Here is a 57,671-nt window from a genome sequence, read left to right as displayed (position 1 = left end):
TTGCTCTAGGTGGTGCGTTAGCTATGTCGTCTACTGCAATTGTGACGAAGTTGATTTCCGATCGATCTGAATTAGAGACTGAGCATGGTCGCAACGTTGTAGGCATTTTGTTATTTCAGGATTTAGCGGTTGTCTTCTTATTAATTTTGTTGCCCTCTTTAGGAAAAAATCCCAAAGACCTTTTTGTTGCATTAACCGCGGCTTCTATCAAAATTACGATCGCACTGACCTTGATTTTCTTTATTGGTCAATCGCTCATGAGCCGCTGGTTTAGATTGGTTGCCAAACTACGTTCACAAGAGTTATTTATGTTGAATCTCTTGTTCATCGTGCTTGGAATGGCGGGCTTAACAGAGCATTTTGGTTTGTCATTGGCGCTCGGTGCATTTTTGGCAGGCATGCTAATTTCTGAAACACCCTATCGCCATCAGGTTGAGGAAGATGTCAAGCCATTCCGTGATGTCTTGTTAGGACTCTTCTTTATTACGATTGGCATGCTACTGGACTTTAATGTCATCCGCGAGCAGTGGTTATTAGTGGTTGCGCTATTAATTGGGCCCTTAGTATTTAAATTTGGTTTGATTGCGTTGCTCTCTAGAGTCTTTGGCTCTAGCCCCGGCATCTCAATTAGAACCGGACTTTGCCTTGCTCAGGCAGGCGAATTCGGATTTGTTTTACTCACTCAGATTGATGGCTTAGATTTGATTGACCCAGTGCTGAGTCAAGCTATTCTGGCAGCTATGCTGCTCTCGATGTTCTGTGCACCATTCCTAGTTGAACATAGTGATCGCATTGCAATGCGTTTTTCAAGTAATGAGTGGTTATTGCAATCTCTTGCTTTGACGCGCGTTGCCGCAAAGAGTGTACGTAATGAAAATCACGTGATCATTTGTGGTTTTGGTCGATCAGGGCAAAGTTTGGCGCGTATGCTGGATCAAGAAAAGATTCCCTATATTGCTTTAGATCTTGATCCTGATCGCGTTAAAGAAGCAGCTGCGGCTGGTGATAACGTTGTGTATGGCGATGCTAGCCGTGAAAATTATTTAGTTGCCGCTGGTCTCTCAAGAGCAAAGACTGTGGTGATTACCTATGCAGATACTGTGGCGAGCTTACGCGTACTTCATCAAGTTGAAAGATTGCGTCCCGGAATGACAGTATTGGTTCGCACAAGAGACGATGCAGATATTGCTAAATTACAGGCGGCTGGCGCTACTGAAGTAGTTCCTGAATTGATTGAGGGCAGTCTAATGATTGCGTCACATGTCTTACTCATCATGGGCGTGCCTATGCGTAAGGTAGTTCGCCGAATTACTACTGCACGTGAGGAGCGCTATAGCTTGCTAAGGGGTTACTTCCGGGGTGCGGGTGATGACGACTTTGGCTCAAATGAATCCTGGCGTTTACATTCCATTACCTTACTTCCGAATTCTCAAGCAGTTGGTAAAACTTTAGGTGAGCTTCATCTTGAAAATGAGGGTGTGAGTGTCCAGGCGGTACGCCGTAAGGGGCGTAATGCAGATTACGTTAAGCTGGCGTTAACGCCCGAGTTGATTCTGGAGGCCAATGATATTTTGGTGATCTCAGGTAATTCAGAAGCCACTGACTTGGCTGAAGCTAAATTACTCTGAGACTTTTCTAATCGTTGTTTTGATTATTTCTTTTTCTTAATGGCAACCGGCTTGCGAGTGAGTAATGGTGCTAGGTAATGTCCAGTAAAGCTCACTTCATTCTTGGCAACATCCTCTGGTGTTCCGGTGGCAATGATCTGGCCACCCCCAGCGCCGCCTTTAGGGCCTAAATCAATAATCCAATCCGCAGTCTTAATCACATCTAAGTTGTGCTCGATGATGACGATCGTATTACCTTGCTTCTTTAGTGTTTGAATTACTGTCAGCAACAATTGAATGTCATGGAAGTGCAAGCCAGTAGTAGGTTCATCAAGAATGTATAGGGTTCTGCCGGTATCGCGTTTAGAGAGCTCAAGCGATAACTTCACACGCTGGGCTTCACCACCAGAGAGTGTGGTTGCACTTTGTCCGAGCTTCACATAACCCAAGCCAACATCTAATAATGTTTTGAGTTTGCGTTTAACTACCGGTACAGCTTCAAAGAATTCATGAGCCTGCTCGATTGTCATCGAGAGTACTTCGTGAATATTCTTTCCCTTGTAGCGAATGTCAAGCGTCTCACGGTTGTAACGTTTTCCATGACACACATCACAGGGCACATAAACATCTGGCAAGAAGTGCATTTCTACTTTAAGGACACCATCACCTTCGCAGGAATCGCAACGACCCCCTTTGACGTTAAAGGAGAACCGACCAGCTTCATAACCACGCTCACGTGCGGCCGGAACGCCCGCAAATAGTTCGCGAATCGGAGTAAATAGTCCGGTATATGTGGCTGGGTTGGAGCGTGGGGTTCTACCAATCGGTGATTGGTCAACACTAATGACCTTATCAAAATGCTCTAACCCTTTGATGGAGTCATGTGCAGCTGGTTCTGCGTTAGAGCCATATAGATGCTGTGCTACTGCATGATGCAGTGTGTCATTAATGAGGGTGGATTTACCGGAACCTGAAACACCAGTAACGCAGGTCAGTAAGCCAACGGGGATCTTTGCATGGACGGACTGCAAATTATTACCGCGCGCGCCGATGATTTCCAAGAAGCGATCGCTTACTGGAATACGTTTTTCTGGAACTGCGATTGCTTCGCGACCAGAGAGGTATGCGCCCGTGAGTGATTTTGGATTGGCTTCAACTTCGGCAGGTGTACCTTCAGCAACAATTTCACCGCCATGAACACCGGCGCCAGGACCGATATCGATCACCCAGTCAGATGCTCGGATCATGTCCTCATCATGCTCAACCACTAGCACACTGTTGCCTAAATCACGTAAGTGTTTGAGTGTGCCGATAAGGCGATCGTTATCACGTTGATGCAAGCCAATCGAGGGCTCATCTAAAACGTACATGACGCCAGTTAAACCTGAGCCAATCTGGCTTGCTAGGCGGATACGCTGGGCTTCACCACCGGACAGAGTATCGGCGCTACGTTCGAGCGAGAGGTAGTCGAGTCCAACGTCATTAAGAAAGCGTAGGCGAGCGCTGATCTCTTTAACAATCTTGTCTGCGATTTCTCTTTTGGCGCCTTTAAGTTCAAGCGCCTCGAAATATTCTTTTGCTTCTTTGAGTGGTAATGCGCTGATCTCATAAATAGCGCGAGATTGTTTTTTCTCGCCCACTTTAACGAAGCGCGCTTCTTTGCGTAAACGACTGCCATTGCATTCTGGACAAGTTTGAATATTTTGATAGCGTGCAAGTTCCTCACGCACGGTGACGGAGTCTGTTTCGCGGTAGCGACGTTCAAAATTAGCCACAATGCCTTCAAACGCATGTTGGCGGATACTGTTCTTGCCACGCTCATTGATGTATTCAAAAGGAATCGTCACATCTCCAGAGCCTAACAAGATGAGGTCTTGTTGTTTTTTGGAGAGCGATTCAAAAGGCTTTTCTACATCAAAGCCACCATGCTTAGCGAGGGTCTGCAATAGCTTGAAGTAGAACTGATTGCGACGATCCCAGCCTTTAATTGCTCCAGAAGCTAGCGATAAGTCAGGATGTGCCACGATGCGCTTTGGATCGAAGAACGATTGATGCCCCAGGCCATCACAAGATGGGCATGCCCCCATAGGATTGTTAAAGGAGAAGAGGCGAGGCTCTAGTTCTTGCAATGAATATGAGCAAACTGGGCAAGCGAACTTGCTAGAGAAAATCATCTCTTTACCAGTATCCATATCTACAATCATGGCTTTACCATCGGCAAGACGTAAGGCTGTCTCAAAAGATTCTGCAAGACGTTGTTGAATATCAGGTCGTACTTTAATGCGATCTACAACCACTTCGATTGAGTGTTTATCGTTTTTCTTTAGTGCAGGCAACTGATCAACTTCAAAAATTTCTGCTTTAGCGACGTTCGCTGTGCCGCCGCCAGAGCGCACTCGAAAGCGCACAAAGCCTTGTGCCTGCAGGTCTTGGAAGAGATCAACGAATTCACCTTTGCGCTCACTCACAACTGGTGCAAGAATCATTAATTTTGTATCTTCCGGCATAGACAGCACGGTATCGACCATTTGTGAAACACTTTGTGCCTCTAATGGAAGATCATGATCTGGGCAGTGTGGTGTGCCAGCACGCGCAAAGAGTAGACGTAGGTAATCATGAATCTCAGTAACAGTACCAACGGTAGAGCGTGGGTTATGGCTCGTAGCTTTTTGCTCAATCGAGATTGCCGGTGACAGACCTTCGATCGTATCGACATCCGGTTTTTCCATTAACTGCAAAAATTGACGCGCGTATGCAGAGAGGGACTCAACATAGCGACGCTGACCTTCGGCGTAGAGCGTATCGAAAGCCAATGAGCTTTTGCCGGAACCGGATAAGCCAGTCAGGACGACAAGTTTCTCTCTAGGGATATCTAGATTGATGTTTTTGAGGTTGTGGGTGCGAGCACCGCGGATCTTGATTTCGTTATTCATGATTTTTTAGCGTAACTTGTTAATATAGCTCTTTCCCATGAATTCTTCTGAACTCCGATCTACTCTGGCCTTAGCGGGCATCTTTGGCCTCCGAATGCTGGGCTTGTTCTTGCTCTTGCCAGTCTTTAGCATTCATGCGCGGGGCTTGCCAGGTGGCGAGCACGCTCTTTGGGTGGGCTTGACCCTCGGAATCTTCAATATTGTTCAGGCTTGCTTTTACATCCCTTTGGGTCGCCTTTCCGATCGGATTGGCCGTAAACCGGTGGTTTTATGGGGCTTATCCCTGTTTGTGGCTGGGGCGCTGATCTGCGCGGCCAAAGATGACTTGTTGTGGATTGCGATTGGGCGCGGGGTCATGGGTGCTGGTGCCGTTTCGGCCGCGATCTCAGCTTGGGTGGCAGACTTAACCCGTGAGCAGGTGCGTACTCGCGCTATGGCTTTGGTAGGCGGCAGTATTGCCTTGTCATTTGCTTTGTCATTGGTGATTGCAGCGCCTATTTATCGAGTCATTAGTTTGAGCGGAATTTTTTTCATCCTGGCGATTCTTGGTGTGATAGCGATGTTTGTGACTTACTACGTTTTACCTACTAACAAGCCAGAGGCTAAAGTTCAACAAGCCTATTTGAAAGAGGTTTTCTTTCGTCCAGAACTGATGCGATTAAATCTGGGTGTTTTTGTATTGCATGCAACTCAAGTGGCCATGTTCTTAGTGGTCCCAAGATTATTGGTTCAAGCTGGATTGCCTCTTTCATCCCATTGGGAAATTTATTTGCCAGTGGTTTTGTTGTCATTTGTCTTCATGGCCCCTGCCATTATTTACGGCGAGAAGAAGCAAAAGTTGCGCACCATTCTTTTATTTGCGATCGTATTGCTATTGCTTGCAGAAATTTTATTTACCAATACATCATCCATTACTTCAATTGCTATTGCGCTATTGGTGTATTTCGTAGGATTTAATTTATTAGAAGCTTTACAACCATCCTTGGTGTCGCGTTTTGCAAAAGAATCAAAAGGCACAGCCCTAGGTATTTACAACACCACACAGTCCATCGGACTGTTTTCTGGAGCTGCCGTTGGAGGCTACTTAATGGATAGCCATGGTGATTTATCGGTCTTTGCGATGGGCGCAGCTCTCTTAGTTTGCTGGCTTATAATTGCTTGGTCGATGGGTGAAATGCCAGCGAGAGCAGCAGAATCAAAGGATGTAGCCACAAAGACATAACCGCAGCTTCATAGATTAAATTCAAGCGAGCAGTTTATTTTTAGCAGTAATAACAGTAGTAATTTTCTTCGGGAGACAACATGGCTTCGGTAAATAAGGTCATCATCGTAGGTAACGTAGGACGTGATCCAGAGACGCGTTACATGCCAAGCGGCGACGCTGTTACAAATATTTCAGTAGCAACATCTGATCGCTACAAAGATAAGCAAACTGGCGAAATGAAAGAAACCACAGAGTGGCATCGTGTTGCATTCTTTGGCAAGCTTGCAGAGATCGCTGGTCAATACCTCAAAAAAGGTTCACAGGTTTACGTTGAAGGACGTTTGCGTACTCGCAAATGGACTGATGCTAGTGGCCAAGAAAAATACTCCACGGAGATCGTTGCAGAAACCATGCAAATGCTTGGTGGCAAGCCAGTAGGTGGAAGTGGTGATGGTGGTGAGAGTTATAGCCGCTCAAAGCCGGCTGAGCAATCTGCTCCAGCATCATCTAATGCCGCATCGCTTGGTGCAATGGACGACGATATTCCGTTCTAATCAACAGCTATCGCAATAACAAAACCCCTTCTAGGATTGCCTACAAGGGGTTTTTCTTTGACTACTCATTCAGTATTTATTGTCTCGCGTGCCGAATATTTTCAGGCCAAGGCGAGCTGTGATCTGTGCGAAATGGATTGATATCTAAGCCGCCGCGTCTCGTATAGCGCGCATACACAGATAGTTTTTCAGGTTTGCATTCACGCTTGATGTCGGTAAAGATTGTTTCTACGCAATGCTCATGAAACTCACCTAATTGTCTAAACCCAATCAGATAGCGCAATAAACCTTCCTCCAATATAGGCCTTCCTTGGTAGCGAATTTGTACGCTTGCCCAGTCGGGTTGTCCAGTAACCGGACAGTTTGATTTCAGCAGGTGTGAAACGAGGCACTGCTCAATGGGGCCAAAGGATTTATTTACGCCCAGCAGACTTGGATCTGCGGGTAAGTTTGGGTCTACTTCAATATCTAGCCGATCCATCAGGATGCCACCCATTTCTTGCATTCCTGTTTTGGAGATAGCCTCAGTTGGGTTGATGCGGGTGGTTACCTTACTACCAGCTACTGCTGATAAATCAGAGATTATTCTTTCTTTAACTTCGCTCTCGTTTTCAAAGCGGGCGCTGTTAAGGCTATTGAGATATAACTTAAAAGACTTCGACTCAATCATGTTTGGTGAGTCGGCGGGTATCTGAAACTCCGCTAATGCAATTTGAGGCTTACCTTTTGAGTTGAGCCAGCTGAGCTCAAAGGCGTTCCAAATATCAACACCAACAAACGGCAATGTCTGACCCTCTTTAAGACCTAACTTCTTGCGATTTTCTGATCTTGGAATTGGAAACAATAAGCTTGGATCATATTGATCTGGATATTGTGTTGATTGCCCGAGCGGTAGTGTTGCCATTGAGTATTTACTTCTTAGGTTTGTTAGAAACGCCTGAGACAACATGGCCGGTTGGTGCGACCGACGCAGCAGATTGGCAGTGGCCGGTTTGATCATCAAAGAAAAAGTCCGGTTCAAATTCTTTGAGAAATTCACTCTTTGATAAGCCGCCTAAGAACATGGCTTCATCGACATCAATGCCCCATGCCATCAGGGTGCGAATGGCGCGTTCGTGTGCTGGGGCGGAGCGTGCGGTGACTAATGCAGTGCGAATACGCATACCGTTTTCGCTGGTGGAGCGTTGCAGTCTGTGTAAGGCTTCGAGCAGAGGCTTGAATGGGCCAGGAGGCAGGGGAATATCGACTTTTTTGCTCTCGTGATCTACAAAAGCCTCCAAACCTTTTTTCTGAAAAATTTGTTCTGCTTCATCGGAGAAGAGTACTGCGTCTCCGTCAAAGGCAATGCGGATTTCATTTGGATGTGATTCAGCAGTTTTACTCGACTCTGGGTAAACGCGTGCTGCTGGGAAGCCTGCATCAATCGTCGCTCTGACGTCATCTTCGTTTGCAGACAGAAAGAGATTGGCATGCAGTGAGCGTAAGTAATGGTAGGGTGGACGGCCTCTAGTAAAAACACCACGCTCTAGATGTAAACCGTGATGCTCTGCGGAGCGGAATACACGTAAGCCACTGACGGGATCATTACGAGAGAGGATGACCACTTCAACGCGCTGCTCACCTTCTTCATTAAAAGCGAGGAGTTTTTTTACGAGCGGAAATGCCACCCCTTTTTGAGCAGCTTCGCCAAGACGTTCAAGCTGTAGCTTCATATAGGCGCTGTCATCGGTCGATTCGAAGATACGATTTTCTTCTTCGAAATCAAACAGGGCGCGCGAAGAGATCGCGACAACGAGTTTTCCGGTAAGCGTATATGACATCTTTACTTAGGCTTATTTAAGAAATAAATGATATGCAGGATTATTGCTCTCATCCCAATGTGGATAGCCCAATGTAGCTAAGAAGCTTTGGAATTTTTTTTGCTCATTCTTTGGAACCTGAATACCCACCAAGATACGACCGTAGTCTGCGCCATGGTTGCGGTAGTGGAACAAACTAATATTCCAGTTAGGTGCCATGCTGGTGAGGAATTTCATCAAAGCACCCGGACGCTCTGGAAATTCAAAACGGTAGAGTAATTCGTCTTTAGCAAGCGCAGAGTGCCCGCCAACCATGTGCCGTAAGTGTGACTTAGCTAACTCATCATGCGTGAGGTCAATCGTTGCAAATTTTGCTTTGCGAAAGTGTTTTGCAATAGCTTCACTATCGCCAGCTTTTTGTGTACTAATACCCACAAAAATATGTGCTTCGCTTTGATCACCAATACGATAGTTAAATTCAGTGACGTTACGTTTGCCGAGCAATTCACAGAAGCGCTTGAAAGAACCGCGTTCTTCAGGGATGGTCACCGCAAATACTGCTTCACGGAACTCGCCAACGTCAGCCCGTTCTGCTACAAAGCGCAGACGGCTAAAGTTCATATTCGCCCCGCAAGCTACAGCCACTAAAGTTTTCTTCTTAACGCGCTTTTTCTCTACATACTTCTTCATGCCTGCAATGGCTAGGGCGCCAGCAGGCTCAAGAATGCTGCGGGTGTCGGTAAACACGTCGTTGATTGCAGCGCAGATTTCATCAGTATCAACAGTGATGATTTCATCCACCACTTTTTTGCAGATGCGAAAAGTTTCTTTGCCAACCAATTTGACTGCGGTGCCATCTGAAAACAAACCAACATCTTTCATCTCAATGCGCTTATTGGCTTTGAGTGATTGATTCATGGCATCAGAATCAGATGCTTGAACGCCAATGACTTTAGTCTTTGGGCTCACTGCTTTAATGTATTCACCTATACCGGCAATGAGGCCACCCCCACCGATTGCTACGAATACTGCATCGATGGGTTTTTCGTATTGAGTAAAAATTTCGTGGGCGATAGTGCCCTGACCAGCGATCACATCAGGATCATCAAAAGGGTGAACAAAAGTTAATCCCCGTTTTTTAGCAATGACCTCTGAGTGTTGGAAGGCATCACTATAGGACTCGCCGTGAAGAATGATTTCGACCCAAGAGCCTCCTCTGGCCTTGACAGCATCAATTTTGACGCTTGGTGTCGTGACCGGCATCACGATGACGGCCTTGCATTTCATTTTGGCTGCTGACAGAGCAACTCCCTGGGCATGATTACCTGCAGAGGCGGCAATCACCCCCCGTTTTAGGGCTTCTTGGGGTAAATGGGCCATTTTGTTGTAGGCGCCACGGAGTTTGAAGGAGAAAACCGGCTGGTTGTCTTCCCTTTTGAGCAGAATCTGGTTGCCCAAGCGCTTAGTCAGTTCAGGGGCTAGCTGTAGTTCCGTTTCTCTGGCCACGTCATAGACGCGAGCCGATAAAATTTTCTTTAAATAGTTCGTTGCCATCCGATGAGCGTACCACGGATGGCTCCTAAGCCCTTAGATTTGCAAGGGTTTATCCCTTTGGGGAGCAACTTTCTTCGATTCCTGCCAGTATCAGGTTTGCTCAATTAAAATGCTTATTTATCAAATATGTCGCTATGAACGCACCATTGGCTTTAAACCAGTTGTTGGATGCTGAGGCGGGTTCCCCCCGTCTTCGTGAAATTCCCTACAACTACACTTCTTTTTCTGATCGAGAAGTTGTTATTCGCCTTTTAGGTGAGGAGTCATGGCGTGTTCTGAATGAATTGCGTGGGGTTCGCCGCACCGGTCGTTCTGCCCGCATGTTGTTTGAAATCCTGGGTGATATTTGGGTAGTGCAACGTAACCCCTTTTTGCAGGATGATCTTTTAGATAGCCCTACTCGTCGCCAGCAATTAATAGATGCTTTATGGCATCGCTTGGGCGAAGTCAAAAAGCGTAACAAGGGCGACTCCGCTGAGCAGGTAGAAGTATTGTTGGCTGCTGCCTATCGCGCAATTGAAAATTTTGAAAACGGATTTAAAGAAGTTGAAGTTATCCGTAAACGTGCGCGCAAAGAATTAGGTCGACATACTGCTAGTGACAATATTTGCTTCGACGGTGTGTCACGTGCTGCGCACGTGACCGATGCGACTGACTGGCGAGTTGAATTTCCGTTGGTGGTTCTTAAACCTGATTACGAATCAGAAATTCCTGGCTTAGTAAAAGCATGTATTGAATTAGGGCTCACCATTATTCCACGTGGAGGCGGTACTGGCTATACCGGCGGCGCTATACCGCTGTATGCCATGTCAGCAGTCATCAACACTGAAAAATTACAAGATATCGGTGGCGTAAAGTCCAAACATCTTCCAGGCGTTGATCATGAAGTGCCAACAATCTTTACAGGTGCTGGGGTTGTCACTCGCCGCGTATCTGATGCGGCAGAGCATGCTGGATTAGTGTTTGCAGTTGACCCCACCTCTGCTGATGCAAGTTGTATTGGTGGCAACATTGCTATGAATGCTGGTGGTAAAAAAGCTGTTCTCTGGGGCACTGCTCTGGATAACTTAGCTAGCTGGCGCATGGTTGATCCCCAGGGAAATTGGCTTGATGTTGTTCGTCTAGAGCATAACCTTGGCAAGATCCATGATGTTGCAACAGTGCGCTTTCAGCTTACTTGGTCTGATGGCAATAGCGAGCCTGGTCAACGTATTCTGAAAACAGAACTACTTGAAGTAGAGGGTAGGCGTTTTCGTAAAGAGGGTTTAGGTAAGGACGTTACCGATAAATTCTTATCTGGTTTGCCTGGCGTCCAAAAAGAAGGTTGTGATGGTCTGATTACCAGCGCAACCTGGGTATTGCATCGCATGCCGAAATTTATGCGTACCGTTTGCCTAGAGTTTTTTGGTCAAGCGCGCGAAGCTATTCCCAGTATTGTTGAAATTAAGGCTTACTTAGACGGTTTAAGTAAGCAAGGCGGCCCCATTTTAGCTGGCTTGGAGCACTTGGACGATCGTTATTTGAGGGCGGTTGGTTATTCAACCAAATCCAAGCGCAATAGTTTGCCAAAGATGGTGTTGATTGGTGATATCGCTGGTGATGATGAGGAGGCTGTTGCGGCTGCAACGAGTGAAGTAGTCCGCATGGCGAACTTACGCGTTGGCGAAGGCTTTGTTGCCGTCAGCGCAGAAGCGCGTAAGAAATTTTGGTTAGATCGTGCGCGTACAGCCGCGATTGCCCGTCACACCAATGCCTTCAAAATTAATGAAGACGTCGTGATTCCTTTGCCGCGGATGGGCGAATACACCGACGGAATTGATCGCATCAATATTGAGCTATCCCTTAAGAACAAGCTGCAAGTTCTGGATGGCTTGGAGTCGTTCTTGAAAAAGAGCGCCTTGCCATTAGGCAAAAGTGATGAAGAATACGAAATCCCTACTGCAGAAATTTTGGGTGATCGTGTTCAGCAAGCTCTTGAGTTAATTGCAAAAGTACGTACCCGCTGGGCTGACTGGCTCACGCAGATGGATGCTTATTTTCCGCAATTGCAAAACTATAGTTTGCGTGCCTCTTGGAAAGATGAAGTGCGTTCCGAGCTACGCATCATTTTTGGGGGCTTAGCATTCGAACCGATTTTGGCTGAGCTTGAAGCTATTCACAAAAATATTTTGCGCAAGCGCGTTTTTGTGGCATTACACATGCACGCTGGCGACGGTAATGTGCATACCAATATTCCAGTCAACTCTGATGATTACGAGATGTTGCAAGATGCGCATCGCTCGGTTGATCGCATCATGAAGCTGGCTCGTTCGCTAGATGGTGTGATCTCTGGTGAGCATGGCATTGGCATTACAAAGCTGGAGTATTTAACTGAAGCGGAGTTGAAAGATTTCCGTAGTTATAAGAACCGTGTTGATCCAGAGGGTCGCTTTAATAAAGGCAAGTTAATGCCGCATGCAGACCTCAGCATGGCTTATACGCCAAGCTTTGGCTTGATGGGCCATGAATCGATAATCATGCAGCAAAGTGATATTGGTGCTATTGCTGACAGCGTGAAGGATTGCTTGCGTTGCGGTAAGTGTAAGCCGGTTTGCTCTACACACGTCCCACGCGCAAACCTGTTGTACAGTCCACGTGACAAAATTTTGGCAACTTCATTATTGATCGAAGCTTTCTTGTATGAAGAGCAAACTCGTCGCGGCGTTTCAATTCGACACTGGGAAATGTTTGATGATGTCGCAGCCCATTGCACCGTGTGCCACAAGTGCTTAACTCCTTGTCCAGTCAAAATTGACTTCGGTGACGTGACTATGAATATGCGCAACCTATTGCGTAAGATGGGGCAGCAGCGCTTTAATCCTGGTACCGCTGCATCGATGTTCTTCTTGAATGCCACGAGTCCCGAGTCTATCCATTTAGCTCGTAAGACGATGATTGGTTGGGGCTATAAGTTGCAGCGTTTGGGTAATGATATTTTCCGCAAGTTTGCAAAACAACAAACTGCACATCCTCCTGCAACCGTTGGTAAGCCGAGTATCAAAGAGCAGGTGATTTTCTTTGTGAATAAGAAGATGCCTGGCAATTTACCGAAGAAAACGGCACGCGCACTCTTAGATATTGAGGATGCCAACTATGTGCCGATTATTCGTGATCCGAAGACAACGTCCGCTGATACAGAGGCGGTGTTTTACTTCCCGGGCTGTGGTTCTGAGCGTCTGTTCTCTCAGGTTGGTTTGGCTACTCAAGCCATGTTATGGAATGTAGGCGTCCAAACGGTATTGCCGCCAGGTTACTTATGTTGTGGCTACCCACAGCGTGGCAATGGCGACTTTGATAAAGCAGAGAAGATGATTACGGACAATCGCGTCTTGTTCCATCGCGTTGCTAATACTCTAAATTATCTAGATATTAAGACGGTGGTTGTCTCTTGCGGCACTTGTTACGATCAATTAGCTGGCTATCAGTTTGAGCAAATATTCCCAGGCTGCCGAATTATTGATATTCATGAATTCCTAGCAGAGAAAGGTGTCAAGCTCTCTGGCGTAACGGGTGTGAAGTACATGTATCACGATCCTTGCCACTCTCCAATGAAGTTACAAGATCCATTGAAGACTGTTAATGAACTGATTCAGTTAGAGGATGGCAAAGCGATTGCAAAGAATGACCGTTGCTGCGGAGAGTCTGGAACATTGGCAGTGACACGTCCTGATATCTCTACTCAGGTGCGTTTTCGCAAGCAAATCGAAATGGAAAAGGGTGCCAACGACTTACGTAAAGGCGACTTCACCGGAGATGTCAAAGTATTAACCAGTTGCCCATCATGCTTACAAGGTTTGACTCGTTTTGATGCCGATAGCGATACCACTGCTGATTACATCGTGGTTGAAATGGCTCAAAAATTGTTAGGCGAAAACTGGATGCAAGATTATGTTGCCAAAGCAAATCAAGGCGGTATTGAAAGGGTGTTGGTTTAATGATTCCAACCAATATCGTTGTACATCAACAATCTAAGGTTTTAGAGCTCTCTTATGAAAATGGCTCTACCTATCGCTTACCTTTTGAATTACTGAGAGTGCTCTCTCCCTCAGCCGAAGTGCAAGGTCATGGCCCTGGTCAGGAGACTTTGCAAACTGGTAAGCGTGATGTATTGATTGCAAATCTTGAGCCTGTTGGTCACTATGCATTGAAGCCCACTTTTTCTGATGGCCATGATTCAGGTTTGTATTCTTGGGATTACTTGTATTTCTTGTGTGAAAACCAAGAGCAAGTATGGCAAGAGCATTTAGATAAATTGGCTGCTGCTGGTCTGGATCGTGATGCACCGATGGTTCAGGCTGGACATGCGCATGACCATTCTTGTGGAAGTCACTAATGAGTAAAACCCACTTTGGTTATCAAAGCGTTGATGAAGTCGAAAAGGCCGGTAAGGTTGCCGGGGTATTTCATTCGGTAGCGAGCAAATACGATGTGATGAATGACTTAATGTCTTTTGGTTTGCACCGTGTTTGGAAAAAAATCACCATTGCTAGAGCGAATGTTCGTCCTGGTCAAAAGATCTTAGACATTGCTGGTGGTACTGGCGATCTGGCTACTGCATTTGCTAAGGCTGCAGATTGGGGCCATAACCCCGATGCTCAAGTTTGGCTAAGCGATATCAATGCTTCCATGTTGGGAGTTGGTCGAGACCGTTTACTTGATCACGGCATGGCTTTGCCTTGTGTGCAATTTGATGCAGAAAAAATCCCCTTTCCGAATAACCATTTTGACGTTGTAACGGTTGCCTTTGGTCTACGCAACATGACTCATAAAGAGGTTGCTTTGGGTGAAATGAGTCGCGTGATTAAACCAGGTGGTCGTGTATTGGTTTTGGAGTTTTCTAAGCCAGATGCTTTTTTGCAGCCAGTCTATGACGCGTATTCATTTAAGGTATTGCCTTGGTTGGGTGAAAAAATTGCACAAGACTCGGAGAGTTATCGCTATTTAGCGGAATCTATCCGCATGCATCCGGATGCAGATACCTTGAAAGAAATGATGTTAGGTGTTGGTTTTGATGAGGTTGAAACCCATAGGATGACCGGGGGTATCGTTGCCTTACATATTGGTATTAAATACTGATAGTTGTATAGCTTTTTAAGCTCTTAAAAACTCAAGTAGCAGAAGTTATTAAAAGGAGTAAAAGAAATGAACAAGCATTTTTTTAAGACAGTGTTCTTGAGTATGACTTTGGTATTTGCATCAATGGGATCGGTTGATGCTGCACGTCTCGGTGGCGGTAAGAGTTTCGGTCGTGCGCCAAGTGCACCTATTCAAAGACAGGCTACTCCTGCACAAAAACCAGCTCAACAAGCTCAACCTAATACTCCAGCTGCTGCGCCACAGGCACCAGCACCCAGTCGATTTGGTGGCATGGGGGGGATTTTAGGCGGTTTAGCTGCTGGCCTGGGGATTGGCTATCTCTTATCTCATTTTGGATTGGGTGAAGCAGCTTCCTCACTTATTACGGGTTTGCTCATTGCAATGCTTGCGGGTTTTGTCATGATGTTTTTGATCCGCAAACTTTTGCCTGCCATGTCAGGTGCGGGCCAGAATTCAAATGCACCTTCCTCGAGCATGCGGCGAACGGGTTTTGATCAAATCCCAAGACAAGAGCCAGCATTTACTCCAGCTGCTAATGCTTTTGCTGGTGTTGGCGTAGAGCCGGAATCATTTCAATCAACCCTGCCGCCAGGGTTTGATGAGCGGACGTTTTTAGAAAACGCTAAGCAGTATTTCGTGACCTTACAGAAGGCCTGGGATCAGGGCGATCTTGCCTCATTGCAAGAATTTACTACCCCTGAAATGTTCGCTACCATTCGTCAAGATTTGGCTGGGCGCGTAGATAGCGCAAACCAAACTGATGTAGTGACTATTAACGCCCGATTATTGGGTATTGAAACTGCAGATGCGCATTATTTCTGTAGCGTTCAGTTCAGCGGCATCATCCGCGAGCAACAGAATGCGCCAGCGAGTGATTTCTCCGAAATCTGGAATCTGAGTAAGCCGGTAGAGGGTCCTGCAGGCTGGGTATTGGCGGGCATCTCTCAGTTGGTTTAAGCTTTAGGTACTTTCCGCAGGAAAACCCGCACTAGTGCGGGTTTTTTACACTTATGAACACACTGCCATCCTCAGCACATACGATTGCCGCCAGCGCTGCTTGCCGCGCTATCAATCATGTCTTAAAGAAGGAGCCATGGGCCAGCGCTGAACTCGCAAAGCATGCCGGTAAGACGGTACTCGTTCAACTCCCTTTGGGGCGTTTATGTTTTGAGATCAATGCCTTTGGTTGTTTAGAAACTCTCAAGGAGTTAGATGGTCCTACGCTATTGCTTGAGGTATCAGCTAAGGCATTAAGTGATTTGACTGCTAGTACTGGCAGTCTAAAAGAGCAGGCTTTTAAAGCTGTCAAAATTACAGGTGATGCAGATTTAGCCCAATTAATTGGTCGTCTTGCTGGTCAATTGCGTTGGGAGTATGAAGAAGATTTGGCTCACTTAGTGGGAGATGCTCCCGCTAATTTTGCTGTGCGACAGGGTAAAAAGTTTGTTTCTGCTACGCGTTCAGCAGCGAGTGATTTGCTAGACAATGTAGTGGAGTATGTGAGCGAAGAAAGAAACGTGCTTTTGAATAAACGAGATTTTATGGTTCACAAATCTGAGTTGAGTGAATTACGCGATTCAGTTGATCGCTTGGAGAAGCGTATTCAACTAATTGAGCAAAAGGGCAAGTAAATCGTGCGCAGAATTGCTCGCCTCAGTTTCATTTTCTTCACAGCATGGCGTTATGGCTTGCTGCCCTTATTGCGCGATGTTCTCAAACCCGGAATTGGTCGGACGTGTTTAACGGTTGTCTGTTGGACTTCGCCTGGCACCAAGCTGCCAAGAGGTGAGCGTATTCGATTGACCTTAGAGGCATTGGGCCCGATCTTTGTAAAGTTTGGGCAAGTGCTTTCTACGCGTCGTGATTTATTGCCAGAAGATATTGCTAACGAGTTGGCAAAGCTACAAGATCAAGTGCCACCATTCTCTAATGAAGAGTCACGTCGTTTAATTGAAGAAGCTTTAGGCAAGCCTATCGAAGAGGTCTTTATTGGTTTCGATGCGACGCCTGTAGCTAGTGCTTCGGTTGCTCAAGTACATTTTGGGATATTACGCGGCACTGAAAAACATCCTGAGTGGGCACACAAATCGGTTGCCATTAAAGTCCTGCGCCCCGGTATCTTGCCGGTAATTGAAGGTGATCTGGCCTTAATGTATGACTTAGCCAAAGTTATTGAGAAGAGCTCTGAGGATGGGCGCCGACTCAAGCCACGTGAGAACGTTGCAGAGTTTGATACCTACCTACATGACGAATTGGATCTAATGCGCGAGGCGGCAAATGCGAGTCAGTTACGTCGCTATTTTGTTGATTCTAAGAAGTTAATGATTCCAGAGATGTATTGGGATCTATGTCACACCAATGTCATCGTCATGGAAAAAATGGATGGCATTTCTATTGGCCGCACTGCGGCGCTGCGTGAAGCGGGAGTGGACTTTAAGAAGTTGGCCGCTGATGGCGTTGAAATATTTTTTACCCAAGTCTTTGAGCACGGCTTTTTCCATGCAGATATGCATCCTGGAAACATCATGATCAGCTTGGAGCCAGAAACTTTTGGGCGGTTTATTTCGTTGGATTTTGGAATAGTCGGCGCACTCAGTGAATCCGATAAGAATTATTTAGCGCTGAACTTTTTAGCTTTCTTTAATCGTGATTACCGTCGAGTTGCCGAGCTGCACATTGAGTCAGGATGGGTTCCAGAAAATACGCGCGTGGAAGAATTAGAGGGTGCCGTTCGATCCGTTTGTGAGCCATATTTTGATCGTCCATTAAAAGAAATTTCTTTGGGCATTGTTTTGATGCGCTTATTCCAGACCTCACGTCGCTTTAAAGTGGAAATTCAGCCGCAACTCACTTTGCTACAAAAGACGCTACTCAATGTTGAGGGTCTGGCGCGTCAGTTGGATCCAGATTTAGATCTATGGAAGACTGCTAAGCCTATCCTAGAGAAATGGGTTGATCAGCAATTGGGTTGGCGCGGATTGATTGATGGTTTGAAAGCTGAGGCACCAATATGGGCCAAAATTTTGCCAACATTGCCCCGTTTGCTCGCAGATAGCCTGGCTCAAGCCAGCAAGCACCAGAAAAAGGCTGAAAGTGGCGAAATAGAGGTTCTAAAGGCCCTTTTGCTACAAGAGCGCCGCACCCATCGCCTAGTGGCCGGGGCTTTGCTCTTTGCCGGTGGATTTTTGGCTGGGATTTTGATCATCAGTCTAGGTATTTATTAGTCTCTCGCTGCTTGGCTGCTAAAACGCTAAAATAGCTGGTTAGGCAGAACACATGAAAAAATACTTTATCGCTGGCATCCTGGTTTGGGCACCATTGTCGATCACCGTCTGGGTGATTGCTTGGGGCTTGGGTTTGCTCGACGGCGTTTTCGGTTCTGTCATGCACGCCATCATCGTGGTTCTTCCACAAGATGCCGCAAGAGATTTGCAGCATTTCCGCGACCTTCCTGGTGTTGGAATCTTGATTGTGATTGCAGTGATCATGCTCACTGGTCTACTTGCAATTAGTTTTGCTGGTCAGTGGTGGTTAAAGATTTGGGATAAGCTGGTAAATCGCATTCCAGTTGTGCGCTCTATTTACTCCAGCGTACAGCAAGTTTCATCTACATTATTTTCTGGTAGCGGCCAGGCCTTTAGTAAGGCGCTCTTAATTCGTTACCCCCATGCTGACTCTTGGGTGATCGCATTCCAAACAGGAACCCCTGCAAAAGAGGTTGCCGCTAAATTGGGCGAAGATTATGTCAATGTATTCTTGCCGACTACTCCAAACCCTACCTCTGGTTTTTTTATGATCGTGCCGCGTACGCAAACGATCGAGCTTGAGATGAGTGTTGAAGAAGCCTTGAAGCATATTGTTTCGATGGGCTCGGTGCCACCAAATAATTCTAGTGCTCTGACTTCACTTGAGTCACCACACCATTTTTGATTTTTAGGAAATTGTTATGTCAATGCGTAGCCATACTTGCGGCCAAGTAACTGATTCACTGATTGGACAAGAGGTCACCCTCTCCGGTTGGGTTAACCGCCGTCGTGACCATGGAGGCGTTATCTTTATTGACTTGCGTGACCGCGAGGGTTTTGTGCAAGTGGTCTGTGATCCTGATCGTCCAGAAATGTTTGCACTTGCCGAGCAAGTTCGTAATGAGTTCTGTATTCAGATTAAAGGCTTGGTACGCGCGCGTCCTGCTGGTACAGAGAATACGGATTTAGTCAGCGGCAAAGTAGAAATTCTCTGCCATAACCTGGTTATTGTGAATGCTTCAATTACTCCACCTTTTCAGATTGATGATGAGAATCTTTCTGAGACTACTCGTTTGACTCATCGTGTCTTAGATTTGCGCCGTCCACAAATGCAAAAGAATTTGCGTTTGCGTTACAACGTAGCAATGGAATGTCGTCGCTATTTGGACGATGCTGGCTTTATCGATATTGAAACGCCGATGCTCACCAAGAGCACACCAGAAGGTGCGCGTGATTATTTAGTTCCATCCCGCGTGCATGACGGCCAATTTTTTGCTTTGCCGCAATCTCCACAGTTGTTCAAGCAGTTGTTAATGGTGGCTGGTTTTGATCGTTACTACCAAATCACTAAATGTTTCCGCGATGAAGATTTGCGCGCCGATCGTCAACCAGAATTTACGCAGATCGACTGCGAAACTGCTTTTTTAAGTGAGTTAGAAATTCGTGATCTCTTTGAAAATATGATTCGTCATATTTTTAAGAAGACGATGAATGTTGAATTGCCAAACCCATTCCCAACCATGCCGTACTCGGAAGGGATGGCGCGTTTTGGTTCTGATAAGCCTGATTTGCGCGTGAACTTTGAGTTCACTGAATTGACTGATTTGATGAAAGATGTGGATTTCAAGGTCTTCTCAGGCGCAGCCAATCAAGAGGGTGGCCGTGTGGTGGGCTTGTGCGTACCGGGTGGCGCTGAGATCAGCCGTAGTGAAATCGATGACTACACCCAGTTTGTAAGTATTTACGGTGCCAAGGGTTTGGCATGGATCAAAGTGAATTCTGTTGCTGATGGCCGTAATGGCTTGCAGTCACCAATTGTGAAGAATTTGCATGATGCAGCGATTGAAGGCATCTTGAAACGCACTCGCGCTAAAGATGGTGACATTATTTTCTTCGGCGCTGATAAAGAAAAAGTGGTAAACGATGCCATTGGCAATTTACGTCTTCGTATTGGCCACTCCACCTGGGGGAAAGAGCGTGGCCTCTTTACTGAAGGCTGGAAGCCATTGTGGGTAGTAGATTTCCCAATGTTTGACTATGATGAAGGTGAGGCGCGTTGGGTTGCTTGCCATCATCCCTTCACTAGCCCTAAAGATGAGCACATGAAGTATCTGGAAACAGATCCAGGTAAGTGCCTAGCTAAGGCGTATGACATGGTTTTAAATGGTAGCGAAATTGGTGGCGGCTCCGTCCGTATCCACCAAGAGGCAGTTCAAAGCCAGGTATTCCGTGCGCTGAAGATTGGTGCAGAAGAGGCTCAAGCAAAGTTTGGTTTCTTGCTAGATGCCCTCCAATATGGCGCTCCACCCCATGGTGGTATTGCTTTCGGCCTAGATCGTATCGTGACGATGATGACTGGTGCCGAATCAATCCGCGATGTGATTGCCTTCCCTAAAACACAACGTGCACAGTGCTTGTTAACCCAGGCTCCTAGTCCAGTAGATGAGCGTCAGTTGCGTGAGTTACATATTCGCTTACGTCAAGCTGCCACACCAGCCGCTTAAAACAATTTCAGCAGTAGTTAGCCTCTCTTGAAAATCCCTATCTCGGTTTTAGTTGTTATCTATAAATCGAATAGGGATGTTTTGTTAATAGAGCGTGCTGATCGCAGTAGTTTTTGGCAATCAGTTACCGGTAGCTTAGATGCGCCAGATGAAGATTTGACTTTAGCAGCGGCTCGTGAAGTTTTCGAGGAAACGGGCATCGCTGTTGAAGCTCTGCCCGCTGGCGCATTGCGTAACATGCACCACCAAATCGAATACGAGATCTATCCTGAGTGGCGCTTTCGATATGCGCCTGGCGTAACCAAAAATACAGAACATTGGTTTGCACTCCAGGTTCCTGATGACACGCAAGTGAAGCTTGCACCTAGAGAGCATGTAGCCTATGAGTGGCTTCCGTTTCAGGAGGCTGCTAAAAAATGTTTTTCGCGCAGTAATGGCGACGCGATTTTGAAACTGTTTTCAGCGAACTAAGTTAGAAGCGAATAAGATAGAACGATGAGACATTCATCGGGACACCAACACGCTAGCGCAGATTCAAAGACACCTCAACGAGGCGATTGGCGCGTTATTCGGGATCTTCTTCCCTACCTTTTGGAGTACCGCTTTAGAGTCATTCTGGCACTGAGTTGCTTAATTGCTGCTAAGTTTGCCAATCTGGGTATCCCAATTTTGATGAAAGAGTTAATCGACTCTTTAGATGTCAAAACAGACTCTCCACAAGCTCTATTGGTAGTTCCTGTTGGCATCATTGTTGCTTATGGGCTGTTACGAATTTCTGCTTCTTTGTTTGCTGAATTGCGTGAAGCCTTGTTTGCTCGGGTCACCCAAAATGCAGTACGCAAAGTAGCCCTCCAAGTATTTGAGCATTTGCATTCATTAGCATTGAGCTTTCACCTGGCTCGTCAGACTGGTGGTGTGAGTCGTGATATTGAGCGTGGTACACGCGGTATTCAATCGCTCATTTCATATTCGCTCTACAGCATTCTTCCAACGCTTATCGAATTCTGTTTAGTGCTGGGTTACTTCGCCTATTCATATGATATTTGGTTTGCAGCAATCACTTTAGTGGCTTTGGTTTTATACATCGTCTTTACTATTGTTGTGACTGAATGGCGTACCCACTATCGCCGCACCATGAATGACATGGACTCGAAAGCAAATCAAAAGGCGATTGACTCCTTATTGAATTTTGAGACTGTGAAGTATTTCGGGAATGAAGCATTTGAGGCTCGTCGTTACGACGAAAATCTACTGCGCTACCAATCTGCAGCCGTGAAGTCGCAGAAGACTCTAGCCTTCTTAAATCTTGGGCAGCAAATCATTATTGCGATTGGCTTGATGCTGATTCTGTGGCGTGCCACTCTTGGTGTAGTGAATGGCACGATGACCTTGGGGGATCTTGTCCTGGTAAATACCTTAATGATTCAGCTGTACATTCCACTGAATTTTTTGGGAGTGATCTATCGAGAAATCAAACAGTCATTAACTGATATGGATCGCATGTTCTCTTTGCTTAACACTGATAAAGAGATTGCTGACTCTCCCAATGCACATCCATTGCATATTGAAAATCAAGGGCATGGGCCAGATGTTCGTTTTGAGCATGTGTCTTTTCACTATGACGCTAAACGTGAGATTCTGCAAGATGTTAGTTTCAATATTCCTGCGGGCACTATTACTGCGGTGGTTGGTCAAAGCGGTGCTGGTAAGAGCACTTTGGCCAGGTTACTTTTTCGTTTTTATGATGTTCAATCAGGAAAGATTGTGATTGACGGTCAAAATATTCAAGAAGTGACCCAAGCCAGCTTACGTAAAGCGATTGGTATTGTTCCGCAAGATACCGTTTTATTTAATGACACGATTGGCTACAACATTGCCTATGGGGATCCATCAGCTAGCATTGAAGAGGTACAAGAGGCGGCTAGAGCGGCGCAAATTGATGGTTTTATCAAGCGCCTTCCTGATGGCTACGATACCCAAGTTGGTGAAAGAGGTTTGAAATTATCGGGTGGTGAAAAACAGCGCGTCGCAATTGCTAGAACTCTCCTTAAAAAACCTGCCATGCTCATTTTTGATGAAGCGACTTCTGCTTTAGATTCCAAAACAGAGAGAGCCTTTCAGGAAGAACTTCTCAGCTTGGCTAAAAATCGTACAACATTGATCATTGCACATCGTCTTTCAACAATCACTCATGCCGATCAAATCTTGGTAATGGATCATGGGCAGATTGTTGAGCGTGGTACGCATCTTGAACTATTGGCCTCTAAGGGAAGATATGCCGAGATGTGGCAAATGCAAGAACGCGCTGCACTTGATTAGAATATCTTGATGAGTCAGCAAAATAATTCACTAGTTTCAACCGAGGCGATTCTGAAAAATGCCTTTGCTGCTGCCGTCGCAGTAGCTGATCCACAAGTGATTGTTCCACAGTATTTAGCAACAATATTTCCGGGCGGACAGGAACCCAAAGGAAAGTGCCTGGTAGTCGGCGCTGGTAAAGCCAGTGCATCTATGGCAAGTGCATTGGAGGTTTATGCAAAGTCACACTGGCCAAAGACCAAAATTGAAGGTGTTGTTCTGACTCGCTACGGACATAGCTCACCTACTTCGCATATCAAGATTGTGGAAGCAGGGCACCCGGTCCCAGATCAGGCTGGTATGGATGGCGCTAAGGAAGTGCTGGCACTAGCAAAACAATTACAGGCTGGAGATGTATTGATTGCCTTGGTTTCTGGAGGTGGCTCTAGCCTTCTCACTCTTCCAGTAGTTGGCATTTCGATTGAAGATATGCGCAAGACTACTGAGGCTCTTTTACGCAGTGGTGCGCCGATTGAAGAGATGAATGTGGTGCGTAAACACTTGTCTGCAATCTTAGGGGGCAATTTGGCAAGAGTTGCAATTGCATGTGGCGCACGAGTGGAAGCATTATTAATTTCAGATGTGACTGGTGACTCCCCGGCAGACATTGCGAGTGGCCCATGCGCCGCTGACTACTCAACATATTTAGATGCACTCAATATCCTAGAAAAATATCGTTTGGGTAGTGATGTTATTCCGGTATCCGTTTTAAATCATCTCAAACAAGGTTTGGCTGGTGAGATACCCGAGACATTAAAAGATGTTGATCTGGTAAATGCGCAAGTCGCCAATCATGTCATTGCAACGGCTTATAAAAGTCTGGAAGCTGCTGCTGATTATGTTCGCGATCAAGGATATGAGCCCATTATTTTGGGCGACACAATTACTGGTGAGGCTCAAGACGTCGGTATCAATCAGGCTCAATTGGCTCGGGAGTATTTTGATAAAGCCACCAAGTCTTTAGCGTTGATCTCCGGTGGTGAATGTACTGTAACCATTCCCGCAGGCCTTAAAGGGCGCGGTGGTCGTTGTAGTGAATATCTACTCTCCCTCTTGGCGGCAAGCTCAGATTTACCCAATATTGCCGCTTTGGCAGCAGACACAGATGGCATTGACGGTAGCGAAAAGAATGCTGGTGCTTGGTTTGATGTTGCCGTTCGAGAATCCGCCAAATCTCAGGGAGTCAAACCAGGGGACTATTTAGCAGGGCATGATTGTTATGGTTTTTTTGCGCAATTAGATGCTTTGGTGGAAACTGGCCCTACACTTACGAATGTGAATGATTTCCGCATCATCTTGCTGAATAAATAATATGTCCAACAGTTCAACCCAAATTCAATTGATTCAGCCAGATGACTGGCATTTGCATATTCGTGATGGCGATGTGATGAGGGATGTATTGGCCGATACTGCTCGTCAATTTGCGCGGGCAATCATCATGCCAAATTTGAAACCACCTGTAACTACTGTAGATTTAGCTAAGGCCTATCAATCTCGCATTGAGGCAAATCTAAGATCATTGGGTATAAGCAGCTTTACACCCCTAATGACTCTGTATCTCACGGATAACACTTCTGCAGAAGAAGTGCGTAAGGCAAAGGCTGAAGGTATCGTTGGATTCAAGCTTTATCCTGCAGGCGCTACGACAAACAGTGATGCCGGTGTCAGCAATATTAAGCATTGCTATAAAGCTCTGGAGGCGATGCAAGTGGTTGGGATGCCATTACTGGTGCATGGCGAAGTCACACACGCTGAGATTGATATATTTGATCGTGAAGCAGTGTTCATCGATGCTGTTCTAGAGCCTTTGCGTAAAGATTTTCCTGAGCTCAAAATGGTGTTTGAGCACATCACTACTAAACAAGCGGCGCATTATGTACGTGATGCTTCGACTGGTGGAAAAAATATAATTGCTGCTACGCTCACCCCTCAACATTTATTGATGAATCGAAACGCGATTTTTGCGGGCGGGATTCGTCCACATAACTATTGTTTACCTGTGCTCAAGCGCGAAGAGCATCGTGTTGCTTTGCTAGAGGCCGCTACGAGTGGCAACTCTCGTTTCTTCTTGGGCACTGATAGTGCTCCGCATGCCAAGGGTGCCAAAGAGGCTGCATGCGGGTGTGCTGGTTGCTATAGTGCTTTCAATGCATTGGGTTTATACGCTGAGGCATTTGAGAGTGTTGGCAAGCTAGATCAATTAGAGGGCTTTGCGAGTTTCTTTGGTCCGGATTTTTATTCATTGCCCCGCAATAGTAAAAAAATCACACTGTCAAAATCAGCACAAAGCATTCCTGCTGAATTACCTTTAGGTGATGCCACGATTGTCCCTTTGCGTGCAGGTGAAACTATTGCCTGGTCGCTGACTTAATTCCCCGTTTCGCTTCAAAACTTTTTACGAGCCAATTTACTCCGTCTGCGTTAGACTGCAGGCGCAGAGTCAATTAGGCAATCGCCGCCTCTTTATTGAGGGGGAGGAAAGTCCGGACTCCATAGGGTAGGGTGATGGCTAACGGCCATCCACGGTGACGTGAGGAATAGGGCCACAGAGACGAGCGTATTTAGTTACGGTGAAACGCGGTAACCTCCACCTGGAGCAATCCCAAGTATGCAGACGATGAGGCGTCCCGCTGAGTCTGCGGGTAGGGAGCTTGAGCCGTTAGGTAACTAACGGCCTAGAGGAATGATTGCCCCTAGATGCGAATCTAGGCGACAGAATCCGGCTTATCGATTGACTCTGCACTTATTCCTCAATGACTTCAACGCTGTAAGTGAGTTCAGCCGTTTTAGCCAACATCGTGGTAGCAGAACAGTATTTTTCGTGAGATAGCTTAACGGCACGATCCACTTTGGCTTGATCCAACTCTTTGCCTTTGACTGTGAAATGCAGATTGATCTTAGTGAAGACTTTGGGGTCCTCGGTCGCCCTTTCTGCCTGAAGAGCCACATCGCAGGCAGTTACAGCTTGCCGAGCCCTTTGTAGGATTAAAACCACATCAAATGCAGAACAACCTCCGGCTCCAGCCAAAAGCAACTCCATGGGTCTTGGGGCTAGGTTTCTGCCTCCAGCTTCGGGCGCGCCATCCATATTTACCAGGTGCCCGCTACCAGTTTCTGCAGAAAAAGCCATGCCGCCATTACCCATCCAAGACACTCGACATTCCATATTAGTGATCCCTAACTTACAAAATTAATCAATATTATCAATAGTTTACCAATTTTTAATAATTTAGAGTTATGGCAGACCAACATAAAAATCTTGATTTTGGTCAATATTATTGCAACGCAGTATGTTCTCAGTGTAGAATAACCACATTGGTAGTCAGTCTTATACAAGACTGCGACTTACCTCCCAGTGTCTCCTCCACCCAAACATAGGTGGATTCCAACCCAGGACTCGTTCCTGGGTTTTTTTTAGGATACAATTCAAGGCTTTACTGGATTTCCGAACTAGTCAGCGGGGATCGTTTTACCAAGTAAATTGCAGAATCTGCGAGCTTGCAAACATAAGCAGGGCCAAGGTGGACGTAGTTTGGTTGGGGTAATTTTTTTTGACTATAACAATTTGAGAAATCATGAAAACTTTTTCCGCAAAATCCCATGAGGTAAAGCGTGAATGGTTCGTGATTGACGCTACGGACAAAGTCCTCGGTCGTGTCGCCAGTGAAGTGGCACACCGTCTACGCGGCAAGCACAAGCCTGAATTCACACCACACGTTGATACTGGCGACTTTATCGTCGTGATCAACTCATCCAAGCTGCGTGTCACAGGCACAAAAGGCTTGAACAAGATCTATTACCGTCATAGCGGATACCCAGGCGGTATCAGTTCGACCAACTTCGACAAGATGCAAGACCGTTTCCCAGGTCGCGCTTTGGAGAAGGCTGTAAAAGGTATGTTGCCAAAAGGCCCACTAGGCTATGCCATGATCAAGAAATTAAAAGTCTATGGCGACGCTAATCATCCGCACACGGCTCAACAGCCTAAAGCGTTAGAGATTTAAGGAAACCAAATGGCTATTAATTACGGAAATTGGAATTACGGTACTGGTCGCCGCAAGAGTTCTGTTGCGCGCGTCTTCATTAAATCTGGCAAAGGCGAAATTACTGTTAACGGTAAGCCTATCGATGCTTATTTTGCTCGTGAAACATCACGCATGATCGCTCGTCAGCCTTTGGCGCTCACAGCCCACTTAACGACCTTTGACATCAAGGTTAACGTTTCTGGTGGCGGTGAAACTGGTCAAGCTGGTGCAGTTCGTCACGGTGTTACACGTGCATTGATCGACTACGACAACGCTTTGAAGCCAACTCTGTCTAAAGCAGGTTTGGTAACTCGCGATGCTCGTGAAGTAGAGCGTAAAAAAGTTGGTCTGCACGGCGCGCGTCGTCGTAAGCAGTTCAGCAAGCGCTAATTCTTTCAGTCGCTTAAGTTTTATCGAAAGGGTCGCGCAAGCGGCCCTTTTTGTTTCTACAATTGAGGTATTCAGAAGTTTTTTAAAAACTTCCCGTAGTTGGTATTTTGGAGAAAGACATGATTAAGGTTGGCATTGTTGGCGGCACAGGATATACCGGAGTGGAATTATTGCGTTTGTTGGCGCAGCATTCTGAAGTCAAAATTGTTGCTATTACATCGCGAACAGAAGCTGGTATGCCAGTAGCTGAGATGTTCCCATCTTTGCGTGGCCATGTTGATCTGAAATTCACTACACCAGATGAAGCAAAGTTAAATGAATGTGATGTGGTGTTTTTTGCAACCCCCCATGGTGTTGCCATGGCACAAGCAAAAGAATTGCTCGCTAACAATGTGAAGATTCTGGATCTTGCAGCTGACTTCCGTTTGAAAGATGTAAAAGAATTTGCTAAATGGTATGGCATGGAACATAGCTGCCCTGAAATTCTGGCTGAAGCAGTTTATGGTTTGGCTGAGATAAATCGTGAAGCGATTAAAAAAGCCCGTATTGTTGGTCTAGCGGGTTGTTATCCAACTTCTGTACAACTAGGCCTTGCCCCACTGCTTTCACCAAAATCTACTGGTGGTAAGCAGTTGATCGATGGCAATCATATTATTTCTGACTCTAAGTCAGGTACATCTGGCGCTGGACGGAAGGCTGAGATTGGCACTTTGCTATCTGAAGCAAGCGATAACTTCAAGGCATATGGAGTTAAGGGTCATCGCCATCTCCCCGAAATTGTTCAAGGTTTAAAAGCCATTGCAGGCCACGACCAAATTGGCCTAACCTTTGTGCCACATCTCACGCCGATGGTGAGGGGCATTCATTCGACTTTGTATGTACGTTTGACAGATGCTGGTCAAGATGTCGATTATCAAAAGCTTTATGAGAACTTCTACAAGGATGAGCCTTTTGTCGATGTGATGCCTGCTGGAAGTCACCCAGAAACACGCTCAGTGCGGGGAAGCAATGGTATCCGGATCGCAATTCATCGTCCTGGTGGCGGTGACACTTTGGTTATTTTGGTGGTTGAGGATAACTTGGTAAAAGGTGCCTCAGGTCAGGGTGTGCAGTGTATGAATTTGATGTTTGGCTTGCCTGAAACTACGGGCCTTACCCAGATTGCTGTATCTCCATAAAGACCCTTCAGCAAGCTGGGCATTTAAAGCCTAAAATAAGCCATACCCATTAGATTTAGGAGTGAACCATGACTGAATTAGCGACACAACCAGCACAAGATTTAGCCGAGCCACCAACCCCGTTGGTGTTTACGGATGCAGCTGCTGCAAAAGTGGCCGATCTGATTGCTGAGGAAGGTAACCCAGAATTGAAATTGCGGGTGTTCGTGCAAGGTGGCGGTTGCTCAGGTTTTCAGTATGGCTTCACGTTTGATGATGCTGTGAATGAAGACGACACTCTTTTTGAAAAGAATGGCGTGACTCTCCTAGTAGATTCAATGAGCTTCCAGTATTTAGTTGGTGCAGAGATTGATTACAAAGAAGATATCAACGGCTCACAATTTGTGATTAAGAACCCAAATGCTACAACTACTTGTGGTTGCGGATCTTCTTTCTCTGCCTAAGAATATTCATTACGCTGGATAGCAAGCACCTAGAATTCTAGATCCCTTCGCTCCTGTGACGGCTGGCAAATTTGCTGGCCGTTTTTCTTTATGGGCCCAAGCAAGCCAAGCAAATGCCAGACCTTCAACGAGCTGTGGATCGATGCCGACTGAATCACTTGTTGTAATTTCAATAGGTTCTTTAAAGAAGTGTTGCGCTTTAACTTTTAATAAATTCATCAAGGCTTTATTTTTTGCACCACCCCCGCAGACAATCAGCTTCTGGGTTTGCGGGGCGTGGCGTAGTAAAGCTTCGAGTGCTGATTGGGCTGTTAGGTGCAATAGGCTTGCTTGTACATCTTCAGCCAGATGATTGTCACTAGCAATTTTTTCTTGTAACCAATTCATATGAAAGTCATCTCGGCCAGTGCTCTTGGGCGGTGCTTTTGCAAAAAATGGATCTGATAACATTTTCGCAAGTAGAGTTTCATTCACAGTTCCTTGTAATGCCCAGCGGCCGCTCTCATCAAAAGCATTTCCTTGATGCTCTTGTATCCAAGCATCCAGCAACATATTTCCGGGGCCACAATCAAAGCCAAAAACTTCACCATTTTTGGAAAGTAAAGTGAGATTGGCAATACCGCCAATATTGAGAATGGCTAAGTTTTTATCCTCTGCAAATTGTTGCGCATGAAAAGCGGGAACCAACGGTGCACCATGTCCGCCTGCTGCAAGATCACGACTTCTAAAGTCGGCGATAACATCAATACCTGTTTTTTCAGCTAGTAGAGCGGGGTTGAGGGTTTGGTGTGTGTATGCAAAGTCACCGAGATGGGGTTGATGACGAATTGTCTGACCATGAGCTCCAATCGCGGCAATATCGGTAGCCCGCAGATTAGCTTTTTTGAGAAGCTGAGTGACCACTACTGCATAGGCCAAGGCCAGGGCGTTACCAGCCTGCTTCTCGCGATGTAGTTCGTTGGACCCGGGAGTCTGTAGTTCAAAAAGGGTTTTACGTAGCTCGGGTGCGAAGGGCTCGCTGACAGCTTCTACTGCGCTGGTTTGGCCATTGGGCCCAATCTTGGCTAAAACAGCATCAATCCCATCTAGGCTGGTGCCAGACATGAGGCCAATGTAGAAAGAATAGGGCTTGGTCATAGGGTTAGGGGCTTCAGTCTCAGTGATGCGACAATTATGCTTTAGCAATTTAAATACTAATTTAACTGAAACAGTTAACCGAATCAGCATGACGGCAAAAGTAGAACAAAAATATCCTTTGACCCCTGAAGTCTTTGCGGCACTCGAAGTCACCAAACGTGGCTGTGATGAGCTATTGGTTGAGGCAGACTGGGTACAAAAGCTGGCGCGTAGCCAAGCTACGAAGACTCCTTTGCGTATTAAGTTAGGTTTAGACCCAACTGCGCCAGATATTCATTTGGGTCACACAGTTGTACTGAATAAGTTACGTCAATTACAAGATTTAGGGCATACAGTTATTTTCTTGATTGGTGATTTCACCAGCATGATTGGCGATCCATCTGGTCGTAATGCAACTCGTCCCCCTTTGACCGCAGAAGAAATTGCAGTCAATGCGGAGACTTACTATCGTCAAGCAAGCATGGTCCTTGATCCTGCTAAAACAGAGGTGCGTTACAACAGTGAGTGGTGCGACCCTCTGGGTGCGCGCGGCATGATTCAGCTTGCCGCTAAACATACTGTTGCTCGCATGTTGGAGCGTGACGACTTTACTAAACGCTATCGTAATGGTGTGCCGATTTCAATCCATGAGTTTTTGTATCCACTCATGCAGGGTTATGACTCTGTAGCACTCAAGAGCGATCTAGAGCTTGGTGGTACCGATCAGAAATTTAATCTCTTAGTTGGCCGTGAACTCCAGCGTGAGTATGGTCAAGAGCCTCAATGTATTTTGACCATGCCGCTCTTGGTGGGTCTAGATGGCGTTGAAAAGATGAGTAAATCTAAAGGCAACTACATTGGCATTAGTGAGCCTGCGGGCGATATGTTTGGCAAGCTCTTGAGTACCTCAGATGATTTAATGTGGGATTACTTTACATTGCTATCGTTCCGCCCCATGTCGGAAATTGATCTCATGAAACAAGAAGTTGCTGCTGGACGTAATCCAAAAGATTGCAAAGTGCTCCTGGCACAAGAAATTGTTGCACGTTTTCATTCGCAGGCTGCTGCAGAGAAAGCTTTAGAAGACTTTAACCACCGTGCTAAAGGCGGTGTTCCAGACGACATCCCAGAAGTAAATATTTCTGGTGCGCCTATGGGTATTGCTGCTCTATTAAAGGCTACTGGATTGGCGCCATCAACATCAGAAGCGATGCGTAATGTGGAGCAAAACGGTGTGAAGATTGACGGTACTACCGTATCGGATAAGCAGGCTAAGATTGAAGCTGGAACCTACGTTGTGCAAGTAGGCAAACGCAAGTTTGCAAAAGTGACGCTTAGTTAACTATTGGGTTTAAATATCTAAGCTTGCTGAACTGCTTGGGGGTGTTAAGCCAAAGTGTTCGTAAGCCTGGCGGGTGGCCATGCGACCCCGCGATGTCCTCTGCAGATAACCCTGTTGGATGAGATAGGGTTCCAAGACATCTTCAATTGTGTCGCGTTCCTCACCAATAGCAGCGGCTAAGTTATCAATCCCGACTGGACCGCCATCAAATTTGTGCAAGATGGCCTCAAGCAGTTTTCTATCCATGACATCAAACCCGCTCGGATCAACATCAAGCATTTTGAGTGCTGCATCAGCCATTACCTTGGTAATCGTCCCAGTGCCTTTTACTTCTGCATAGTCGCGAACACGACGTAATAGGCGGTTGGCGATGCGCGGAGTTCCACGAGCGCGTTTAGCAATTTCTATTGAACCTTCTGGATCAATATTTGCCTTGAGTAAGCTGGCAGAGCGATTAATGATTTTGGTTAGCTCTTCGGTGGTGTAAAACTCAAGTCTGGCCACAATACCAAAGCGATCGCGCAATGGATTGGTGAGCATGCCGGCGCGAGTTGTAGCGCCAATCAAAGTAAAAGGCTTAAGATCGATTTTGACGCTACGTGCAGCAGGGCCTTCTCCAATCATGATGTCAAGACTGTAGTCTTCAAGTGCTGGGTACAGAATCTCCTCTACAACGGGCGAAAGTCTATGAATCTCATCAATAAAGAGCACATCGTTGGCTTCTAAATTGGTTAGCAATGCAGCGAGGTCGCCAGGTCGGTCAAGAACTGGACCGCTAGTTTGGCGCAAGTTCACACCAAGCTCACGCGCAATAATATGCGCAAGCGTAGTCTTCCCAAGGCCTGGTGGGCCAAATAGAAGTACGTGATCTAGGGCTTCTTGACGTGCTCTAGTGGCGCTGATAAAAATTTCTAATTGGGCGCGAGCTTTTGTTTGACCAACGTATTCATCGAGCTGTTTGGGGCGTAATGCTCTTTCAAAAATGGCTTCAGAGTTACCTGCAGCACCGCTTACGATACGGTCATTTTCCTCTGGTAAATCTTCAGGGATAGAGCTGAGGTCGTCTGTATGTATTGCCATGCTGCAAGTGTAGTGCTTATTTTGAATTGCTTCTATTTGGGATTAGGCTTTAGATAAATACTTCAAGCCCATACGGATACCATCGGATACATTGGTATCTGGTGGGATTTGTTTGAGTGCCAAGAGGGCCTCTTTTTCTGAATATCCTAAAGCTAAGAGCGCTTGCAATACTTCGCTATTAGCATCCAAAACTTGAGATTTGCCTGAAGTAAGACCTAGGTCTGGAGCTAATTTGCCTTTGAGCTCTAAGCAAAGACGTTCGGCAGTCTTTTTGCCAATCCCAGGAACTTGTGTCAAACGACCTGCCCCTTGTAGTGCAATTGCTTGGGCTAGTTCATTCACACTCATGCCAGAAAGAACGGCTAAGGCAGTCCTGGATCCGACACCACTGATCTTGATGAGTTGTCTAAATGCCTCACGCTCAGTCTCAGTGGCAAAGCCAAAGAGTTGTTGTGCATCCTCACGCACTTGAAAATGAGTGAGAAGTGTAATTTTTTGACCAGCTTGAGGCAGTTGATACAGTGTGCTCATTGGAACATCTACCTCATAGCCAATGCCTTGGCAATCGACCAAGAGGCGAGGTGGATGAACTGAAACGAGAATGCCTTGTATGCGACCAATCATGTAGAGATCTTAACCTGTGATGTGTATTTTTATTTGCTGCGTTTTTTTGGGGCTAACTTAGGTGCTAAAGCTGTAATGATTGCTTTTGGCATTTGCGCATGATGGGCCGCGCAGATGGCAACCCCTAATGCATCAGAAGCATCCGTACCGGGAGCACGATTGAGTCTTAGTAGACGCTTGACCATTTCTTGCACTTGAGGTTTAGCTGCACGACCCGTACCCACAATCGCTTGCTTGACGCGAAGGGCACTGTATTCAGCAACGGGTAGCTTTTCTGAGACAAGAGCGGCAATTACCGCACCTCTTGCTTGGCCCAGCATCAAGGTTGAGCGGGGATTGACGTTTAAGAACACCTCTTCAATCGCAGCAGATTCTGGACGATACGTTTCTAGAACTTCTTTAACGCCAGCATATAGCGCACCCAAACGCTCTGGCAAGCCTTTGGCTGGATCGCCACTCTCAATGGTTCCAGAGGCTACGTACGTCAGTTTTTGGCCATCAACATCGATGATACCAAAACCGGTGGTACGCAAACCTGGGTCAATTCCTATCCAGCGCATGGGTCTTGGTATTCCCTATTTGCTTAGTGACGGAAATGGCGCGTGCCGGTAAAGATCATGGCAATGCCATGCTCATTCGCTGCGGCAATGATTTCTTCGTCACGCATACTGCCGCCTGGCTGAATGGCGCAGCTTGCTCCACCATTCACCACTACATCCAGGCCATCTCGGAATGGGAAGAAAGCATCACTCGCAACTGCTGAGCCCTTAAGACTTAAGCCAGCATTCTCAGCCTTGATGCTAGCCATCCTTGCAGAGTCAACACGGCTCATTTGGCCTGCGCCAATACCCAGCGTCATACCATTAGCGCAATACACAATCGCATTGGATTTTACAAATTTGGCAACACGCCAAGCAAACATCATGTCATTCATTTCACTTGGCGTAGGCTGTCTTTGGCTAACAACGCGCATCTCACTCTGAAGTACATTCTTGGCATCGGGCGACTGTACTAGTAAGCCACCACCAACTCGCTTGAAGTCAAATGTATTAAATGCATTACCCAGTGGAATTTCCAAGAGACGTACATTTTGCTTAGAAGCAAAAACCGCTTTTGCCTCATCACTGAAGCTTGGCGCAATTAATACTTCAACAAATTGTTTAGAAATTTCTTGGGCAGCAGCACCATCACATGGAGTGTTGAAAGCAATAATGCCTCCAAATGCTGAACTGGGATCGGTTTTGAAGGCCTTTTGATAGGCTTCTAGCGCTGATGAACCTACGGCTACTCCGCAAGGGTTGGCATGCTTGATGATGACGCAGGCAGCAGCCCCGCCAGCATTTCCTGTAAAACTTTTTACACATTCCCATGCAGAGTCTGCATCAGCAATATTGTTGTAAGAGAGTTCTTTGCCTTGCAATTGTTTATAGTTTGCGAGCGCGCCTGCCACTGGATGGATATCTTTATAGAAGGCTGCAGACTGGTGTGGATTCTCACCATAACGCATCTCTTGAACTTTTTCAAAAGCAAGATGCAAGGTTTCTGGGTAAGCAGAACGTGCTTTGTGGTTCAGGTCATCGCCCAGTGCAGAGAGGTAATTAGCGATTGCGCCATCGTACTGTGCTGTATGTGCAAATACTTTTTTGGCTAGTGCCAGATTCGTTTTATATGAAACTACATTCTTATTGGCTTTCATTTCCGCTAGTACTGGTGCGTAGTCTTCAGGAGAAATGAGTACGGTGACATCTTGATGATTTTTAGCGGCCGCTCGCAACATGGCTGGACCACCAATGTCAATATTTTCTACAGCATCTTCGAATGAACAATTCTCTTTGGCAACCGTTTCATTAAATGGGTAGAGGTTGATCACTAGCATGTCGATGGTATCGATGCCGTACTCTTTTAGGGCTGCCATATGCTCAGGAAAGTCTCTACGTGCTAATAAGCCTCCATGCACCATTGGGTGAAGGGTCTTGACACGACCATCAAGCATTTCTGGGAACTTGGTTAAAGAGGACACTTCAACTACTGGCAAATTGTTTTCAGCCAATAACTTAGCAGTCCCGCCTGTAGAGATAAGTTTGATGCCTTGCTCATGAAGGGCTTTAGCGAAAGGCACAATGCCATTTTTATCGGAGACGGAGAGAAGGGCTGTACGGATCATAAGTTTTAGAAGATTCAATAAATGGCTGGGTGATGGCTGGGGAATGATTTCTGCTTACTTGAGTAATTGGTGTTCAACAAGCTTTTTATGTAAGGTATTGCGGTTGATGCCAAGGTATTGGGCTGCCAAAGACTGATTGTGTTTGGCGTGTTGCATGACGAGCTCCAGCATTGGTTTTTCAACTACCGCCAATACCATTTGGTAAATATCACTTGGTGGGGTTCCTTTGAGATCACTCAGATAACCTTGAAGTTGGGTTTCAATACATTCGGTAATGGGGTGCTTATCGTTCATAAATATTTCTATAAATCCTAATAACTAACATCTAAAAATAAAAAAATTATGCGGCCTCTAAAAACAGCAGGCGATCAGAATGAGATTTCATCTCATCAAAATAATCATTGACCATTTGTAATTGGGTTTTGCAATCATCGGCAGTATTCATGCGTTGACGGAATGCATGTGAGTCGCGCAATCCTTTGCAGTACCAGCCAATATGTTTGCGAGCTGTGCGAAGGCCAATATGCTCACCATAGAACTCGTAGTGATCCAAAAGATGGGCATTCATAATGCCTTGAATCTCATTGATTTCTGGGGTCGGCAGCTTGCCTCCGGTCTCTAGGTAGTGATTGATTTCGCGGAAGATCCAAGGGCGCCCTTGAGCTGCTCGACCTATCATGATGGCATCTGCACCAGTAGTCTTTAAAACAAATTCTGCTTTTTCAGGTGTATTGATATCGCCGTTAGCGACTACTGGTATTCCTACGCTGTTTTTAACTGCAGTAATCGTTTCGTATTCTGCTTCTCCGTGATACAGATCGGCACGTGTTCTTCCGTGAACAGTGAGCAGGGAGATGCCAGATTTTTCTGCAAGGCGAGCAATCTCCATCGCATTTTTATGTTCACGATCCCAGCCGGTACGAATTTTTAAAGTGACCGGTACAGCATCTGGACCAATTCCAACTGCATTAACAACGGCTTCTAGAATTTGTTGCACCAATGGTTCATCACGCAACAGGGCTGAACCTGCTGCAACATTGCAGACTTTCTTTGCAGGACAACCCATGTTGATATCAATAATTTGTGCGCCATGATTTACGTTGATTTTTGCAGCCGCCGCCATCATCGCGGGATCGGCGCCAGCAATTTGAACTGCGATGGGCTTGAACTCACCAATATGATTTGCACGCCGTTGAGTTTTTTCACTCTTCCAAAGAAGGGCGTTTGAGGCCACCATTTCTGAGACTGCATAGCCTGCACCCAATGTCTTGCATAGCTGCCTAAATGGACGGTCTGTTACCCCAGCCATCGGGGCTACAAAGAGTCTATTTGCGAGAGTATGGGGGCCAATCTTCATCTATCGGGGCTTATGCTGGAGCGGGGATTTTCGTGTCTTGCGGAAAGCATGACACTTTAGCACAGTCAGGTCTAAATCTGCCTATTTTTTAGGCAGATTTAATGATTAAAGCCAAAATAGAAAGACTTAGATTTTGAGGGCTATTAAAGCCTTTTAGCGCCTACCAAACATCATCTGGCGAGCTAAGGCTGTCTTCACTGGCGGAAGCCACTGAAGGGCTGTTAGAGCCAATCCTCGAGCCATCACGATTGGAGCAAGATTGGAGGTAAATACTCTAGCCATAAAGTCAGTTAGACCAATGGTCGTTGTTCGATCGGCCTTACGACTTTGCGCATAACTTTCTAAAGTATTTTGTATTTCAACTGACGTTTGTTCTGAAGCTGAGCCTGAAAAGAGACCCGCTAATTTCTCGGATAGCAAGAACGCATCACGTAGCCCCAAGTTCAAGCCTTGTCCTGCAACGGGATGCAAAGTTTGCGCAGCATTACCAATCCATACTTCGTTATCTTTTGTGATTTGCTTGCGGTAGTTCAAGCCAAGTTCATATAAACGACGATCTCGAATTCTGAGAAAACGCCCAATACGTGATCCAAACTCTAGTTGCAAGGAATGAAGAAAATCTTGGTCGCTGAGTCGTAAGCGCTCTTTTGAAGACTCTGGTGATCCGCACCAAACAAGATTAAGAATGTTGTCGCCATAGTGACTGGGCAGTACCGCTAAAGGACCTTCTGCTGTAAAACGCTCCCAAGCTTGATGAGGTATAGCATTTTCTACTTCAACTAGGCCCACTAGAGCTGATTGTCCGTAGTCTCTTCCAGATTCGACCCAATCTTGTTTTTTAAATAGGCCGCCCTCTGCATGCACCACACAGCGGGCATTCATGGACACATGCTCAGTATTACTATCAATATGTTCCCAAACGAAATTTGGACTCTTTGCTTGAATGTTTCTGAGGGTCTGACGAAGGGTGATATGAATATCGCGATAGCGAATAATATGACCAAGGGCCTCTTGATTAAGTTCTTCGCGAGTCATCAGTGCGCGACCAAAGCGGCCTGCTTGTGAAACATGAACACGATGAATATCGGCGCAATCTGCTGGCCACGCATCGATCGTATCCAGCAAGAGTTTGCTTCCATGTGATAGTGCGATGCCCCTACTATCTGCGTTTACGAGATCTTCGTCCTTGATGGGGTTGCGATCTAGTAGCGTGAGTTTAGCCTCTGGAAATTTCTGCAAGATCCAGGATGCGCAGGCAAGACCAACAGGCCCACCACCTTGAATTGATATATCGCAAGCTTTTGAACTCATTATTGGTTTTTCATGAGTGCTTCAATTTCATCGGCCTTAACTGGCACGCCGCGAGAAATTAATTCGCAACCAGAGTCATTGATAACAGCATCATCCTCGATGCGGATGCCAATATTCCAGAAGGATTCATCAATATCATCGGCGGGTCTGATGTATAGACCCGGCTCAATAGTAATCACCATGCCACTTTTGAGAATCCGCCAGGGTTTCTCTTTCTGCTGGGTGCTAATGGGTTCACGGTAAGAGCCTACATCATGAACATCCATACCCAGCCAATGAGAAGTCCGGTGCATATAGAAACGTCGATAGGCTCCAGACTCAATCGCATTCTCCAGCGAACCCACTTCAGCTAGCTTAAGAAGTTTTTCATCAAGCAAGCCCTGGGTAAGGACTTTGAGCGCAGCATCATGGGGTTCTATGAATGTATTGCCAGGCTTTGTTACTGCAATAGCCGCCTCTTGCGCTGCTAAGGTAATGTCATAGAGCGCTCGCTGAGGCCCGGTAAATTTTCCGTTCACCGGAAATGTGCGCGTGATATCGGATGCATAGCCATCTAATTCGCAGCCAGCGTCGATTAAGCAAAGCTCACCGCTGCGTAATTCGGTTGAGCCGGCTCGATAGTGCAGGATGCAAGAGTTAGCTCCTCCTGCAACAATGCTGTTGTAAGCCACACTTTGTGAGCCGCTATTACGAAACTCGTGAAGTAATTCAGCCTCGAGTTGATACTCTCGCATGCCAGGTTTACAGGCTCGCATAGCACGTATGTGCGCGCGCGCAGAGATTGCAGCTGCACGACGCATAATGTCAATTTCGTGAGTATCTTTGAACAAACGCATTTCATGAATCAATGTATCGACATCATGAAATTCTGTTGGTGCATTAATGCCGCTACGGGCTTGCCCACGTACCTGTTTCATCCAGTGACGTATACGGCCATCCGTTTCTGCGCTTTCAGCTAGGCGTGTATAAATTGCATTTTGATCTGCCAATAATTCACCAAGCTTTTGGTCTAACTCTTGATTGCTGTGCGCAAACTCGATACCTAAAACCTGAGGTGCAGCTTCTGGTCCGAGGCGAATGCCGTCCCAGATTTCTCGCTCAAGATCTTTGGGTCTGCAAAATAAATGGGATTCGGTTACAAAGCTTTTTCCATTGGGCACGACATTGATCACCAAGGTGGAGCCAGGCTCTTCAAATCCTGTTAGGTAGAAAAAATCGCTGTCATGGCGATAGGGAAATTCGCTATCGCGATTACGTGCAACTTCAGGCGCGGTCGCAATAACAGCAATACCGCCGCCAGTCTTGCCAAAAATTTCTTTAGCTAATGCATTTCTGCGAAGCTGGTATATGTCCGTTTTATTCATATGCTGCATTAAGCTCTTGTAAGCGTTGCGGTGTACCTACATCGTGCCACGGACCGACATATTTTTCACCGGACACTTTATTTTGCTCCATAGCTGCAATGAGGAGGGGTGCTAGTTTGGCAGGCACCCCTATAGCTAGATCCTTGAATAAATCCTTGTGATAAAGGCCGATTCCAGAAAAAGTCAATTTTTCACCTGCACCTAGATTTAGGGCGCTAATTTGTGAGTCCTCTAGGAAAAAATCACCTTCAGGATGCTGCACAGGATTTGGAACCATCAAAAGATGTGCCAATGGTTTATTTGAGGCAGCCCTGAATATTGCGACTTTCGCCAAAATATTGTTGATGGGCAAATTAGGGCTGAATACATCACCATTAATCACCATGAAATAATCCTCGGGTTTAAGAAGGGGCAAAGCCTTGGCAATTCCACCTGCAGTTTCTAATGCAGTTCCTTCGGGTGAGTATTGAATATGAAGGCCAAATTGCGATCCATTACCCAATGCATGCTCAATTTTTTCCCCCAGCCAGGCGTGATTAATCACTACATCTTGAATGCCCGCTTTTCTAAGCGCCCCTAAATGCCACTCCAACAAAGATTTATTTTGAATTTTGAGTAAAGGCTTTGGTAAATCATCCGTTAGAGGGCGCATACGTTCGCCACGTCCAGCAGCCAGTAAAAAACAAGGTATGCGATCCTGTTGACTCATGTTGTATGAATTAGTCTGTATTGGCTCGAGTAGATTCCAAAATACGAGCCAATGGTTTTAGTTCAATATATCGATTTGCTGTGGCAATTGCATACCCCAAAACGAGTGGAATATCTTTAAGGTAACCATCTTTACCATCACGATGAGAGAGTCTTGCAAAAATTCCCAAAATCTTAAGATGGCGTTGTAAGCCCATCCATTCAAAGTCGCGATAAAACTGTCCAAAATCATTTGGCATTGGCAAGCCAGCTTTACGTCCCTCTTCCCAAAACTTAATAACCCAATCAATCACACGCTCTTCGGGCCATGCAATATAAGCATCACGCCATAGAGATGAAGCATCATAAGTAATGGGGCCGTATACAGCATCCTGAAAATCGATAACGCCCGGATTATTTTTCTCAGTCACCATTAAATTACGGGAATGGTAATCACGATGAACATAGACTTTTGCTTGTGCTAAATTATTTTCAATAATGAGCGCAAAAGATTTTTTGAGTTGCTCAGATTGTTGTTCATCGAGATCAATATCGAGATGCTTTTTTAAATACCACTCTGGGAACAAATCAAGCTCTCGCTGTAATAATGATTCATTATAGTTTGGTAATACATTTGGCTTACTGGCTAATTGCATTTGTATCAGTGCATGTGTTGCATCTTGATATAAGTGATTCGCTGTTTCATTATTTAGTTTTGCAAGGTAAGTCTCATTACCAAGATCATTGAGCAAAAGAAAGCCCTCGGTTGCATTCTGTTCCAAAATTTCCGGCACATTTAAACCTGCTTCAGAAAGCAACAAATCGACTTTAATAAAAGCATCTAAAGGCTCATGTTGGGGCGGGGCATCCATCACGATCAAAGTCCCAAAATTGGGGTTTTTGGACGTAATTCGAAAATAGCGTCGAAAGCTGGCATCAGATGAGGCGGGCACCAAGGAGGCAAGATCTAATTGCCAGCTAGCTTCTAGGGCTTTTAGCCAGTGATGGAGGGTGTTTAGGCGTAAGTCAGTCATGGTCGATTCGTATAATAAGGCGGTCTGGATCTATGAGTCATTATCGCCTTCGCGCCGGCCTTCGCGCCCCTCTTTTTTTGCATGTAGCCCTGCGCATCACGATGGGGATCGCATTGCTTCATTTTGTATTTTTTGCAAGAGCTCAGGCGCCCGCTGCTTTACCCCCAGTTTCTCAGGCAACTCAGAATTTCACACTCTTGCCAGATCGTGGAAATGTCACCGTCTTAAAGTTGGATGATCAACTTCGTGTGGGTAAGCCAATTGCCGATGGACAAGCTTTGACATTTACTTCAAGCGATGTAATCGATGGTGTTGTTGAGCGTGATATGCATTTGAAAGGGCGTGCGCAAATTCGACGTAACGGCGCTGTTCTCAAGGCGGATGAAATTACTTATAACCCCGACACTGATAATGCTGACTTGCTTGGCAATGCGGAGTTATCTAAGGGTAACACCACTTTCAAGGGTCCGAAAGGTCAATTTAAGGTGGATGCTCGTGAAGGTTCGATGGAAACGCCGACCTATGAGCTGAGAGATACACGCGGAAATGGCACCGCAAAAAAACTGACTATTGAAAACTCTGACATATTTGTATTTGATAAAGCCACCTACACTACTTGCACGCCAGAAAATATGGACTGGTATTTCACGGCAAGTAGTTTAGAGATTGATAATGAACAAAAAGAAATGGTTGGTACCAATGGTGTGATGCGCTTCTTTAATGTTCCGATTGCTTACGTGCCTTACTTCACTGCCCCAACATCGGGTGAGCGCAGAACAGGCTTGTTAGCACCAGTCGTTGGATACAACTCGAACAATGGTTTAGATATTACTCAGCCTTATTACGTCAACATTGCGCCGAATCGCGACTTGTTGTTGCTTCCTCGCGAAATGAATCATCGCGGTTTGATGTTAGGAGCGTCTTATCGTTTCTTGGATAAAGAATATTCTGGAGTGGCAACTGGCGAATACTTACCCTACGATAAACAAACAGGAAGCAATCGCTGGAAATACGATTGGCAGCAACGTCAAATTTTTGACGGTGGTGTTGGTCCTGGTGGTGCACCATTGCCCGGGTCATGGAATGGTTATGTCAATATGGCGCGGGTCTCGGATAGCCTATACCCAACTGATTTTTCACAAAGTATTGCGGGACAGGTTACCAGTCAGTTCCGTCAGGAGGCTGGCACTAGTAAGCAATTAACTGGTGAGTTAAGTAATTGGACGGTTGGTGCCAAAGCTGCAAGCTTTCAAACTTTGCAGCCAGACCCTAATAATTTAGTGCAAGCGCCATATAACGTATTGCCAAACATTACTGCTGCATACAATAGTCAGTTAAGTCCGGTAGTTTCAGATCCTAGTGGTCGGTATTTAGCTTTGTCTACTGGGCCAAAGACCACTTTCTCAACAGATTACACACGCTTTGCCTATGCATTGGGAAGTAACTTTAATGCACCACCTCCGGGCGCCTATACCCAGGCTGACAGAACAGTGGTCAAAGGCGCGCTGTCGCTTCCGCAGATCACGCCTGGATATTACGTTACGCCTACCGTGAGCTTTCAGTCGAATACTTATAACGCTACTCCTTATGTTTCCGGAAGCGTGCCGAACGCTCAGGGATTTACGATTCCGACATTCAGCTTGGATTCTGGACTGGCATTTGAGAGAGAGGCCTCTGAGCTAAAAGGTTTTTTTGGGCGCGATATGTTGCTCACCATGGAGCCAAGAGCGTTTTATGCCTTCACTCCGTATCAAAGTCAGGCTAATACACCAGTATTTGATACGGCTGACGCAGGTTTCGGCGTTTCGCAAATCTTTACAGCAAACACATTTATTGGTAATGACCGTGTTGCCGACTCCAATGCGGCTACCTTAGGTTTAACCAGTCGAATGATTGAGGCAAATACAGGCGCTGAGCGTGCGAACGTAACACTTGCCCAAAAGCAGCAATTTACCGGGCAAAAAGTTGGTTTGAATGGAAACATCGCCAACCCAACTACATACTCGGATACCTTGGGTTCTGCTTCAGTGCGCTTACTCGGTAATTTCAGCGCGGATATGTTTGGTCAGTACAACACACAATTAAATCGTTTTGTGCAAACAACCGTAGGCGCAAGTTGGCGACCAACGCCTGGAAGAAGCTTAAATTTTGGATATCGCAACGTTTGGTCACCACCTTTGCAGGCGTCCATTCAAAATAACCAAGTTGCTACACCTGCTGCCACCAAGACAGACCAATACAATATTTCAGGTCAATGGCCGCTTACCAGAGAAGTTTCTGTATTGGGGCGCTGGGGATATGATGCTTTAACGATTAAAACCTTGAATACTTTGGTTGGCTTAGAGTGGACCAGGGATTGTTGGACTTTCCGAGGCGCCTACTCACAGGCAGTCAATACTTCTCTTATCACGACTACTCAAGTGCTCTTTCAGATCGAATTTAGGGGCTTTGCTAGCGCTGGTAGCAACCCAGTTGATATCATGAAGCTAAACGTTCCTGGGTATATGCCAACTTCAAAGCCTATCCCACCATCCATATATGAGAACTATCAATGACGCTTTATAGAATTAGCTTGAAATCATTTGTTTGCACCATATTCTGTTTGGGTATGTCCGCTATATTTGGTTACGCAGGAGCGCAAGATGTGTCAAAGGCGAATGTAGCAACTGATAGCAAGATTCGTAATATTGACGGCGTTGCTGCCGTGGTCAATACTGGTTATGTAACGCGCAAAGAAATTGACGATCGAATTGTTGCGTTAAAAAAACAGGGGGCAAAGCTTCCGGACGATGGCTCCTTGCGAAAGGTGATTCTTGAGCGCTTGATTATTGAAAAAATTCAACTTCAGAATGCTGAGCAAGAAGGTGTTGTTGTAACAAATAAAGAGCTCGATAAAATCATCTATGATATTGCAGAAAAAAATAAAATTAGTGTTGCTGAGTTCAAGTCCAAAGTTATTGCTTCTGGGAGTACCTTTGAGAGATATAAGCAGCTATTACGTGATGATGTGATTCTCTCGCGATATCGTGAGCGCGAGGTTGAAGGAAAGATTAAGATTTCAGATGCTGAAATTGATAATTTCATCTCCGAGAAAACTCGAGCTATGAATGGTGGCAGTGCTCCGCGCTCAGCTCCAGTGGCTAAGGGTGAGCCAGAAGAAATTGATGTTGCCCAGATTTTTATTCCCATCGATTCCTCGGCTGGGGTTGGTTCTCAGGCTGAAGCCAAAAAGAAAGCAGATCAATTACTGCGTGATGCTAAGGGTGATGTCGATTTTCTGCAGCTAGGTGCTATGGCCGCAAAAGAAAATCCCAAGATTAAATTTCAAGATTTAGGCTACCGCACACCAGATAGACTCCCTCAGCTATTCTATGAAGCCATTCGGAATACCGGTGGTGGTCAAGTTGCAAATGCGGTCATCAAAAGTCCTGCTGGGTATCACGTCCTTAAGGTATTGGATCGTCGTGCAGTGGTGGTCGGCACAACCCCGCAACCACAGGCTACTCAACAAGAAACCTCTCCAGGCGCACCACAAAATATTCCCATTACTCAAACAATGGCACGCCATATCTTATTGCGTAATCGTGCCGGTTTAAGTGATCAAGACGCGGAACGTCGTCTTGCAGGTTATCGTGATCAGGTACGCGCTAAGACTGCCGATTTTGGCGAGCTTGCTAAAAAGTTTTCGGAGGATGGTTCTGCGTCAAATGGCGGAAATCTTGGCTGGATGGGGCCTGGTGATCTAGTTCCTGAATTTGAGCAGGCTATGAACCGTTTACAGATTGGCGAGGTGAGCAATCCTATCAAGACAGAGTTTGGCTGGCATTTGATTCAGGTTTTAGAACGCCGTGAAGCGCAGCTTACTGTTGAGAAGCAGCGTCAATTTGCCCGTGCAGCCATCCGTGAAAGAAAATTTGAGCAAGCCTATCAAGATTGGTTACGTGAATTAAGAGATACGGCTACTGTCAAAATATTAAACGTTGACGATGCAGCAACAAGTGCCCCTCGTTAATTTAGTAGTAACCACCGGTGAGCCTGCAGGCATTGGCCCTGAAGTTTCGGTAACGGCTGCAAAGCATTTCATTGCTGAGCAACAGGATGTAACTATCACCCTATTGGGTGATCCGGCCCTGTTTGATGACCTGAATAAAAACTATTTAAATGCTTCTGAGCGCTTACAAACTCAACCTATTCAATTAGTAGCGCCGATGCAGGCAGGAATTTTGAACCCTCTGAATGCTCAATACGTTATTAATACCTTGAATCAAGCAATTGATGGTTGTATTGATGGGCGTTTCGATGCCATGATTACTGCGCCGATTCAGAAGAGTGTCATTAACTTGGCTGGTACGGCGTTTACTGGCCATACAGAATATTTAGCAGAGCGTTGTGAGACAAGTCATGTAGTGATGATGCTTTGCGCCACTCTTCCAAAAGGTTTTTTAAATCTCAAAGCCTCTAGAGAATTGAGAGTAGCTCTTGCTACTACTCATTTACCATTACAGGAAGTCTCTGCTGCGCTGACGCGCGAGCATATTCTTGAAACCATACAAATAGTGCAGCATGATTTACGTGTTAAGTTTGCCATTCCCAATCCTGTGATTCGTGTTGCGGGACTAAATCCTCATGCAGGTGAGTCTGGCTATTTGGGTCGAGAGGAAATTGAAATCATCAGTCCTGCAATCGAGTCTGCAAAAAAACTTGGGATTAATGTTTCTGGCCCCTATCCTGGCGATACTTTGTTTGATCCAGATTCACTAGAAACCGTTGATGCTTATATTGCGATGTACCACGATCAGGGCTTGGCACCATTTAAGTTTGTGACTTTTGGCGGTGGTGTTAACTTTACCTTAGGTTTGCCGATTATTCGCACTTCTGTTGATCATGGTACTGCCCTGGATATTGCTGGAAAAGGAATCGCAGACTCTAGATCCATGCTAGAAGCACTACGTTTGGCTTATCAACTGGCGCTCAATCAAAAAAAGAAGACTTAGTCCATGCATCGCGCACGTAAACGCTTTGGACAGAATTTTTTACAGGACCAAGGCATTATTTATTCGATAGTAGCGCTGATCGATCCTAAGCAGGATATGCATGTCATTGAAATAGGTCCTGGATTGGGGGCTTTAACTAGGCCCCTTCTAAGTAATCTTGACCAACTAGATCTATTGGAGATTGACCGAGATTTAGTGGCATATTGGAACCAAGAAAATCTCAAGGGTCTCACTGTTATTGAGGGGGATGCACTGAATTTTGATTTTGATGCATGGGCACAAAATCGTTCCCAAAAAACGGGCTTATGTAAGGTAGTTGGCAATTTGCCCTACAACATCTCTTCACCATTACTCTTTCATTTGGTTGCAGCAGCAGAGCATATTGATGAACAGGTTTTTATGCTGCAGGCTGAAGTGGTCGAGAGAATGGTTGCTCAAGCTGGAAGCTCAGACTTCAGTAGACTCTCAGTGATGCTTCAAGCGCGTTATGACATGGAGCTCGTTCTTGAGGTTCCACCTGAAGCCTTTGATCCAGCACCAAAAGTCAATTCTGCAGTAGTACGGATGATTCCTAGAAAAGATTTTAGTTTGACCAAGTCTCAATGGAATTCATTAGAGCAAGTAGTCGCAGCGGCTTTTTCACAAAGAAGAAAAATGCTCCGTACAAATTTACAGGCTTTTGCAACGCGACTGAGCTTATCGGAGGAGGAGCTTAAGGCTAGAGCTCAGGATATTTCAGTTGATCGCTATATCGAATGGGCTAAGTTTTTAGCCGTTTAAATCCAAGTTACACCAAATGCTTACTGATAAGCGCTTGGATCTATCGCACGCATTTCAGCTTCAATCCAGCCCTCAACTTCCTGTTGCAGCTCTTCCCCAGATTTACCTTCGGAAGTAATTGCAGGGCCGATTGAAAAAATGACTGTCCCAGGATTTTTAAGAAAACTATTTTTTTGCCAGCATATACCTGCGTTATGAGCAATAGGAATCACTAAGGCACCAGTCGCGCTTGCCAGACGTGCACCTCCCTTGCGGTAAGGTTTTGTAGAGCCCCTTGGCGTTCTGGTGCCCTCGGGAAAGAGTATGATCCATTTACCTTCGCCTAGGCGCTTACGGCCCTGGCTGGCAACAGATAAAGCCGCTGTCTGTTTATTGGCGCGATTAATGTGAATCATTTTTAGCAAAGCTAAGGCCCAGCCAAAGAATGGGATCCATAGTAATTCTCGTTTGAATACAAAGCAGAGTTGTTTGGGTAGCAGGGCAATGTAAGCAATTGTTTCGTAGGCAGATTGGTGCTTACTTAAGATCACTACAGGCTGGTCTAGAACTGCCCGCATATGTTCCATGCCGCGGATTTCATAGTGAATCCCACATAGGTGCCATAGCAGCCAAATGACGACCTTATTCCATAAACCAATGAAGCTATAGCGATTTTCTGGGCTTAAAAATGGAAAAGCCAACATGCAAAGCACGGACCAAACTGGTGTGAAGATCAATAGAAATAGCGCAAATAGAGTAGAGCGAATGAAGACCATGAAATCCTAGAATGGTTTTTCTAGCAGTGTAGTTGCAAATGCCATGAGATCAGCGTGAATTTGCGTGCCCTCTGGTAAGCCGCCCTTGGCTAAGGTTTTTTCGCCCTTACCAGTTAGTACTAAGTGGGGCGAGGCACCAAGTGCCACCCCAGCTTGTAAATCTCTAAGGGAATCGCCCACAATGGGAACGCCCAATAAAGGTTGGGTACTATCAGTTCTTTTAAATCGCAGTGCAATTTCTTTCATCAGACCTGGCGCCGGTTTGCGGCAATCACACGCGTGGGCGTCGGTATGGGGACAAAAAAAGATGCTTTCAATATTGCCACCTAGGGGTTGCAATAATTTTTCCATTTTGTGATGCATTGCATGTAAATCATTGATGGTGAAGTAACCCCTTGCCAGGCCAGACTGATTGGTTGCAATCGCAATTTGGTAGCCAGCTTGATTTAGGAGTGCGATTGCCTCTAGACTTCCCGGAAGAGGTACCCACTCATCAACAGACTTCACATAATCATCGCGATCTTCATTGATCACGCCATCGCGATCGAGAATGATGAGTTTAGAAGAGCTGGTGCTCATGCCAATTTGCCGAGATCGGCAACGAGATTCATTTTCTGGTGAAGTTGTTGTAGGAGCGCTAAACGGTTATCGCGTAGCTCAGGATTTGGATCCATCACCATGACGTCTGCAAAGAATTGATCAATCGGTTCACTCAAGGCTACCAACGCCTTGAGGAGTTCTACGAATTGGCGTTTTTCGTAGGCCGTATCTAAGGTTGCCGTAATTTTTTCCAGCGCATCATGAACAGCAGTTTCTGCCGGTATCTGTAAAAGCTTGCTTGAGCAGCTTACTGGAATAGCGGTTGTTGTTTTCTTGAGAATATTACTGATGCGCTTATTGGCTGCGGCTAATTGAGTGGCTTGTGGAAGTGCATTAAATTCACGCAAAGCAGATAAGCGCTCGATTAAATCATTGATCTGAGATGGCGCCTGACTCAACACTGCATCAATTTCTGCGCTGGTAAATGGTTTTCCTGAAACTGATTGATCACGCAAGTAGGCACGCATGCGATCGATGATGAATTCGTAAATATCAGCAGCTTTAGCCTGTTCTTGCACATCTTTTTGAGAGAACTGCGCACGAGCAAGTTCAATAAGCTCGGGAAGGCTTAAAGAAAGATTTTTTTCTAATAGAAGTCTGCAGATACCCAGTGCATGACGACGTAATGCATAGGGATCTTTATCGCCAGTTGGCGCCAAACCCACCCCCCAGATACCAACCAACGTTTCTAACTTATCAGCAATGGCTAGAATGGTGCCGGTTTGAGTTTTTGGGAGTGCGTCACCAGCGAAGCGAGGCATATAGTGCTCACTACAAGCGGCTGACACTTCTACATTTTCACCATCATGGCTTGCATAGTAAGAGCCCATGATGCCCTGAAGTTCTGGAAACTCACCAACCATATCGGTCAGTAAATCAGTCTTTGCGATTTCTGCCGCACGATTAGCTAACTGTTCATCTGCTTTTAGTTTTTGAGCAATGCCAGTAGCAATTGCCTGTACGCGCTTCGTACGGTCTAATTGGTTGCCTAGTTGATTGTGATAAACCACCTTGGCAAGATCGGCGACACGAGAGGCTAAGGGTCGCTTTTGATCCTGTTGGAAGAAAAAGCGCGCATCAGAAAGCCGTGGACGAACAACACGTTCATTGCCAGAAATAATCGCATGCGGCGTAGCTGTCTCAATATTTGAAACAATCAAAAAACGATTACGTAACTTACCTTGTTTATCGGTAAGAGCAAAGTACTTCTGGTTGGTCTGCATTGTCAGGATCAAGCATTCTTGAGGGACCTCTAGAAACTCCTGATCAAACTGGCACTCATAAATCGACGGCCATTCAACCAGAGCAGTTACTTCATCCAAAAGACTGTCTGGCATCAACACTAAATCGTCACCTGCCGCTTTTAAGAGTGCAGCTTCGATTTGTGCGCGACGTTTATTAAAACTCGGAATAACTTTGGCTTTATTTTTTAAATCGCTATCATATTGATCTGCAGAGTTGATGGTGAGAACGCCCGGTGCCAAGAAGCGGTGGCCCTCAGTTTCGTTACTTGCATCAATACCAAGAGCGCTGATATTAAGTACTTTAGAACCATGCAGAGCAATGATGCGATGTGCTGGACGGGCAAATTGCACATCCGCCAATTGACCATCTTTTTGTTGCACTTGGTAATGCATCATTTTGGCAATTGGTAATTTGCTCAATGTTTGCTCAAGGGCAGTTCTAGCGGTTTGCTCTAGTGCAGCACCCTTGGCAATCACATTCAGGTAGAGAGCCTCATTCTTGCCTTCACCAGATTTTTCAAGGGTGGATAAATCGATATCCGCATGCCCGAGTGCTGCTAATTTTTTAAGAAGTGGTGGCGTTACGTTGCCATTGGCATCATATGCAATGCTAGTTGGGAGAAGCTTTTCTCTCACCGGGTAATCTTGTGCTTGACTAAGTACATTGCCTATTTGTACCGCTAGTCGACGTGGAGTAGCAAAGCTAGTGACGCTGGATGAATCTGTTACGAGGTTGGCAGACTTGAGGTGGGCAAAAATGCCTTCACTGAAAGCATCCCCTAAACGACGTAGAGATTTAGGGGGTAATTCTTCAGTAAATACCTCAATCAACAAGTTTGCTGACTGAGTGTTTGAGTTTGATGTGTTCATACTTTGGATTGACGTTGACACATAGGGAAGCCAAGCTTCTCTCTGGATTCAAAATAGGCCTGCGCAACTGCACGGGATAGATTGCGAATGCGGCCGATATAGGCGGCACGCTCTGTAACCGAGATAGCGCCTCGCGCATCCAAGAGGTTAAAGGTATGCGCTGCCTTGAGAACCATCTCATATGCAGGTAATGCCAATGGGACTTCCATCAAACGCTTTGCTTCACTTTCATAGTTACTAAAGTTGGCAAAGAGAAGATCTGTATTGGAATGTTCAAAGTTGTAGCATGACTGCTCAACCTCATTCTGGTGATACACATCACCATAAGAGATGCCATCTGCCCATACGAGGTCATAAACATTTGAGCAATTTTGAATGTACATTGCTAAGCGCTCAATGCCGTAAGTGATTTCGCCTAAAACAGGCTTGCAATCTAAGCCGCCTACTTGCTGGAAATAAGTGAACTGGGTTACTTCCATGCCATTGAGCCAAACTTCCCAACCTAAACCCCAGGCACCTAAAGTTGGATTTTCCCAATCATCCTCTACAAATCGAATGTCATTTTCTTTGAGATCAAGACCAAGAGCTGCAAGCGATCCTAAATAGAGATCAAGAATGTTCTCAGGTGCAGGCTTGAGTACAACTTGATATTGATAGTAGTGCTGCAAGCGATTCGGGTTCTCTCCATAACGTCCGTCTTTTGGTCTGCGTGATGGTTGAACGTAAGCCGCCTTCCAAGGTTCCGGTCCAATTGCTCGCAGGAAAGTCGCGGTATGGGATGTGCCAGCGCCTACCTCGAGGTCAATAGGTTGTAACAGGGCGCAACCTTGTTGGTCCCAATAATCTTGAAGTTTGAGAATGATTTGCTGAAAAGTAAGCATGATTTACCTGGCTAAGCCGTTGATTTTACATGGCTAGGGTATTTCGGAGTCAAAAAAGACTAAAAACGTCTATAGCGAATTAAGCCCCAGATCAGCAGCAGACAAGAAATGCTCAAAATCGGGAAATTTCCCCAGATTACATACGGCGTTTTGCCTGCATAGGCTTGAACTCGGGCGCTCAGGCTAGCTTGGGTAAATTCTGGAAGAGCTTGCATAAGCTTACCATCTGGACCCACAACTGAAGTGATGCCAGTATTGGTTGCGCGAAGCGCTGGAAGTCCTGTTTCAAGTGAGCGCAATTGCGACAGTCTGAGTTGTTGTGTTGGCGCTTGAGATTGACCAAACCATGCAAGGTTGGTCAGATTAATTAAAAGATTCGTAGGCTCGGGACTATTTCGTAAGCGACTAGCAAGTTCACCACCAAAGACGTCCTCATAACAAATGGTGATTGCAGCATATATTGGGGCTTGATTTTTTCTTGCAATAGTGAAATTGGCTTGATTATTTCCTCCGCGAGCAAAGTCGCTTAAAGGAACACTAAAGGCGTTGATAAACCAACGAAAGCCGGGGGGGATAAATTCACCAAAAGGTACTAAATGGTTTTTATCATAGTAGTAAGGCGGCGAGTCAGGCGAAAGTCCTATGGCACGATTGGAATACTCTCTTCCATCCTCTTTAGAAGCATCTCTTCCAATTGCTCCAAAAAGTAGATTGCTGCCAGTCTGATTGGAAAATCTTTGTAAGTTAGCAATAAGGCCTGATGGTAGGTTGGGTTCTGGCCATGGAAATGCTGTCTCAGGCGAAACGATCAGTTCAGCATTTGTTTCTAACATTGCATTGTTATAAAACTCGATCTGCTTTTGTATACCCGCTGGTTGAAAAATTAAGCTTTGTGCAAAATTTCCTTGTATTAATTGAATGGCCATGGGCTTACCAGTCGGCTGAGTAAATTGCCATTGGCTAAGTAATGCTGTCAGTAAGCTAGCCAGTATTAGTGAGAAGATGCTTGAATAAAAAACATTTTTTAATCGCAGGATTTGCCATGAAACAAAAACCATCATAAATGTGCAGCCTAAGCCGCCTAGATATGGTGCAATTGGGGCAAAAGGGCCATTGACTTGTGATTCCGCCAATCCCATCCAAGGAAAGCCTGTAAAGATATAGCCGCGTAGAAATTCTATGATTACCCAGCTTGCGGCTAGCAGAAGCCCACTCCACTTAGACTTCTTAAATAGCGGGATTGCTAGTGAGGCTAAAGAAAAATACAGTGCCATGTAAGCAGATAGAAGTAACACGGCAGTCACGGAAAGTATGGGGTTCATACCGCCAACATCATGTAGGCTGATGTATAGCCACCATAGACCGACAACAAAATATCCCAGACCAAATATTAGGCCCTGCACAAAATGAAATGATAGTTTTTGTGAATGGCTAGCTTCTAATTGCCACCAGATTAGAGCTAAGACGGGGATTTGAATCCAACCACCATAGGGCAGTTCAGCCACTCCTGCAAGTATGGCGCCCAAAACAAAGAGGATTAGAAGCGGCCTTGCAAAAATAAACTTAGACGATTGCTGAGTGAACAAGCCGTTCCTTAATCCACTTTTTTAGATTTTTGGCGAGCCAGCAAAATATGAACTTGTCGTGGATCAGCACGTTGAACTTCGAATTCAATACTATCGATCTCAATCAACTCACCCATCTTCGGAACGCGACCTAGATGCTGAATCACTAAACCTGCGACTGTTTCAATATCTTCGACGGCAAAGTGGGTGCCAAGTGTTTCATTAAATTGATCAAGTTCGGTAATGCCTTTAACGCGTATATCACCATTGTCTAAAGAGATGATGTTGTCAGCCTCTTCATCAATATCATGTTCGTCTTCGATATCACCAACAATTTGCTCGAGTACGTCTTCGATAGTAATAATGCCTGCGATGCCACTGTACTCATCTACTACAACAGCCAGGTGATTACGATTGTCTTTGAAGTCACGCAATAAAACACTGAGACGTTTAGATTCGGGAATGAATACTGCTGGCCGCAACCAATCACGCACTTGAAAATCTTTTTCGGTAGAGTGTCGTAATAAATCTTTAGCTAATAGAATGCCAATGACATTATCCCGACTGCCTTCAAAAACAGGAAATCGAGAGTGTGCAGCTTCAATCACATTCTTCACAATTTCAGCTAGGGATTGATTGATATCAATCCAATCAATTTGTGCTCGTGGAACCAAAACATCTCGGGCGCATAGCTGGCCAACCTGAAAGACGCCCTCGATCATAGAGAGTGCATCCGCATCAATTAGCCCTTCAGATTGCGCTTCGCGCAGAGTTTCAATCAGTTCCTGGCGTCGTTCGCTCGGGTTTGTAGGCTGAGGCGATAAAAAATCAGCCAGCAGATTTAATAAGGATTTGGGGTCAGGCATGTAGTAAGAATAGCTTAGAAATGTGACAGGGTAAAAATTAGTTCACTAAATAAGGGTTGGTAAATCCCAGTTCCTTGAGCAGCCTAACTTCAAGTGCTTCCATTTTTTTAGCATCTTTTCCATGTTCATGATCATATCCTTGAGCATGAAGACAGCCGTGCACTATTAAATGGGCGAGATGCGCTTTTAGTGTCTTCCCTTGCTCTTTTGCTTCTTTCTGAACAACGGGTAGACAAAAAATAATATCAGCTACTATATTTTTCTTGGAGAGCTCGTAAGGAAAGGTCAACACATTGGTTGCGTAATCTTTTTTACGAAACGCGTTATTTAGTTTTTTCCCTTCGGATCTATTCACAAAGCGCAGTGTCAGCAAGCCTTCAGTCTGAACACTTGCTTTGACCCACTTCTTAATCAGCATGGATGATGCTATTTTTTTTAGAGCTGCTTCAATGGCTGGACTAGCAGTTTGAACATCCACTAATAGCCTCGAGTTGCTTATCTTGATCTTAGTTTGCATGCGCTTCTACTAACTCACCCCTCAAGGTGTAATTGAGGACCTCAGTAATTTGAATGACTACCATTTTGCCAATCAAAGATTCAATATCTTGATCGGGAGCTGTAAAGTGAACTACGCGATTATTTTCAGCACGACCTTGCAAATTCACCCCATCCTTTGCTAGACCCTCAATCAATACTTTTTCAGTATTACCCAACATATTTTGGCTGATTTGATTGGCTTGACCTTCAATGACACCTAATAAGGTTTGTAGGCGCTTGAGTTTTACTTCGTATGGAGTGTCATCACTTAAGTTGGCGGCTGGTGTGCCTGGTCGAGGACTGAAGATGAAGCAAAAACTATTATCAAACTCAAGCTCTTTCACCATCTTTAATAATTTTTCAAAGTCAGCATCAGTTTCGCCTGGAAAGCCAACAATAAAGTCACTCGACAATGTCAGATCAGGGCGCACTGCTCGCATCTTGCGAATAATACTTTTGTATTCAAGAGCGGTATAGCCTCGCTTCATCGCTGAAAGCATTGCGTCAGAACCATGTTGCACTGGTAGATGTAGGTGACTCACGAGCTTTGGCACTTTAGCGTAAACGTCAATTAAGCGCTGCGTAAATTCTTTTGGATGGCTAGTGGTAAAGCGAATGCGCTCGACTCCGGGAATCTCAGCAATGTACTCAATCAGTAGAGCAAAGTCTGCGATCTCTTCTGTGCCACCCATTTTTCCTAAATAAGCATTGACGTTTTGTCCGAGTAAGACGATTTCTTTAACACCTTTGCTTGCAAGTCCTGCAACCTCAGTCAAGACATCATCAAATGGCCTAGAGACTTCTTCGCCGCGGGTATAAGGAACCACGCAGTAGCTGCAATATTTTGAGCAACCCTCCATGATGGATACATAGGCTGAACCGCGAGTCTGACGTGAAGCTGGAAGATGATCAAATTTTTCAATCTCTGGAAAAGAGATGTCAACCTGAGATACTCCCGTTTTACGACGTTCTGCAAGCAGATCACTTAATCGATGCAGGGTCTGTGGACCAAACACTACGTCGACATAAGGCGCGCGGCTGACAATTTGTTGGCCCTCTTGGCTTGCTACGCAGCCGCCAACACCAATCAGTAAATTAGGCTTCGTTTTTTTGAGTTCCCGCAAACGACCCAGATCAGAGAAGACTTTGTCTTCTGCTTTTTCTCGAATGGAGCAGGTATTTAAAAGTACGACATCCGCATCTTCTGGGCTGTCCGTCATGATCATGCCTTCGTCAGCATGGAGTAGGTCGGCCATCTTGCCCGAGTCATACTCGTTCATTTGACAGCCAAAGGTTTTGATATAGAGCTTTTTCATATGCCGTTCTCAGGTTTATAACTGGGGGCGAAGCTCAGATTTTACTGTGGAAGCACTTCTCTTGGTTTATAAAAGGCGGTAGGCTGCAATGGCGACTAATGTGGGTGGCAATGCAGCAAGCAGTAGATAGAGGGCTGATACCACCCCATTCGGAAAATGCGCTCTCAAGATTGCGATACCTGCAGGATTGGGTGCATTGGCTATCACTGTAAGGCCGCCCCCCGCAACCGCACCGCCAACCAGGGCTAACTTAAAGTCGATTGAGGTGCCGGTCACAAGTGAGCCCAGATAAGTCAGTGCTGCATTATCTGTAATGGCAGTTAGAGCTAGGCTTCCATAAAACACTGCAGTAGGACTCATCATTTCAAGAATAGGTTGCAACCACCAACCTTGAAGTCCTCCCAGCACAACTAATCCAGCCAAAAAGAATCCAACCAGTAAGGCCTCTTTCAGAATCAGTGGGCTTTGATGTTTTGGGTAGGCTGTGGTGTAACCGATAAAAAATAATAAGAGCCACATGAAAATAATGGGATCATGTGCAAATACGACTACGCCTAATAAAAAGAGTAAGTGCATTGCAATCACGGCAACCGGAATCCTAGTAGATTTTTGAGACTCATTTGGCTCAATTAACTGACGCTGAAATAACAGTGTTGCAGCCAGAGCATTAATGAAGATTGCAATACAGGATTCCAGGCCGAAGTTGCTAAACATAAATGCCGAGCTCCAGTTCCAGGTGGATGCAACCATCAGTACCGGTGGGGCAGCAAAATTTGTGAGTGTTCCACCAATAGAGATATTCACGAAGAGAACACCCAAGGTTCCAAATAGCAAAGTCTTAGAGCATTGGTGGCGGTAAACCAGATCACGCAGCAAAAACGCAGCTAAGGTCATTGCTGCTGGCTCGGTAATTAAAGAGCCTAGCAGCGGCGTTACACCGAGGGTTAAAAAATAAAGAATGGGAGCGCTGCGAGTGCGAAGTAATAACTGCAGCCCTTGAGAAAGCAAATGTAGAAGTTGTGTGGAAAAATACAAAATCGGCTTGCTACCTGCCACGATCATGATGGCAAAGACAAACAAGGGTTCAGTAAAGTTTCGGCTGTCTAAGTAAGCTTTTGCGGAGCCTAAGTGATCGATAAGGCTGATATAGATAATGAGAATAGCGGCCCAAAAACCAAAAACAATTTCTACTTCACCAAGAAGATGCCAAAGACCAGCATGTCTTGGAATCTTTTTAGCAAGGGACTCGAAATAGCTGGTGCAAAAGGTATGCAGGACTGCAATTGTAAAAATTACACTTGCGCCTAGTTCTGTAGAGGTAAAGTTCATAGCAGAATGGTAGCAGGTGACTAAGCAATAATGAGTATTGTTAATTTGGGAGATTTTGGTGAAATTGAAGATTGGATATCAGGCGCTGATCGATGCTGCAATGGCCCAGATTGAAACTATTCCACTAGATGAGGCGCAAAAATTATTGTCGGAACCCAATACGCTATTTGTCGATATACGCGATGTGAGAGAGGTAGAGCGTGAAGGCATGATCCCGAATGCATTGCATGCACCACGGGGAATGCTGGAGTTCTGGGTTGATCCGGAGAGTCCGTACTACAAACCCATCTTTGGTGAGGGTAAGCGCCTGGTTTTGTACTGTGCGTCAGCATGGCGCTCAGCGCTAGCAACCGAGACCTTACAAAAAATGGGTGTCCCTAATATATGCCATTTGGAGGGCGGGTTTCATTCTTGGAAAAATGCGAAATTACCGATAGCTGAAAAAGCTAGCAAGCCGCATCAAAAATAAAAATTTTTAAAACTAAAAATTGATTAGGAGAAGTAATGAGAAAAGTAATATCACAGTTTGGCGAAGGTCCCTTACAGCAAAAATTGACAACTGGGGATTTGCATTTTTTAGCTGATGCATATACCAGTAATGGTGGTAATGGCACTGGGCCAACACCTCATGAATACTTGGGTGCCGCTTTAGCGGCGTGTACGAGTATGACCTTAAAAATGTATGCAGGTCGTAAATCTATGAACTTAGAAAATGCGATCGTGACGGTAGATATTGAGCGAGTAAGTGATGTTGAAACTTTTGTGCGCGATATTCGGTTGATTGGTAACTTGAGCGCAGAGGAAAAAGACCGTTTAATCGAAATTGCTAACAAATGCCCAATTCATAAGGCCTTGGCTGGCGATATTGAAATAAAAACCCAGCTTGTAAATTAATACAAGCTGGGTAGTTTGTTGCTGTATTGCA

General features: G+C 45.6%; 51 protein-coding genes and 1 other RNA gene (1 of these 52 only partly in view). 27 read left to right on the top strand and 25 right to left on the bottom strand.

All coding sequences use genetic code 11. From position 1 onward, the window contains the following. A protein-coding gene (locus tag ICV38_RS09430) for a monovalent cation:proton antiporter family protein (protein WP_215380681.1) crosses the window boundary here: on the top strand, window positions 1-1,628 show its 3' portion. Its footprint begins 355 nt before the window's first position; the window shows 1,628 of its 1,983 coding nt (coding positions 356-1,983); its start codon lies off the left edge, out of view; the stop codon is at window positions 1,626-1,628. Window positions 1,629-1,651: 23 nt separating this feature from the next. Here the strand turns inward: ICV38_RS09430 and uvrA are convergent, their stop codons facing one another. After that, window positions 1,652-4,540, bottom strand: a complete 2,889-nt coding sequence (uvrA, locus tag ICV38_RS09425; protein WP_215380678.1) for an excinuclease ABC subunit UvrA — start codon at window positions 4,538-4,540, stop codon at window positions 1,652-1,654. Window positions 4,541-4,577: 37 nt separating this feature from the next. On the opposite strand from uvrA, the gene ICV38_RS09420 reads away from it, so the two are divergent. Continuing rightward, window positions 4,578-5,762, top strand: coding sequence for an MFS transporter (locus tag ICV38_RS09420; protein ID WP_215380663.1), 1,185 nt, complete (start codon window positions 4,578-4,580; stop codon window positions 5,760-5,762). An 80-nt stretch (window positions 5,763-5,842) separates the two neighbouring features. Beyond that, on the top strand, window positions 5,843-6,298 hold the full coding sequence (gene ssb, locus ICV38_RS09415) for a single-stranded DNA-binding protein (RefSeq protein ID WP_215357521.1): 456 nt from the start codon (window positions 5,843-5,845) through the stop codon (window positions 6,296-6,298). A gap of 76 nt (window positions 6,299-6,374) precedes the next feature. Here ssb and queF read toward each other — a convergent pair whose 3' ends face one another. The 3 genes from queF to ilvA are packed head-to-tail and all read right to left on the bottom strand — an operon-like array spanning window position 6,375 to window position 9,651. Beyond that, complete coding sequence (gene queF, locus ICV38_RS09410) at window positions 6,375-7,202, bottom strand: NADPH-dependent 7-cyano-7-deazaguanine reductase QueF (protein ID WP_215380660.1); 828 nt, start codon at window positions 7,200-7,202, stop codon at window positions 6,375-6,377. A 7-nt stretch (window positions 7,203-7,209) separates the two neighbouring features. Next, on the bottom strand, window positions 7,210-8,118 hold the full coding sequence (locus ICV38_RS09405) for a 5'-nucleotidase (protein ID WP_215380636.1): 909 nt from the start codon (window positions 8,116-8,118) through the stop codon (window positions 7,210-7,212). 12 nt (window positions 8,119-8,130) lie between these two features. After that, window positions 8,131-9,651 carry a threonine ammonia-lyase, biosynthetic gene (gene ilvA, locus ICV38_RS09400; protein ID WP_215380633.1) on the bottom strand — a complete coding sequence of 507 codons (1,521 nt, stop codon included), beginning with the start codon at window positions 9,649-9,651 and terminating at the stop codon, window positions 8,131-8,133. A gap of 134 nt (window positions 9,652-9,785) precedes the next feature. Here ilvA and ICV38_RS09395 point away from each other — a divergent pair, with 134 nt between their 5' ends. The 13 genes from ICV38_RS09395 to rnpB all read left to right on the top strand — a co-directional run bounded on the left by ICV38_RS09395 (window position 9,786) and on the right by rnpB (window position 25,637). Further along, window positions 9,786-13,625 (top strand): FAD/FMN-binding oxidoreductase, encoded by a 3,840-nt coding sequence (locus ICV38_RS09395; protein ID WP_215380631.1) that lies wholly within the window; start codon window positions 9,786-9,788, stop codon window positions 13,623-13,625. Continuing rightward, window positions 13,625-14,023 carry a gamma-butyrobetaine hydroxylase-like domain-containing protein gene (locus tag ICV38_RS09390; RefSeq protein WP_215380628.1) on the top strand — a complete coding sequence of 133 codons (399 nt, stop codon included), beginning with the start codon at window positions 13,625-13,627 and terminating at the stop codon, window positions 14,021-14,023. The genes ICV38_RS09395 and ICV38_RS09390 overlap by 1 nt, the downstream gene beginning before the upstream one ends. Continuing rightward, complete coding sequence (gene ubiE / locus ICV38_RS09385) at window positions 14,023-14,766, top strand: bifunctional demethylmenaquinone methyltransferase/2-methoxy-6-polyprenyl-1,4-benzoquinol methylase UbiE (protein WP_215380624.1); 744 nt, start codon at window positions 14,023-14,025, stop codon at window positions 14,764-14,766. The genes ICV38_RS09390 and ubiE overlap by 1 nt, the downstream gene beginning before the upstream one ends. A gap of 66 nt (window positions 14,767-14,832) precedes the next feature. Beyond that, the gene (locus tag ICV38_RS09380) at window positions 14,833-15,744 is read left to right on the top strand and encodes a Tim44 domain-containing protein (protein ID WP_215380621.1); all 912 of its coding nucleotides are present in this window, start codon (window positions 14,833-14,835) and stop codon (window positions 15,742-15,744) included. Between the two features lie 53 nt (window positions 15,745-15,797). Continuing rightward, on the top strand, window positions 15,798-16,418 hold the full coding sequence (locus tag ICV38_RS09375) for an SCP2 domain-containing protein (RefSeq protein ID WP_215380608.1): 621 nt from the start codon (window positions 15,798-15,800) through the stop codon (window positions 16,416-16,418). 3 nt (window positions 16,419-16,421) lie between these two features. Then, on the top strand, window positions 16,422-18,011 hold the full coding sequence (ubiB, locus tag ICV38_RS09370) for a ubiquinone biosynthesis regulatory protein kinase UbiB (protein ID WP_215380606.1): 1,590 nt from the start codon (window positions 16,422-16,424) through the stop codon (window positions 18,009-18,011). Between the two features lie 52 nt (window positions 18,012-18,063). Beyond that, a complete protein-coding gene (locus tag ICV38_RS09365) occupies window positions 18,064-18,717 on the top strand; it encodes a DUF502 domain-containing protein (protein WP_215380591.1) in 654 nt (217 codons plus the stop codon). A gap of 16 nt (window positions 18,718-18,733) precedes the next feature. Next, window positions 18,734-20,536 (top strand): aspartate--tRNA ligase, encoded by a 1,803-nt coding sequence (gene aspS, locus ICV38_RS09360; protein ID WP_215380588.1) that lies wholly within the window; start codon window positions 18,734-18,736, stop codon window positions 20,534-20,536. Between the two features lie 27 nt (window positions 20,537-20,563). Then, window positions 20,564-21,007, top strand: a complete 444-nt coding sequence (nudB, locus tag ICV38_RS09355) for a dihydroneopterin triphosphate diphosphatase (protein WP_215380585.1) — start codon at window positions 20,564-20,566, stop codon at window positions 21,005-21,007. Between the two features lie 24 nt (window positions 21,008-21,031). Next, entirely contained in the window at window positions 21,032-22,855 is a 1,824-nt protein-coding gene (locus ICV38_RS09350) for an ABC transporter ATP-binding protein/permease (protein ID WP_215380582.1), read from the top strand. A 9-nt stretch (window positions 22,856-22,864) separates the two neighbouring features. Then, window positions 22,865-24,205 carry a glycerate kinase gene (locus tag ICV38_RS09345; protein ID WP_215380579.1) on the top strand — a complete coding sequence of 447 codons (1,341 nt, stop codon included), beginning with the start codon at window positions 22,865-22,867 and terminating at the stop codon, window positions 24,203-24,205. Between the two features lies 1 nt (window position 24,206). Further along, the gene (gene pyrC, locus ICV38_RS09340) at window positions 24,207-25,265 is read left to right on the top strand and encodes a dihydroorotase (protein WP_215380576.1); all 1,059 of its coding nucleotides are present in this window, start codon (window positions 24,207-24,209) and stop codon (window positions 25,263-25,265) included. A gap of 65 nt (window positions 25,266-25,330) precedes the next feature. Further along, an RNA gene (gene rnpB, locus ICV38_RS09335) (RNase P RNA component class A) lies at window positions 25,331-25,637 on the top strand. Here rnpB and ICV38_RS09330 read toward each other — a convergent pair. Continuing rightward, the gene (locus ICV38_RS09330; protein ID WP_215380575.1) at window positions 25,638-26,060 is read right to left on the bottom strand and encodes an OsmC family protein; all 423 of its coding nucleotides are present in this window, start codon (window positions 26,058-26,060) and stop codon (window positions 25,638-25,640) included. 409 nt (window positions 26,061-26,469) lie between these two features. Between ICV38_RS09330 and rplM the strand changes: the two genes are divergently transcribed. The 4 genes from rplM (at window position 26,470) to erpA (ending at window position 28,930) form a co-directional block, all read left to right on the top strand. Next, window positions 26,470-26,898, top strand: coding sequence for a 50S ribosomal protein L13 (gene rplM / locus ICV38_RS09325; protein ID WP_068949468.1), 429 nt, complete (start codon window positions 26,470-26,472; stop codon window positions 26,896-26,898). Window positions 26,899-26,907: 9 nt separating this feature from the next. Next, window positions 26,908-27,309, top strand: coding sequence for a 30S ribosomal protein S9 (gene rpsI / locus ICV38_RS09320; RefSeq protein WP_015422033.1), 402 nt, complete (start codon window positions 26,908-26,910; stop codon window positions 27,307-27,309). A 119-nt stretch (window positions 27,310-27,428) separates the two neighbouring features. Further along, the gene (argC, locus tag ICV38_RS09315; protein ID WP_215380571.1) at window positions 27,429-28,487 is read left to right on the top strand and encodes an N-acetyl-gamma-glutamyl-phosphate reductase; all 1,059 of its coding nucleotides are present in this window, start codon (window positions 27,429-27,431) and stop codon (window positions 28,485-28,487) included. A gap of 68 nt (window positions 28,488-28,555) precedes the next feature. Further along, window positions 28,556-28,930, top strand: coding sequence for an iron-sulfur cluster insertion protein ErpA (erpA, locus tag ICV38_RS09310; protein WP_215380568.1), 375 nt, complete (start codon window positions 28,556-28,558; stop codon window positions 28,928-28,930). A 9-nt stretch (window positions 28,931-28,939) separates the two neighbouring features. Here erpA and ICV38_RS09305 read toward each other — a convergent pair whose 3' ends face one another. Then, window positions 28,940-30,067 carry an anhydro-N-acetylmuramic acid kinase gene (locus ICV38_RS09305; RefSeq protein WP_215380540.1) on the bottom strand — a complete coding sequence of 376 codons (1,128 nt, stop codon included), beginning with the start codon at window positions 30,065-30,067 and terminating at the stop codon, window positions 28,940-28,942. An 88-nt stretch (window positions 30,068-30,155) separates the two neighbouring features. On the opposite strand from ICV38_RS09305, the gene tyrS reads away from it, so the two are divergent. After that, window positions 30,156-31,388 (top strand): tyrosine--tRNA ligase, encoded by a 1,233-nt coding sequence (gene tyrS, locus ICV38_RS09300; RefSeq protein WP_215380527.1) that lies wholly within the window; start codon window positions 30,156-30,158, stop codon window positions 31,386-31,388. 9 nt (window positions 31,389-31,397) lie between these two features. Here the strand turns inward: tyrS and ruvB are convergent, their stop codons facing one another. The 10 genes from ruvB to ICV38_RS09250 form a co-directional block, all read right to left on the bottom strand. Beyond that, the gene (ruvB, locus tag ICV38_RS09295; protein ID WP_215380524.1) at window positions 31,398-32,468 is read right to left on the bottom strand and encodes a Holliday junction branch migration DNA helicase RuvB; all 1,071 of its coding nucleotides are present in this window, start codon (window positions 32,466-32,468) and stop codon (window positions 31,398-31,400) included. Window positions 32,469-32,510: 42 nt separating this feature from the next. Then, entirely contained in the window at window positions 32,511-33,092 is a 582-nt protein-coding gene (ruvA, locus tag ICV38_RS09290; RefSeq protein ID WP_215380512.1) for a Holliday junction branch migration protein RuvA, read from the bottom strand. Between the two features lie 29 nt (window positions 33,093-33,121). Further along, window positions 33,122-33,652, bottom strand: a complete 531-nt coding sequence (gene ruvC, locus ICV38_RS09285; protein WP_215380509.1) for a crossover junction endodeoxyribonuclease RuvC — start codon at window positions 33,650-33,652, stop codon at window positions 33,122-33,124. A 23-nt stretch (window positions 33,653-33,675) separates the two neighbouring features. Continuing rightward, a complete protein-coding gene (gene purH / locus ICV38_RS09280; protein ID WP_215380506.1) occupies window positions 33,676-35,256 on the bottom strand; it encodes a bifunctional phosphoribosylaminoimidazolecarboxamide formyltransferase/IMP cyclohydrolase in 1,581 nt (526 codons plus the stop codon). A gap of 54 nt (window positions 35,257-35,310) precedes the next feature. Beyond that, window positions 35,311-35,550, bottom strand: coding sequence for a helix-turn-helix domain-containing protein (locus ICV38_RS09275; RefSeq protein ID WP_215380490.1), 240 nt, complete (start codon window positions 35,548-35,550; stop codon window positions 35,311-35,313). Window positions 35,551-35,596: 46 nt separating this feature from the next. Beyond that, entirely contained in the window at window positions 35,597-36,613 is a 1,017-nt protein-coding gene (gene dusB / locus ICV38_RS09270) for a tRNA dihydrouridine synthase DusB (protein ID WP_215380487.1), read from the bottom strand. 153 nt (window positions 36,614-36,766) lie between these two features. After that, window positions 36,767-37,924: an FAD-dependent monooxygenase gene (locus tag ICV38_RS09265; protein WP_215380484.1), complete on the bottom strand. Its 1,158-nt coding sequence runs from the start codon at window positions 37,922-37,924 to the stop codon at window positions 36,767-36,769. Continuing rightward, window positions 37,924-39,288 (bottom strand): aminopeptidase P N-terminal domain-containing protein, encoded by a 1,365-nt coding sequence (locus ICV38_RS09260; protein ID WP_215380481.1) that lies wholly within the window; start codon window positions 39,286-39,288, stop codon window positions 37,924-37,926. Before ICV38_RS09260 ends, ICV38_RS09265 begins: the two co-directional genes overlap by 1 nt. Further along, a complete protein-coding gene (gene murU / locus ICV38_RS09255) occupies window positions 39,281-39,997 on the bottom strand; it encodes an N-acetylmuramate alpha-1-phosphate uridylyltransferase MurU (RefSeq protein WP_215380465.1) in 717 nt (238 codons plus the stop codon). Before murU ends, ICV38_RS09260 begins: the two co-directional genes overlap by 8 nt. A 10-nt stretch (window positions 39,998-40,007) precedes the next feature. After that, window positions 40,008-41,009 (bottom strand): aminoglycoside phosphotransferase family protein, encoded by a 1,002-nt coding sequence (locus tag ICV38_RS09250; RefSeq protein ID WP_215380462.1) that lies wholly within the window; start codon window positions 41,007-41,009, stop codon window positions 40,008-40,010. 32 nt (window positions 41,010-41,041) lie between these two features. On the opposite strand from ICV38_RS09250, the gene ICV38_RS09245 reads away from it, so the two are divergent. From ICV38_RS09245 to rsmA, 4 genes are read left to right on the top strand one after another with little or no spacing between them, the layout of a single operon-like run. Beyond that, the gene (locus ICV38_RS09245) at window positions 41,042-43,564 is read left to right on the top strand and encodes an LPS-assembly protein LptD (RefSeq protein WP_215380459.1); all 2,523 of its coding nucleotides are present in this window, start codon (window positions 41,042-41,044) and stop codon (window positions 43,562-43,564) included. After that, a complete protein-coding gene (locus ICV38_RS09240; protein WP_215380448.1) occupies window positions 43,561-45,021 on the top strand; it encodes a peptidylprolyl isomerase in 1,461 nt (486 codons plus the stop codon). Before ICV38_RS09245 ends, ICV38_RS09240 begins: the two co-directional genes overlap by 4 nt. After that, window positions 44,996-46,003 (top strand): 4-hydroxythreonine-4-phosphate dehydrogenase PdxA, encoded by a 1,008-nt coding sequence (gene pdxA, locus ICV38_RS09235; protein ID WP_215380445.1) that lies wholly within the window; start codon window positions 44,996-44,998, stop codon window positions 46,001-46,003. Before ICV38_RS09240 ends, pdxA begins: the two co-directional genes overlap by 26 nt. Window positions 46,004-46,006: 3 nt before the next feature. Next, window positions 46,007-46,783: a 16S rRNA (adenine(1518)-N(6)/adenine(1519)-N(6))-dimethyltransferase RsmA gene (gene rsmA / locus ICV38_RS09230; RefSeq protein WP_215380412.1), complete on the top strand. Its 777-nt coding sequence runs from the start codon at window positions 46,007-46,009 to the stop codon at window positions 46,781-46,783. Between the two features lie 20 nt (window positions 46,784-46,803). Here the strand turns inward: rsmA and ICV38_RS09225 are convergent, their stop codons facing one another. From ICV38_RS09225 to ICV38_RS09185, 9 genes are all read right to left on the bottom strand, one after another. After that, window positions 46,804-47,538 carry a 1-acyl-sn-glycerol-3-phosphate acyltransferase gene (locus tag ICV38_RS09225; RefSeq protein ID WP_215380409.1) on the bottom strand — a complete coding sequence of 245 codons (735 nt, stop codon included), beginning with the start codon at window positions 47,536-47,538 and terminating at the stop codon, window positions 46,804-46,806. A gap of 6 nt (window positions 47,539-47,544) precedes the next feature. Next, the gene (gmhB, locus tag ICV38_RS09220; RefSeq protein WP_215380406.1) at window positions 47,545-48,117 is read right to left on the bottom strand and encodes a D-glycero-beta-D-manno-heptose 1,7-bisphosphate 7-phosphatase; all 573 of its coding nucleotides are present in this window, start codon (window positions 48,115-48,117) and stop codon (window positions 47,545-47,547) included. Continuing rightward, a complete protein-coding gene (glyS, locus tag ICV38_RS09215; protein ID WP_215380403.1) occupies window positions 48,114-50,252 on the bottom strand; it encodes a glycine--tRNA ligase subunit beta in 2,139 nt (712 codons plus the stop codon). Before glyS ends, gmhB begins: the two co-directional genes overlap by 4 nt. After that, on the bottom strand, window positions 50,249-51,133 hold the full coding sequence (gene glyQ / locus ICV38_RS09210) for a glycine--tRNA ligase subunit alpha (RefSeq protein WP_215380387.1): 885 nt from the start codon (window positions 51,131-51,133) through the stop codon (window positions 50,249-50,251). The genes glyS and glyQ overlap by 4 nt, the downstream gene beginning before the upstream one ends. Before the next feature lie 59 nt (window positions 51,134-51,192). Next, window positions 51,193-52,719 (bottom strand): apolipoprotein N-acyltransferase, encoded by a 1,527-nt coding sequence (lnt, locus tag ICV38_RS09205; RefSeq protein WP_251368143.1) that lies wholly within the window; start codon window positions 52,717-52,719, stop codon window positions 51,193-51,195. 8 nt (window positions 52,720-52,727) lie between these two features. Further along, window positions 52,728-53,564, bottom strand: a complete 837-nt coding sequence (locus ICV38_RS09200) for an HlyC/CorC family transporter (RefSeq protein WP_215380384.1) — start codon at window positions 53,562-53,564, stop codon at window positions 52,728-52,730. Between the two features lie 37 nt (window positions 53,565-53,601). Next, a complete protein-coding gene (ybeY, locus tag ICV38_RS09195; protein WP_215380355.1) occupies window positions 53,602-54,081 on the bottom strand; it encodes an rRNA maturation RNase YbeY in 480 nt (159 codons plus the stop codon). Further along, window positions 54,071-55,417 (bottom strand): tRNA (N6-isopentenyl adenosine(37)-C2)-methylthiotransferase MiaB, encoded by a 1,347-nt coding sequence (gene miaB / locus ICV38_RS09190; protein ID WP_215380345.1) that lies wholly within the window; start codon window positions 55,415-55,417, stop codon window positions 54,071-54,073. The genes ybeY and miaB overlap by 11 nt, the downstream gene beginning before the upstream one ends. 66 nt (window positions 55,418-55,483) lie before the next feature. Next, window positions 55,484-56,746, bottom strand: a complete 1,263-nt coding sequence (locus ICV38_RS09185) for a putative Na+/H+ antiporter (protein WP_215380335.1) — start codon at window positions 56,744-56,746, stop codon at window positions 55,484-55,486. A gap of 58 nt (window positions 56,747-56,804) precedes the next feature. Here ICV38_RS09185 and ICV38_RS09180 point away from each other — a divergent pair, with 58 nt between their 5' ends. After that, the gene (locus tag ICV38_RS09180) at window positions 56,805-57,215 is read left to right on the top strand and encodes a rhodanese-like domain-containing protein (RefSeq protein ID WP_215380332.1); all 411 of its coding nucleotides are present in this window, start codon (window positions 56,805-56,807) and stop codon (window positions 57,213-57,215) included. A gap of 35 nt (window positions 57,216-57,250) precedes the next feature. Further along, entirely contained in the window at window positions 57,251-57,640 is a 390-nt protein-coding gene (locus ICV38_RS09175; RefSeq protein ID WP_215380329.1) for an OsmC family protein, read from the top strand. The last annotated feature ends 31 nt before the right edge of the window (window positions 57,641-57,671 follow it).

It is taken from the genome of Polynucleobacter sp. MG-6-Vaara-E2, assembly GCF_018687695.1.
Taxonomy (GTDB): Bacteria; Pseudomonadota; Gammaproteobacteria; order Burkholderiales; family Burkholderiaceae; genus Polynucleobacter.
Note: the sequence above shows the minus strand (reverse complement) of the source record. Positions and strands in the feature narration are given on the sequence as shown.

What these genes read in the sequence shown, in the direction of transcription:
- uvrA (WP_215380678.1), bottom strand. Translation starts at nt 4,540, where the DNA reads ATGAATAACGAAATCAAGATCCGCGGTGCTCGCACCCACAACCTCAAA.
- ICV38_RS09420 (WP_215380663.1), top strand. Translation starts at nt 4,578, where the DNA reads ATGAATTCTTCTGAACTCCGATCTACTCTGGCCTTAGCGGGCATCTTT.
- ssb (WP_215357521.1), top strand. Translation starts at nt 5,843, where the DNA reads ATGGCTTCGGTAAATAAGGTCATCATCGTAGGTAACGTAGGACGTGAT.
- queF (WP_215380660.1), bottom strand. Translation starts at nt 7,202, where the DNA reads ATGGCAACACTACCGCTCGGGCAATCAACACAATATCCAGATCAATAT.
- ICV38_RS09405 (WP_215380636.1), bottom strand. Translation starts at nt 8,118, where the DNA reads ATGTCATATACGCTTACCGGAAAACTCGTTGTCGCGATCTCTTCGCGC.
- ilvA (WP_215380633.1), bottom strand. Translation starts at nt 9,651, where the DNA reads ATGGCAACGAACTATTTAAAGAAAATTTTATCGGCTCGCGTCTATGAC.
- ICV38_RS09395 (WP_215380631.1), top strand. Translation starts at nt 9,786, where the DNA reads ATGAACGCACCATTGGCTTTAAACCAGTTGTTGGATGCTGAGGCGGGT.
- ICV38_RS09390 (WP_215380628.1), top strand. Translation starts at nt 13,625, where the DNA reads ATGATTCCAACCAATATCGTTGTACATCAACAATCTAAGGTTTTAGAG.
- ubiE (WP_215380624.1), top strand. Translation starts at nt 14,023, where the DNA reads ATGAGTAAAACCCACTTTGGTTATCAAAGCGTTGATGAAGTCGAAAAG.
- ICV38_RS09380 (WP_215380621.1), top strand. Translation starts at nt 14,833, where the DNA reads ATGAACAAGCATTTTTTTAAGACAGTGTTCTTGAGTATGACTTTGGTA.
- ICV38_RS09375 (WP_215380608.1), top strand. Translation starts at nt 15,798, where the DNA reads ATGAACACACTGCCATCCTCAGCACATACGATTGCCGCCAGCGCTGCT.
- ICV38_RS09365 (WP_215380591.1), top strand. Translation starts at nt 18,064, where the DNA reads ATGAAAAAATACTTTATCGCTGGCATCCTGGTTTGGGCACCATTGTCG.
- aspS (WP_215380588.1), top strand. Translation starts at nt 18,734, where the DNA reads ATGTCAATGCGTAGCCATACTTGCGGCCAAGTAACTGATTCACTGATT.
- ICV38_RS09350 (WP_215380582.1), top strand. Translation starts at nt 21,032, where the DNA reads ATGAGACATTCATCGGGACACCAACACGCTAGCGCAGATTCAAAGACA.
- ICV38_RS09345 (WP_215380579.1), top strand. Translation starts at nt 22,865, where the DNA reads ATGAGTCAGCAAAATAATTCACTAGTTTCAACCGAGGCGATTCTGAAA.
- pyrC (WP_215380576.1), top strand. Translation starts at nt 24,207, where the DNA reads ATGTCCAACAGTTCAACCCAAATTCAATTGATTCAGCCAGATGACTGG.
- ICV38_RS09330 (WP_215380575.1), bottom strand. Translation starts at nt 26,060, where the DNA reads ATGGAATGTCGAGTGTCTTGGATGGGTAATGGCGGCATGGCTTTTTCT.
- rplM (WP_068949468.1), top strand. Translation starts at nt 26,470, where the DNA reads ATGAAAACTTTTTCCGCAAAATCCCATGAGGTAAAGCGTGAATGGTTC.
- rpsI (WP_015422033.1), top strand. Translation starts at nt 26,908, where the DNA reads ATGGCTATTAATTACGGAAATTGGAATTACGGTACTGGTCGCCGCAAG.
- argC (WP_215380571.1), top strand. Translation starts at nt 27,429, where the DNA reads ATGATTAAGGTTGGCATTGTTGGCGGCACAGGATATACCGGAGTGGAA.
- erpA (WP_215380568.1), top strand. Translation starts at nt 28,556, where the DNA reads ATGACTGAATTAGCGACACAACCAGCACAAGATTTAGCCGAGCCACCA.
- ICV38_RS09305 (WP_215380540.1), bottom strand. Translation starts at nt 30,067, where the DNA reads ATGACCAAGCCCTATTCTTTCTACATTGGCCTCATGTCTGGCACCAGC.
- tyrS (WP_215380527.1), top strand. Translation starts at nt 30,156, where the DNA reads ATGACGGCAAAAGTAGAACAAAAATATCCTTTGACCCCTGAAGTCTTT.
- ruvB (WP_215380524.1), bottom strand. Translation starts at nt 32,468, where the DNA reads ATGGCAATACATACAGACGACCTCAGCTCTATCCCTGAAGATTTACCA.
- ruvA (WP_215380512.1), bottom strand. Translation starts at nt 33,092, where the DNA reads ATGATTGGTCGCATACAAGGCATTCTCGTTTCAGTTCATCCACCTCGC.
- ruvC (WP_215380509.1), bottom strand. Translation starts at nt 33,652, where the DNA reads ATGCGCTGGATAGGAATTGACCCAGGTTTGCGTACCACCGGTTTTGGT.
- purH (WP_215380506.1), bottom strand. Translation starts at nt 35,256, where the DNA reads ATGATCCGTACAGCCCTTCTCTCCGTCTCCGATAAAAATGGCATTGTG.
- ICV38_RS09275 (WP_215380490.1), bottom strand. Translation starts at nt 35,550, where the DNA reads ATGAACGATAAGCACCCCATTACCGAATGTATTGAAACCCAACTTCAA.
- dusB (WP_215380487.1), bottom strand. Translation starts at nt 36,613, where the DNA reads ATGAAGATTGGCCCCCATACTCTCGCAAATAGACTCTTTGTAGCCCCG.
- ICV38_RS09265 (WP_215380484.1), bottom strand. Translation starts at nt 37,924, where the DNA reads ATGAGTTCAAAAGCTTGCGATATATCAATTCAAGGTGGTGGGCCTGTT.
- ICV38_RS09260 (WP_215380481.1), bottom strand. Translation starts at nt 39,288, where the DNA reads ATGAATAAAACGGACATATACCAGCTTCGCAGAAATGCATTAGCTAAA.
- murU (WP_215380465.1), bottom strand. Translation starts at nt 39,997, where the DNA reads ATGAGTCAACAGGATCGCATACCTTGTTTTTTACTGGCTGCTGGACGT.
- ICV38_RS09250 (WP_215380462.1), bottom strand. Translation starts at nt 41,009, where the DNA reads ATGACTGACTTACGCCTAAACACCCTCCATCACTGGCTAAAAGCCCTA.
- ICV38_RS09245 (WP_215380459.1), top strand. Translation starts at nt 41,042, where the DNA reads ATGAGTCATTATCGCCTTCGCGCCGGCCTTCGCGCCCCTCTTTTTTTG.
- ICV38_RS09240 (WP_215380448.1), top strand. Translation starts at nt 43,561, where the DNA reads ATGACGCTTTATAGAATTAGCTTGAAATCATTTGTTTGCACCATATTC.
- pdxA (WP_215380445.1), top strand. Translation starts at nt 44,996, where the DNA reads ATGCAGCAACAAGTGCCCCTCGTTAATTTAGTAGTAACCACCGGTGAG.
- rsmA (WP_215380412.1), top strand. Translation starts at nt 46,007, where the DNA reads ATGCATCGCGCACGTAAACGCTTTGGACAGAATTTTTTACAGGACCAA.
- ICV38_RS09225 (WP_215380409.1), bottom strand. Translation starts at nt 47,538, where the DNA reads ATGGTCTTCATTCGCTCTACTCTATTTGCGCTATTTCTATTGATCTTC.
- gmhB (WP_215380406.1), bottom strand. Translation starts at nt 48,117, where the DNA reads ATGAGCACCAGCTCTTCTAAACTCATCATTCTCGATCGCGATGGCGTG.
- glyS (WP_215380403.1), bottom strand. Translation starts at nt 50,252, where the DNA reads ATGAACACATCAAACTCAAACACTCAGTCAGCAAACTTGTTGATTGAG.
- glyQ (WP_215380387.1), bottom strand. Translation starts at nt 51,133, where the DNA reads ATGCTTACTTTTCAGCAAATCATTCTCAAACTTCAAGATTATTGGGAC.
- ICV38_RS09200 (WP_215380384.1), bottom strand. Translation starts at nt 53,564, where the DNA reads ATGCCTGACCCCAAATCCTTATTAAATCTGCTGGCTGATTTTTTATCG.
- ybeY (WP_215380355.1), bottom strand. Translation starts at nt 54,081, where the DNA reads ATGCAAACTAAGATCAAGATAAGCAACTCGAGGCTATTAGTGGATGTT.
- miaB (WP_215380345.1), bottom strand. Translation starts at nt 55,417, where the DNA reads ATGAAAAAGCTCTATATCAAAACCTTTGGCTGTCAAATGAACGAGTAT.
- ICV38_RS09185 (WP_215380335.1), bottom strand. Translation starts at nt 56,746, where the DNA reads ATGAACTTTACCTCTACAGAACTAGGCGCAAGTGTAATTTTTACAATT.
- ICV38_RS09175 (WP_215380329.1), top strand. Translation starts at nt 57,251, where the DNA reads ATGAGAAAAGTAATATCACAGTTTGGCGAAGGTCCCTTACAGCAAAAA.